Raw genomic sequence first — 57,671 nt, 5'->3', positions numbered from 1 at the left:
CCAACAACGATGTATTTGCCTTTTCTTTACCCTATGCCAGCGATAAACCTGTGCTGGGCCTCAATGACAGCGACACAAAACCACTGGCGGAGGATTTGCGTAATACCGACGTTGCCATGGTGAGGGATTATTTACCGCTGTCGCAGGTCAGGGCAGCCTACCCTGAGGCCCGTTTTCGTCTCTTTGATAGTTACCAGGAAGCCCTTAGCGCGGTGGCATTTGGGCAGTCGCGGGTTTATCTGGGAAACAGCTACTCGCTCAGCCGAAACTATTTGAACAATATCCATGTGGAGCGTTTCTCACGTCTGAACAGCCGTGAAGTTGGGTTCGCGCTAAACCAAAATAATCCTCAACTGCTCAGGTTGATTAATACCGCTATCGAAGCCGTACCCGAAGATGAAAAACTGGATCTTTACCATCTCTGGCAGCCCGACCGCATTGACCTTGCCCAGGGGTCAAAGTCGCTCTCCTTTACCCCACAAGAGAAAGAATGGATTGCGAAACATCCGGTTGTTAACGTCCTGATCTACAGCCGCGACAATGCGGCTCCGGTCTCGTTTATTGATAACAAAGGTGTTTTACGTGGCATTGCGGCCGATCTGTTTTCTGTTGTTTCGCTCAGGACAGGATTACGGTTCCGCTTTGAGACAGGCGACACAACCCAGGATTTAATTCAGCAGGTTCATGAATTAAAAGCGGATATGCTCGCGTCGGTGACGCCAAGCGAAGCGCGTAAAGACAAAATCCTCTTTACCCGTCCTTATCTGCGTAGTGCCTTTGCTCTGGCTACGTCGACAAGCCGTAACGACATTCATATGCTGGCGGACTTACGCGGAAAGCGGCTGGCAATGGTCAAAAATATCGGCGTGGAAAGCATGATACGCCAGCGTTACCCTGAAATTGAGATTGTGCCCGTGGGTAATGAATCACAACTGCTTTCGACCATTATTGACGGTAAAGCGGACGCCGCCGTGGGCATCCTGATCATGACGGACTACCAGATCTTCACCAATTTTCAGGACAAGCTGAAGGTGGTATCCATCGTGGGTGATTCCCCCGTCTGGCTCTCCTTCGGTGTGGGACTGGCAAACCCGGAACTGCAGAACATTTTAGATAAGGTGTTACTGAGCATCTCCCCCATTGAACTGGAAAATCTGGCCAACCGCTGGCGGCCGAACGAACTGGTCGTTGTCGATAGCTTCTGGTATCGCTATCGCGAAGTCTTAATCGCTACCGCGGTCTTCAGCGGGGTGTTGATTCTCCTGGCATTAGGCTGGGCACTCTACTTGCGTAAGCAAATCGCCCGTAAAGCGGCACTACGTCGTCAGATGAACGAACAACTGGTGCAATTGCGTGAAGTGGTCACCGAGCGTGAAGCGTTGCTGGTAGAACTTAAAGATGCCAAAGACAGGGCGGAAGATTCCAACCGGGCGAAATCGGTCTTTTTATCGACGATGAGTCATGAAATCCGCACCCCAATGAATGCAATTATCGGCATGCTGGATATCGTGCTGAAAAAAGGACGCCAGGGTGAGCAGGATATCCAGGCACTGGAGGTCGCTTATGAATCCGCAGAAGGTCTGGTGGGGCTCATTGGCGATATTCTCGATATCTCCCGTATTGAAGGCGGACATCTTGATTTCAATCCTGAAGCCACCAACCTCGGCAAACTGATCGACAATATGATGCGTGTCTTCCACGGCGTTGCGGTAGAGAAAAATATCCAGTTAAACAAGATATTCCCGACTGAACCGTTGCTGGACGTCTATGCCGATCCGCTGCGTATTAAACAAGTTCTCTCGAACCTGTTAAGTAACGCCATTAAGTTTACCGATGTCGGCAGCGTGTCACTGACGCTGCAGCAGAAGGAGGACCCGGAAAAAGAGTGCGTCTACTACGTGATAGAGGTGCGGGACAGCGGCGTGGGGATTGACGCCAGCCAACAGGCTGCTCTGTTTAAACCCTTTAGCCAGGCGGATAACCGTCGTGCCGGTACCGGGTTGGGGCTTTATATCAGCCGAACTATTTGCGAAAGCATGGATGGCACGCTAACGCTGAGTAGCGAGAAAAACGTGGGTACCACGGTACGGGCAACCTTTATGCTGTCGAAAGTAAAAACGCAAACAACTGTCAGCGAGCAGCCGCGTCTTGATGATGAAAAGATCCCCGCGCTGCATATTCTGGTGGTCGATGACAACCCGGCAAACCGGATCTTGCTGGCCAAACAGTTAGCATGGTTAGGGCAACACGCCTATCTGGCATCTGATGGTCATGAAGCACTGGCTCTCTGGGAAAAGACCAATTTCGACGTGATTGTTACCGACTGCAACATGCCGGGGATGAACGGCTATCAGCTTACGCAAACGCTTCGCGAGCGTGAGCGCGAACAACACAGAGCTCCAGCCTGGATTATCGGCTTTACCGCGAATGCCATGCATGAAGTGATGGAGCGCTGCTTACAGGCTGGTATGAATGATTGTCTGTTCAAACCTTGTTCGATCAATAATATCGCCACAGCACTGCGAAATATTCAGCCAGTGATGGCAGAAACAGTGGATGCAAGACGATTGCCCTGAACAGGCATAAAAAAAGGAGCCTCTCAGAGGCTCCCGGCGGGGGTTAAAGCAGTTGGTCGTGCCAGAGGAACAGTTCGGAGTCCGTTTTGACGCCCAGCTTTTTCATGGCCGACTTCTTCTGACCACTCACCGTCTTACGACTACGCTGGAATTTTTCTGAAATCTGCAGGACAGACATTCCACCGGTAAACAGGCGCAGCACCTCAATCTCCTTAGGTGACAGCTTATCCAGACGACCAATGCCATCAATCACCTGCGGCTCATTGTCCCCCTCTTCCGTACCCGCACAAGGCTCCGAAATAAGGTAGAACTCTTTCTCCATACTTTCAGACAGGGAGATACGTCCCGCCACCACCTCACGTACGGCATTCACCACCTCTGAGGCATCCCGGCTTTTACCGACATGCCCGCGCACACCCGCTTTTAACGCCATACGGACAATTGCTGTATTTTCCAGCGTGGATGAAAGCAGGATTTTCAGCCACGGGAAGTTACTCATCAGCTGTTTGATCATCGGTAAACCGTCGATCTCTTCGTCACCCAGCAGGTAGTCCAGAATCAACACATCAACACGATTGCTGCGTAAAAAATTAATAAGATCGATACGATTAGCAAAACTGCCTTTCAGTTCGAAATCGGGTTCCTGGCTGAAGATAATTTCCATTCCCTTACGCACAATCGGGTGATCGTCGAGTAAAGCAATATATATTTTCTTACCTGAAAACGGGTTCATATCTATTCTCTTTAATGCCTGCAGAGTGAGTCATAATAAAAAGACTTATTTATTATTTCGTAACCACTGTAACAGCGTGCCAGCACTGGCATAACTACGAAATATTGCCGAATAGGCATCGAAACGGTTGGTCACTTCCGCAACCTGGTTACCGTAAAAGTCACTTTCTGCACTCAGCACATCCAGCAGAGTACGTCTGCCGAGGTGGTACCATTGGTCAAAGAAATCATGGCGAATGCGATCAGATTCAAACGATAAGTTATGATATAGCTCAGCTCGTTCCAACATGCTATGTGCATCTTGATCGGCTGCACGCACACGGTTATCCAGATCACGCGATTGTTGTTCAATGGCTTCCCGGCTGGCATCCGCACGACGCGCGGCGGAGAGTTCAGCCGCTCGCTGCGAGCCGCCACGGAAGATCGGCCAGCTTAAATTCACGTTGGTTTCCCATGCCTGCTCACGTCCCAGCTCATCGCGGCCGGTACTTTTCCCGACGTTCCAGGTGACTGTCGGATAAGCCGCAGAACGTGCCGCTTCGGCATCTGCCAACGCGGAGGCGGTTTCAGCCTGCGCCTGTCGAATCGTCGGATGCCTGTCGATAGCGGACAACTGTGTATTCAGCGATCCTGGCGTCAGGTTCCATACAGAAGCTTTTGGCAGCGGTACGGAAGTATCACCCAACAGGCGGTTCAGCGTGATTTCCGTATCACGCGCACGCGACACAGCAGTATCTAAAGAGGATTGCGCCTGGAGTAAACGTCCTCTGGCCTGGGTTAATTCACTGCGACGCCCCTGGTCGACCTTCACGATACCGTCGAGCATTTCGACCAGCTCATTCATTCGCGCCACGTATCTCTGGCTCAGGGTAATGATATGGCGCTGTTTGCTCAGTTCAATCAGGGCGCTGCTGACCTGCCAGGCGATGTTTTCCGCCTGCGCGTCAGTGTTGTCTCTCGCGGCCTGATGTAGCGCTTCACGGCTTTTAATGGTGTTGCTGGTGCGGCCGAAATCAAGCACCGTGGTGGCTACGTTCACCGTCACCGCCGGACGGCTATCACTGTAGCCGCGCTCACCATTACCAAACTGGTAGCTTTTAGAACGCGTTCCAACATCCACCTGTGGCCAGCGCTGCCCTTTCGCCTCGTCGACGTTAGCCTGTGCTGCCTCGGTATTGAACTGCGCACCACGTACTTCAGGGCTGATCGACAGCGCGGTATTCACCGCATCGTTAAACAAACTCCGGATTTCATTCTCACCAGGCGCACGGGCGGTCTGGGTTGTGCTACTGGTTTTTTTGACTGGCGTCTTTGCCTGCTCCACCAGCGGCGCAGCAGGCGCAGGAGGTGTGGATGCCATCACCATGCTGGATTTTTCCACTGGGGTGGTCGTGTTAAAGACCAATAAACCATCACTATTGGCAGCACTTTTCCCGGATACCAGGCAAGAGAGTACCGCCAGTGCCACCAGGTGGCACTGTAAAGGAGAATAATTTTTCATCATTAACGCTCGCGGAAGGCTTCTTTCGCTTTAAAAATGGGTTTCAGCAGATAATCGAGAATGGTTTTTTCGCCGGTGCGAATTTCCACTGTTGCAATCATGCCGGGAATAATCGGTAACGATTTACCGCCAGCATTCAGCGCACTGCTATCGGTTAAGACCATCACCCGGTAGTAGGTGTCGTCAGGACGTCCGGCCGCCGCTTTGGCGTCATCTTTTAAGGTGTCCGGGCTGACGAGAGATACGTGCCCTTTCAGACCACCGTAGATACCAAAATCGTAGGCGGTGATTTTCACCATGGCAGGCAGTCCCGCATGGAGGAAGGCCACGTCAGACGGTTTTATCTTGCCTTCTACCAGCAACTGATCCTCCAGCGGCACAATTTCCATAATGTGTTCACCCGGCTGGATAACCCCGCCGATGGTGGTCACCCGGACGTTTTTCACTGTGCCTTTCACCAGCGCAGTAATGGTTGTCCGGTTCACCACATCTTTACGCCCCGTCAGGCTTTCTTCGGCCTGAACCAGATCGAGCTCCTGGCGAATAAGATCGGCGTTGGCATCCGCCTGGTAGCGGTTACGACGCTCAACAATCTGGGATTGCAGGTCGTTTGCCTGGCGGCGCATACGCAGTAATTCCACCTCGGAAAGCAGACCGCGCGCGGCCAGTGGCTCAGACATCGCAATTTCGTTCTGCGCCAGACGGTAGCTCTTCTCAAGAGAAGCCACCCCTTCTTCCAGCGCCTGCTTGCGGCTGTTGTAGGCACGGGTTTCCAGCTCTACTTCAGACGGATACTGTTTCACACGGTCACTAAACGTGAGCGGCAGGCCGTAAGCTTCTGCACGCAGGCGGTCAACGGTCGCTTCCAGCGCGACAACCTTACGCAGCGTCTCCTGATAGCTGGATTGCGCTCGCGTCGGGTCGATTTTCAACAACACCTGCCCCGGCTCAACAATGTCACCCTCACGAACATTCAGCTCTTCGAGGATCCCACCCTCAAGGCTCTGGATAACCTGTTCGCGGCTTTTCGAGACGATCTTCGCATCACCTTTGGTGATCTCTTCCACTTTGGCGAAATGTGCCCAGGTTAAAAACCCGGCAAATACGACCAGAATCAGCCATAACACCAGACGTGACTTTGGCGTGGTCTGGGAAAACAATGCCTCCTGAATATCGCTCATCCAGGCGGCATCACGGGCTGATATCGCTTTGTTATTGTTACGTTTTAAAAATTTCATGCGCTGGCCTCCACCTGCTCTTTCACCGGCGCACCTTTTACAGGCGAACTGTCATTTGCTGGCGTTCCGTTGAGTGCCGCGAGGATTTGCTGTTTTGGGCCATCCGCGACGATTTTTCCGTCCTCAATAATCACCATCCGATCCACCAGCGCCAGCAATGACGGGCGGTGTGTCACGACAACCAGTGAGTGTCCGGCGGTCGCCACTTTCAGGTGTTGCAGGAACAGTGCTTCAGTTTGGGCATCCATTGCGCTGGTCGGTTCGTCCAGCAACAGCAGATTAGGGCGAGCCAGCAGCGTCCGCGCCAGTGATACCAGCTGACGCTGACCACCGGACAAACTGTTGCCCTGCTCACCCACAGGCATATGAATGCCGCGCGGGTGACGCGCCGCAATCTGATCCAGCCCGGTCAGGCGCAGAACCAGGAGAAACTCGTCGGAAGAGGCGTTCTGGCGGCCAATCATGATGTTTTCGCGCAGGGTGCCGTAAAACAGACGCGCTTCCTGGCCGACAAAGCCCACATTATTACGCCAGTCGGATGGCTCAATCTGGTTCACATCCAGCCCACTGCTGAAAAGCTGCCCTTTTACCGGGGTATAGAGACGCGCAATAATGCGCAGCAGGGTCGATTTACCGCTGCCGATTTTGCCCACAATCGCCACACGTTCGCCCGGTTTAATCGTCAGGTTGATGCCTTTGAGGATCTCCGGGTTAGGCTGCATTGGTGGCGCCGGATAGGAGAACGTCACCCCTTTCAGCTCAATATCGCCGTTCAGTTCCGGCTGTTTGATGTAATCAATGTCGCTGCTGCGATCGGTCGGGTGCTCCATCAGTCTGTTCAACGAAGTCAGTGCCGCTTTAGCCTGCTGATAACGCACGGCTAAACCAATCACCTGGCTTAATGGCGCAGTGACGCGACCTGCCAGCATGACCGTACCGATCAACGCCCCCTGCGTCAGGCTGCCGGCATCGATCAGATACACACCGGCGACAATCAATATGACTGTCTGCAGTTGCTGCAGGAAACTCACGGAGTTCATCGCCAGTGCAGAGTAGTGTTTTGACGCCGCCGCACTGGACGACTGCATGGCGCTGAACTTCTGCCAGCGGCTCTGCATCCAGGACTCACCGCCCACGGACTTCAGGGTTTCCATCCCTTCAATGGACTCAATCAATACACCCTGTTTCAGCGAGGCTTCCTGCAAGCTCGCTTTCATTACTTTCGCCAGTGGCCACTGAATAAGCATGCTGACCAACAAAATCATTGGCAGCATCAATAGCGGCACAATCGCCAGCTGACCGCCAATGGCGAAAATAATGGCAATAAACAGCAAAACGAACGGCAGATCGGCAATGGCCGCCAGGGTTGCGGAAGAGACGAAATCACGCACCGATTCAAATTCGCGAATCTGGTTGGCAAAAGAGCCAGACGATGCCGGTTTATGCTCCATTTTGACCGCCAGAGACTGACGAAACAGAACACTGCCGACGATCAGGTCCGCTTTTTTCCCTGCGGTATCGAGCAGATGCGCACGCACGGTACGGGTGATCACTTCAAATATCATCGCCACCAGCACGCCAAGCGCCAGCGACCAGAGTGTGGTGAACGCCTGGTTAGGGATAACACGGTCATACACGTTCATGGTAAAGAACACAGTCGCCAGCGCGAGTACGTTCACCAGCACTGACGCCAGCGCCGCGCTGCGGTAATAGCTGCGATAGCGCCACAGCGTACTGAACAACCAGTGACCTTTCGGTTGCGGCGGCGCGATATCGCTAACCCGGCTGTCGATACGCGCAGTCGGTTTAGCCGCGATCGCGTAGCCCACATACAGCTCGTTGAGCGCTTCATGATTCAGTTCAACCGGCTCGTCGCTCACATCCGGCATGATCAGGGAATAGAACAGATCCCATTTGTCTTCTGCGTTTTTACGGCGCTCACGCGCCAGCAGAATCATGGCCCCAGAGCCTTTACGCAGCAAAATCATCGGGAAGATCTGCTCAGGCAGTTCCGCACTATTACGCTTGATGAGCCCCCCGGTCACACCGGCATTTTTGAGCGCATCAAGCGCTAACGAGGGTGTGAGGAGTTGTTCGACAGGCAGACCAGCGAGCAAAACGTCATCGCTCTTACCGAGGCCATAATGCTCACATACCCAGGCAATACTTCTGAGCAGTGAGTCATCATTTTGTCGGTTGTCGCGAGTGGCGGCGTGCAGCTGTTCCTCCTGAATTTTAGCCGTTGAGGATTCCATATTTCGTATGTTCCTGGTTATTAAAAGACAGTTAAATCAAAAAGATAAAACAACCTTCTGAGAAGAATTAGGAATATTCTGTCACGCGGAACGGTCTTGCCTTAATGAGACCTGTCTCAATGGAACTGGTTATTTTTTGACGCGAATCAGGTAGGGAAAAGCAAAGAGGGGGAGGATGCCTCCCCGTTATGGGAAGGCAGAGGGGGAAGCATTATTTTTGCGCGGGTGCCGCCACGTTCTGATCGCCACTGACACGCACCACTACGCGACGGTTTGGCGCATAGCAGGAGATCAACGCGCTCTTGCTGGACGCAGCGCAATCATTCACGATCGGCTCATCGCTGCCGACACTGGTGGCTGTCATCAGACGTGCTGGCAGACCGTTTTCCGCCAGCATGGTACGGACGGTTTGTGCACGTTTCAGACCCAACGCGTAGTTACCGCGATCGCTACCGATGGCGTCGGTGTGGCCAATCACCTGAATCTGTTTCAACTCAACGTTTTCACGCTTAATCGTTGTCACCAGATCTTTCACCGCCTGGCGACCCTGCGCAGAAACGCCTTTCACGCTGGACTGACCGAAGCGGAACATCACATCGCCGGACAGTGTGTAATCTTTGTACTGCGGCGCAGCCAGGTTCTTACACGCTTCAACGCTGGAAGCACGGGACAGCACGTGGATCTGCTCGCGCAGCCCGGCCAGATCTTTCTCCGCCTGTTCACGCGTACGGGCTTCCGGCACAGCGTTCATGGTGTGGTTTACACGTACAAAATAGGTTTGCCCGCCGCGCATTTCGACGTTGTAACCCTGCTCTTTACCGCGATACTGCGGTGCATCGTTCTGGTACGCCCCCAGATTATGCTTGCCTGGCGCCAGACAGAAAACGGTATACCCTCCCGGCAGCAGTGCGTCATGGAATTCATTGTCGACATAAATATGCGCCGCACCGCCTGCGGTGTTGCTGGCATCACGGTAGTAAACAATTTGTGTCTGCGTCTGACCCACTGGCGCGACAGGTTGATACGTTTTGCCAAACGTCTCCGCAGCCATCGCGGAGGGCAGTAAAAATGCGGAGGAGGTAAACAGCGCCGCAAACAAAGAGGTCTTGAAAAAAGTCATAAATCCTCCAGAGGCCTCCCCGAAAGGAGGCCTGGAAAAGTTTAAGTTAGTGATTATTTACGTTGACGGTTACGCCGTTCTGAACCAGCAGTTCCACATCATGGTTTTCCATGTGGTAAACCTGATATTCCACACCGGACACCTTGACGTTACCGGCGTTGGTCCAGTTGCCTGGATCGGTATTGTCAGGCAGCAGATCGTTCAGGTTCAGCACATCGCCTTTATCACCCTGAACCATCAGCTGTTTATTGCCATCAGCGATAAACATGTCTTTCTCAGCGTGAGTCAGCACGTCGTGCAGACTGATATTCAGCTTGTCCTGCTTGCCGTTCGTAATATCAATGGTCTTGTGCTGGAGGCTATCCAGATTGATCTCACGATCATTCAGCGTGCTGACAAGATGGTTATCATCATGCTGCTCTTCCACGCTCATCATCATACTTTTAGACGCTGAGCGTGATGTGCCTGCGGTCCAGCGTACGTCATCAATGAAGTACTGGTCTGTGTTAATGGTGTTACCCCCACCAGACAAACCACTGCTCGTACCGCGCCCCATATTGAAGACAATATTCCCGATTTCACGGCCTGCTGGCGCGTTGACAGAGAACGTTACGCCATCTCCGGATGGCAGGTAACCGGAGCTAATCACATTCCCGAGTGTATCGTAGGCAATGTAAGTAGACTTTATGACGCTCGACTGGGTTGAGTCATTCGCACCATAAAGCTTCATGCTCACTGCACTCATACCATCGAAATGCAAGGTCAGGTTACCCGTTGGTGCCAGCACACGGTTACCCGGACTATATTGATAAAGCAGACCACCGTAACCCGGGTAGTAGTTATCGCTTAAGGTAAATTTCAAACCACTTGCCAGCGTAACCGTACCTTTACCATACGTTGTCGTCGCTACTGCGTTAAAATCCTCAAAACCACTGGTTTTCACCGCCACATTGATATACTTCTGGTTGCCCAGCGCACTGGTGTTTCCTGCTGCGTCAGTCTGTTTAGCTCGGAAGTACCAGGTACCATTATCCAGCGCTTTCGGGATTTCCAGGCTCCAGGTACCATCGGCTTTGGCCGTGGTGGTGTAAACAAGGTTATTGCTACTCCAACCCTGGTTACCCAGCGCCAGCACGATCTCAATCTTCGCACCCGCTTCCGCACCGTTACCGGTAATGGTCGGACGGTTGTCGTTGGTTTTTTCACCATCGGCCAGATTGCCTACAGTGCCACCCGCGACGTTATCAACAACTGCAGTTACCGTCGGTGCCGCCGCAACGGTATCGACAACAACGTAGTGCTGATTGCCCAGACCACTCTTGTTACCCGCCAGGTCGGTCTGATTAGCACGGAAGTACCATGTTCCATCCTGCAGCGCCTTCGGAATTTCCAGACTCCAGGTACCATCGGCTTTGGCCGTGGTGGTGTAAACGAGGTTTGTACCGCTCGTCCACCCCTGGTTACCCAGCGCCAGCACGATTTCGATCTTCGCGCCAGCTTCTGCGCCATTACCGGTAATGGTCGGACGGTTGTCGTTAGTACGCTCCCCGTCAACCAGATTACCGACTTTGCCGCCCGCCACGTTATCCGAGATAACCGTTACGTTCGGTGCGGCTACCACGGTATCAATCGTAATCGCGAAGTTCGTCGAGTTCCCCGAACGGTTTCCGGCCTTATCAATAGAGTAAGCCTGGAAGTTATAGGTCTGGTTATAGTTAGTTGTCAGCGGGAAGGACCATTGTCCATTCGCGCCCGCCGTAGCCGACCCATAAACGACACCGTTGGCCGGGTTGGTGATGTACACCACACTGCCTGCCTCCGCCGTGCCGCGTAAGTCCAGCGTACGGTCGTTGGTGACACCGCCATTACCTACCAGTCCGTTATACACACCACCCTGAACATCATCCCAGGAACCGGTGATCACCGGCGCGTTATTAACGGTATCCACCGTGATCGCGAACTGCGAGGAATTCGCAGAGCGGTTACCCGCAGCATCCACTGAGTAAGCGTGGAAGTTGTAGGTCATGTTGTAGTTGGTAGCGACCGGGTACGACCATTTACCATCCGCACCTGCCGTCACAGAACCCGATACCGTGCCGTAGTTGTCGATAACGATATACACCACACTGCCTGGTTCCGCCGTACCACGTAAATCCAGCGTACGGTCGTTGGTCACGCCGCCATTACCCACCAGTCCGTTATACACACCACCCTGAACATCATCCCAGGAACCGGTGATCACTGGCGCGTTATTGACGGTATCCACGTTGATGGAATAGGTCTCAGATTTCGCGGAGACGTTACCCAGATCGTCTTTAGCGATGGTATAGAACATGTGCGGACGACCCGCAGCCGTGTTCGCCACGGCACGTTCCCAGCTCCAGTTACCGTTTGCATCGGCTTTCACCGTATCCAGCACAGCGTTGTTATACGCGTTGTAGATATAGACGATGCTGTTCGCTTCTGCTTTACCACGCAGCTCCAGGTTAGCGTCGTTGGTCAGACCGCCGTTTGGCACCAGTCCGTTATACACGCCGCCCTGCACATTGTCGTAAGTCCCGAGGATGATTGGGGTAGCAGACTGGGTATCCACCACTAAACCATACTGGTTGGATTCGCCCGACACGTTACCCGCCGCATCCTGCGCTTTCACATAGAAATCATGTGATGCGTCAGACAGCTTCGGCGACGTCCAGCTCCAGTTACCGCTCGCATCGGCAGTCACCGAGGCAATCGGCTCGCTGCTGCCCGGTATATAAATTTTCACCAGGCTGTTCTTCTCAGCCGTACCGCGCAGCTCCGGCGTAGCGTCAGATGAACGGGTTCCGTCAACGATCAGCTTACCCGCATCGTCATACATGCCGGTGATAGCCGGTGCATTCGGTGCTTCGGTATCGATGGTCAGCGTCCACGGTGCCGTCGGTGCGCTCTTCACACCAGTTGGGCTCTGGAATACCGCCGTCAGAGACAGCTCAGTACCGTTGTTCTGCTGTGGCAGTGTAAAGTTCCAGGTGTTCGCAGGCCCTACGGTGACCGAGTCAATCAGGCGGGTACCGTCGTAAATGAAGACCACATCACCTGTCACACCCTTACCGTGCAGGGTCGGCGTGGTGTCATCGGTCACCGCCGGGTTCGCCAGGTCACCCTGAACCAGACCCACGTCATCAGCAACACGATCCAGAGAACCTGTCGGGATACGGGTATCCAGCGTCAGCTCGAACGGTGCCGTCTGCGCACTCTCACCTGCGCCGGCATCTTCGCTGGCGGTGATCTTATAGGTTGCATCCGCAGTCAGTGCCGGATTGATGGTGTATTGCCATGCACCAGTAATGGCGTCAGCGCGCACACTGTCGATGTATTTGCCATCAACATATACTTTTACCAGAGCGCCAGCCGTCGCACGGCCCACCACTGTTGGGGTCGTGTCGTCGGTATGGCTACCGCTACCCAGATTACCGGTGATGTCACCCTGATCGTCCACAACGTGGCTGATAGAAACACCGTTATGGCTGGTGTCCACGGTAAAGTGGATCGGAGCAGACTCTGGACCTACGTTACCGGCTTTGTCTTCAATAGAGACTTTCCAGGTGTAGTCGCCATCCGCCAGCGCCGGGGCCGGGGTGTAGCTCCAGTTACCTTTATCGTCTACCGGTACGCGCACGGTGGTGCCGTTACCCAGATCGATAATCGCAGTACCGTTCGCTTCCCCCTTACCACGGTAGGTTGGGGTGTTGTCATCGGTTGTGTCGTTATTGGCAATGAGACCCGGCGTGCCGAAGTCATCCCACAGCTCAATGTCCGTAGGTGCCAGCGGATCAACGGAATCGACAATAATCACCCACTCGCCAGTTTCCGGACCGCGGTTACCTGTCGCATCTTCTGCAACTGCGCGGAAGCTGTGTTCGCCCTGGGCCAGATCGGTGTCGAAATCAATCGTCCAGCGGCCGCCCGTCACCACGGCGCTGCCGATAGGGTTCGGGTTAGTGCCATCGTACAGATAGACCGTAGTACCGTTCTGTGCGGTACCGGTAATGGTAGGACGCGCATCGTTAGTGATACCACCGTTCTGTATGGTCCCCACATGGGCATCAACGTCGTCGATCACGTCGGTGATCGCAGGCGCTGTCGGAATCCCCCCCGCCAGCAGATCAAATGAGAACGTGTCAGAAGGTTCAGAGCGCAGCCCCGCCTTGTCCTGAGCCACAACAGCAACATCGTAATGACCGTTTGCCATACCCAGTGATGGTGTCCAGGTCCAGACCCCGGTGCTCGTGTCAGCGGTCACAGAGTCGACGGTTTTCCCGTTCACAATGATAAACACCAGGCTGCCCTTCTCGGCCGTACCAGTGAAATCTGGCGTGCTGTCGTCAGTAATACCACCGTTAGCGATGTTACCGGTCTGCTGACCCGCATCATCATAGACGGTATCGATCGTCGGTTTTGCCGGCGGCTGAGTATCCACAACAAAGTCGATCGGAGCGGACGGTTCGCTGGCGTTGCCCACAGGGTCAACGATCACCACAACGGCTTCATGCTCACCGTCTTTCAGTGGGTTTTCCGGGGTCACTTCCCATTTACCATCGTCACCGACAATCGCGGTGCCTACAACTTCGTCATCAATAATCAGTTCTACGGTATCGCCAGGCACAGCACCTTCGCCGCTGAATACTGGCTGGGTATCATCGGTTACGTCACCGTTGTGAATAGGGCCAACAACCGGACCCTGATCGTCCTCAACATCACCGATTACCGGTTTGTTTGGTGCTTCGGTATCAATGACCAGTTTCCACGGCGCGGTCGGTGCGCTTTCCACACCAGTTGGGCCACGGAAGACCACGCTGACGTCCAGCGCAGTGCCGTTCGTCTGCTCAGGCAGGGTATATTCCCAGTTGTTGTCAGCACCGACAGTGGTGGAACCAATAACGTCACCGCCATCGCGAATAAACACGATATCCCCTGGGCGGCCAGTACCGTGCAGGGTTGGGGTGGTGTCATCAGTTACGCCCGGGTTCGCTACATCGCCCTGATAGCGACCTTCGTTGTCTTCAATACGGTCCAGAGAACCGGTCGGTACCACGGTATCCACGGTCAGCAGGAACGGACGTGTCGGTGCCGGGATCTCACCAGGGCCGCTGTATTCACCTGCGGTAATTTCGTAGGTCTTACCGGATTCCAGCGCCGGGTTGACCTCAATAGCCCACGCACCAGTGGTCGGATCGGCAGTCATAGAACCGACCTCTTTACCATCAACATACAGGGTGACCAGAGAGCCAGGCGTCGCCGTCCCCACGATTGCCGGATTCACGTCATCCGTGCTGCTGCCGCTTGCCAGTGGGTTAGTCAGTGGGCCGGTGTTATCTTCAGCGTGGCTGATGGACACCGCATTACCGACGGTATCAATAGTGAAGCTAACCGGTGCGGTAGAGGGACCACGGTTACCCTGAGCGTCTACCAGGGCGACAGACCAGGTATAAGCACCGTCCGCCAGTGCAGGTGCTGGTGTCCAGCTCCAGTTGCCTTCTGCGTTTACCGGCACGCTCACGCTCTGACCGCCACCGAGATCAATCACGGCCGTCATGCCCGGCTCACCCTTACCACTGATGGTTGGGGTGTTATCTTCGCTCAGATCGCCGTCATAAATTTCACGCGGGAACTGGTAGTCGTTCCACAGTAAAACGTCAGTAGGCAGTGGTGGCAGCGTCGCCATGGTGGCGATGTTTGGCTCAGTATTGTTGGTAGAAGTAATGGTCTTTTTCATACAATTTTCCAAATGAATTCTGTTTATGATCTGATCTAAAACGTTCAGAGGCTTCAGCACAGAAGCCTCCCTTTCCTGACATCAATTAATGGTTCTGTAGCGTGACCGTGACTCCCATCTGAACGAGGATCTCGGTATTCAGGCTATCCATCTGATAAGACTGATACTCCACGCCCCCAACATTTACCGTCCCGCCATCGGTCCAGTTCCCCGGGTCCATACCGTTCGGCAACAGGTCGCTCAGGTTCACCGAGTCTCCCGCATCGCCCTTCACCATCATTTGGTTGAAGTCGTTGTCGTGGAACAGGTTCTGCGTGGCGTTTTCCAGCACATCACCCGCGCTCAGCGTCAGGGTGTTGTTGCCTGTTCCCGTAATGTCGAACACTTCCACTGACTGGACAGGGTGTGTCAGTGTGCTCAGATCCAGGTGCTGATCCGCTCCCAACAGCTTCAGCGTATCGGTGCCCTCTCCACCCTGAATCACTGCATTGGTCAGGCTGGCCACGTCAGCCACCTGATACAGGTTGTCCGCCGCATCGCCGTACCAGATATCGCCCTGGTTATCCGCCAGGAACTCGCCAGGGGTGACGCTTTTCGCCGTTCCGCTCACCACCAGGTCATCGATACTGAAACCAAAACCAGAGCTGGTTGGCTGCTCTTCGTGGTGAATTTCCATCCGGTAAACTGGCGTATCATCCGGGCTGGTGAACGACACCGGGACGTTACGGTTGCCGATGAACGCATTCACTGGCTGAGAACCAATCTCATTGCCGTTGATGTCGTAGAACGTCACCACCGTAGACGGGCCGGCAAAGCGTGGGTTGAAAACGAAATCGATCGTTTTCGCGCCATACTGGAAGTCGACAAACATGCTGGCTTGCATCCCGAGATCCGCTGAGGTGCTGTACAGATACAAGCTGTTGGTGCTTCCCGTACCAATGACCTGTCTGTCGAACTCATAATCCGCCGTGCCGGTATCTGGTGTGTGGGAGAAACGCATCCCGTGCACCCACGCACCAGCATTAATGTCCGCGAACTCCGTATCGTCTTCGAAGCTGTTGGTACTGGTGAACGCGCTGGTGCGGTAGCTGGAGCTGTTACCCGCCGCGTCAACAATCGCCGCCCCCACCGGAATATCGGTGTAGCCGCCCGGTGGCAGACTCAGGGTCACGTTGCCGTTAGCAATGTCAGCGGCCGTCAGCGTATGGGTCACGGTAATGTCACCGCTCTTCACCAGTACGGTGTCGCCCTCAACAATCCCGCTGCCTGGCAGCGTCACCGTCACGTCGTTACCGCTGCGCACCACGTCGGTCGGTTCATCCGGTGCTACCTGATCCAGCACCACCTTCTGTGAGGATTCGGTGTAGTTCCCGGCGATATCGACCACGCGCGTCAGTACAGTCCAGTCCGCGCTGTGCCCCTGCCCATCGACAAACGCCCACTTGTCGCCGTCAACCATGGCTTCAAGCCAGGTTTTCCCGCCGTCAGTAGAGACCAGCACTTTCCCGCCCGCTTCCAGCGGGGCCGAGAGATGGCCGCTGATCAGGCTGCCGGCCTGACCACTGTTGGTGATGAAGTCGCTGCCGCTGACACCGGAGTCATGGGTCATCTCATCAACCACCGCACTGCTTGTCGGCGCATCGGTATCAACGATGATTTTCCATTCCGCTGACGGCGCACTTCTTACGCCGGTTGGGCTCTGGAAGACCGTCGTCAGGGCCAGTTCCGTGCCGTTGTTCTGTGCAGGCAGGGTGTAGTTCCATGAGCCATCCGGACCGACGGTAACGGTGTTAATCAGTGTGGTGCCGTCATAAATGAAGACGGTATCGCCCGCAACGCCGGTCCCGTGCAGAGTTGGTGTGGTGTCATCCGTCACTGCCGGGTTCGCCAGGTCCCCCTGCACCAGACCTACGTCATCCGATACGCTATCGAACGAGCCAACCGGTATGCGGGTATCCAGCGTCAGTTCAAACGGTGCGGTCTGCGCACTGTCACCCGTGCCGGTATTTTCACTGGCAGTGATCTGGTATGTCCCGTCAGCGGTCAGCGCCGGGTTGATGGTATATTTCCACTCACCGCTAGCCGGGTCAGCGATCACGCTGCCGACAAACTTACCGTCCAGATACACTTTCACTTCGGCACCAGGCGTAGCGCGGCCCACAACGGTTGGTGTCGTGTCATCGGTGTGGCTGCCGCTGGCAAGATTACCCGTCAGCGCCCCTTCATCGTCTTCCACGTGGCTGATAGATACACCGTTGTGGCTGGTGTCCACGATAAAGTGGATAGGGTCAGAAGCTGGGCCAACGTTACCCGCTTTGTCTTCAATCGAGACTTTCCAGGTGTAGTTACCGTCCGCCAGGGCCGGTGCCGGGGTGTAGCTCCAGTTACCGCTGCCATCCACCGGGACACGCACGGTAGTGCCGTTACCCAGATCGATGATTGCGGTACCGTCAGGCTCGCCCTTCCCACGGTAGGTCGGGGTGTTGTCGTCGGTGGTGCCGTTATCCGCAATAATGCCCGGCGTGCCGAAGTCGTCCCACAATTCAATGTCCGTAGGTGCCAGCGGATTAACGGAATCAACAATAATCACCCACTCGCCGGTTTCCGGGCTGCGGTTACCCACAGCGTTTTCGGCGACCGCGCGGAAGCGGTGCTCGCCCTGCGCAAGTGGGGTGTCGAAATCAATGGTCCAGGTCCCACCGGTTACGACAGCGCTACCGATCGGCGTCGGGTTAGCGCCGTCGTACAGATAAATCGTTGTACCGTCCTGACCCGTACCGGTGATGGTCGGTTTGTCGTCGTTCGTGACGTCACCCTGCTGTACGGTGCCGACATGAGCAGCAACATCATCAATCACGTCCGTGATCGCTGGCGCCGGAGGAATACCGCCTGCCACCAGATCAAACGAGAACGCATCAGACGGTTCAGAACGCAGGCCAGCCTTATCCTCGGCAACCACTTTCACATCGTAGTGACCGTTCGTCAGCGCCGGAGATGGCGTCCAGGTCCAGTTGCCTGTTGGATCAGCGGTAACGGAATCCACTTCCTTACCGTTAACAATGATGCGCACCAGGCTGTTTTTCTCTGCGGTACCCGCAAAGGTCGGGGTACTGTCATCTGTGATATCGCCGTTAGCCAGGTTACCCGTTTTCAGGCCAGCATCATCAAACACGCTATCAATCGTCGGTTTTACCGGCGGCGTGGTGTCGACGATGAAACCGATTGGGTCAGACGGTTCGCTGTCGTTACCCACCGGATCGGTGATCACCACAACCGCTTCATGTTCGCCTTCTGGCAACGGTTTCTCAGGGGTCACTTCCCACCTGCCGTCATCGCCGACAATCGCGGTACCCACCACTTCGTCGTCAACAATCAGACGCACGGTGTCGCCTGGCGTACCCTTGTCGCCACTGAATACCGGCTGGGTGTCGTCGGTGGTATCACCATTGTGAATAGGACCCACCACCGGCCCCTGGTCGTCTTCAACGTCACCAATGACCGGCTTGTCAGGGCCTTGCAGGTCTACAATAAATTCGAAATCATCAGAGGGTTCGCTGGCGTTACCTTCCGGATCGGCAATGATCACTTTCCCGACGTGTTCGCCTTCCGGCAGCGGTTTCTCCGGGGTCACTTCCCATTTACCGTCGTCCCCAACGATCGCGGTACCCACCAGTTCATCGTCAACAATCAATCTGACGGTATCGCCAGGCGTGCCGTTTTCACCGCGGAAGGTCGGCTGCGTATCGTCAGTCGCACCGCCATTCTGGATTGGCCCGACAATGGTACCGGCATCATCTTCTACTTCGCCGATGACCGGTTTTTCAGGTGTAACGATAAATTTGAAGTCATCAGATGGCTTGCTGTCGTTGCCAGCCGGATCGGTGATGATCACGGTACCTGTGTGACTGCCTTCCGGCAGTGGTTTCTCCGGGGTCACTTCCCATTTGCCGTCTTCGCCAACAATGGCGGTACCGACGACTTCGTCGTCAACGATCAGGCGTACGGTATCTCCAGGCGTGGCACCTTCGCCGCTAAAGACCGGTTGTTTGTCGTCAGTCGCATCACCGTTATGGATAGGTCCTGTCACCGCGCCGACATCATCGGTCACTTCACCGATAACCGGTTTGGCTGGCGCTTCCAGATCGATGGTGAAATCAAAAGAGTCGCTCGGGGCGCTGGTACGGCCATCCGGGCTTTTACCGATTAGCACAATGCTGTGGTCGCCATGTGCCAGCGGGGTTTCTGGTGTCCAGGTCCAGGTGCCATCCGCACCCACACGGGTTTCACCGAGCTTGACGTTGTTTTCCCAGAACTCAACGATATCGCCCGCTTTACCTTTACCGCTAAACGTTGGGGTGGCGTCATCGGTCACACCGTTTTGCGGGATCGAGCCGGTTTTCGTGCCGTAGTCGTCGTGCACGTCAGTCAGTTCAGGGGTGGTAACAGGTGCAACTGTGCCTTTTTTGTCACCGCCATCGTCACGGTTATGACGAATAATGGCACCCAGGCCCACCAGCGCACCGATCCCGGCCAGCGCACCCAGCGCCAGCAAAGCTGGAGAAAACGCGGTACCCGCAACAGCCAGACCATCCAGGCTCGCAATTGCCCCTGCGCCCAACGCCTGAGCGGAGGATTCCCCATCCAGCAGGAAAGCGGCTTTATGGTCATCATCACCGTCGGTGGCGATATATTCATGCCATTGACCATCTTCGCCTTTACCCACCAACTCGCCTGGGTTATCGAAATAGTCTTCAATGATCAGCTGCGGCTGATCTTCATCAGTGCCTTCCAGCATGACGAACAGGTCTTTGCCCACGCGTTTCAGCGTAATGTTTTCTGGCGCGACGCCATTTTTCCCTTCGGCAAGAATGTATTTTGCATTCGGGATGGCTTTGATTTTGACAGCACTGCCAACCTTTTCACTGCGCAGAACGTCAGCTTTGACAATCGTATCTTTATCAACGACTGCAATATTTACTGGCTTGAGAGTCATGTTTAAATTCTCGTGTAAATAATCGATCTGTGTCCGCGCAACGCGCCAGACGCACTTCCATACGGGATACATTCCCTGGCTGACACTATCTTCTCGGTTGGCAAGTTTTGTCTTAATAAGACCTGTCGCAAACCGGTCTTATATGTTGTTGAGAGGGGGGAAAGAGGAAAAAGAGGCGCAGTAACCTGATGGTATTTAGACCTCAGAAAATAATGGTGAAGATAAAGACAAGTCTTAGCCAACTTTTTTTAGCGCAGATGGAAAATGACATTTTTGTCACCCAATCAGGACAATCAGGAATGTCAGATAAAAAAGTCATTCTCATGGATGTCAGTTCATTACTGCGGACTGGCATCCAGGGTTTATTAGCAGAACACGGTTATCAGACGGCGGCACAATTCCCCACGATTGAGACAATGCACAGCGCGTTGCCGATGTTACATGCTGACCTGATTATTATGGAACATCTGCAACAGAGCCCCGAGGTTTTCTCTCATCTGATGCAAATAAGAAAAGACTACCCTGATATTCAGGTTCTCATTTTGTCTTCATCCTCCAGTGATTTTCATATTCAGTTGAGCCGCCGAGCCGGTGCGGCAGGTTATATAAATAAAAACAGCTCACTGGATAAAATTATTACCACCGTCAACAGGATCACCTCCGGGGGATATTGCTATGGCCCGGAACTATGGCATCACCACGCCAGGTATCCCCGGGACGCATCGCTGTTATTATCGCTGTCTCATATTGATATCTGTATTTTGCGCTATATTTCCGCGGGCTACAGCAATAAGATTATCGCCTCGATGCTCAATATGAATAATAAAAAGGTGAGCGCGTATAAGCAGCGCATCATGGCAAAATTCAAAATAACCCGCCTGGCGGAACTGGTGGATCTGGCAAAACGGAATTATCTATACTGAACTGCGGAAGATGCCCGGGCGACGGCATGTTCGGGCTTTTTTACATAATTTGTTGCAAAACGAATGCTCCGAAAATAGTGATCTGCCGCACATATTCCTCCCCATCTACCGAAGCGAATGTCTACGCTTTAAAGACACCCGGAAGAACAATCTCTTTGAACACACAACCGGAGGTCCTTATCACCATGTTCAACCAGAAGACACAGGCTACCGAGAACATCGAGTTCGGGATTGAAGAAGAGCTGCGCTACGAGACCGATCCCTGTGAGTTGAAACTGGATGAAATGATTGAAGCGGAGCCGGAACCCGAGATGATCGAAGGGCTACCCGCCTCTGATGCTCTGACGCCCGCAGACCGCTATCTTGAACTGTTCGAACACGTGCAGTCGTCACGGCTGTTTGCAGACAGCAAAACCTTCCCCGACTGCGCGCCGAAGATGGATCCGCTGGATATCCTGATCCGCTATCGCAAGGTCAAACGTCACCGGGATTTCGACCTGCGCCAGTTTGTGGAGAACCACTTCTGGTTACCGGAGACTTACAGCACGGAATATGTCTCCGACCCCGGCCTTTCGCTAAAAGAGCACATCGACAGTCTGTGGCCAGTGCTAACGCGCGAGCCGCAGGATCATATTCCCTGGTCATCCCTGCTGGCGCTTCCGCAAGCGTATATCGTCCCCGGCGGGCGTTTCAGCGAGACCTACTACTGGGACTCTTACTTCTCCATGCTGGGGTTGGCCGAAAGCGGCCGGAACGATCTGCTGAAATGCATGGCGGATAACTTCGCCTGGCTAATCGAACGCTACGGCCATATTCCGAACGGCAATCGCACCTATTATCTCAGCCGCTCCCAGCCCCCCGTTTTTGCCCTGATGGTGGAGTTGTTTGAAGAGGACGGGGTGCGCGGGGCCAAGCGTTATCTTGAGCACCTCAAAATGGAGCACGCCTTCTGGATGGACGGCGCAGAGTCACTGCTGCTTAATCAGGCTTATCGCAGTGCCGTGCGTATGCCGGACGGTTCGCTGCTCAATCGGTACTGGGACGACCGTGACACCCCGCGTGACGAATCGTGGATTGAGGATGTGGAAACGGCCCGACACTCGGGTCGTCCGCCCAATGAGGTGTATCGAGACCTGCGCGCGGGTGCGGCTTCCGGCTGGGATTACTCTTCACGCTGGCTACGTGAACCAGGGCGGCTTGCCAGCATCCGTACTACGCAGTTTATTCCCATAGATTTGAACGCTTTCCTGTTTAAACTGGAAAGTGCTATCGCCAATATCTCGGCATCAAAAGGTGATAAAGAAACCGCCGACCTGTTCCGCCAGAAAGCCAGCGATCGTCGCGCAGCGGTCAACCGTTACCTGTGGGACGAAGAAAATGGCTGTTACCGCGATTACGACTGGCGCCGCGAGGTCATGGCGCTATTTTCTGCGGCAAGTATTGTGCCCTTATACGTTGGTATGGCAACGCATGAGCAGGCTGAGCGGTTGTCTGATGCGGTAAAAACGCGGTTGCTCACCCCCGGCGGTATTCTCGCCACCGAGTATGAAACTGGCGAACAGTGGGATAAACCCAACGGCTGGGCCCCGCTGCAATGGATGGCAATTCAGGGTTTCAAGCAGTACGGAAATGATTCGCTAGGGGATGAGATCGCCTGGAGTTGGTTGCAGACGGTGAACCATTTTTATACCCACCACCATAAGCTCATTGAGAAGTACCACATCGCCAGCAGTACACCACGCGAAGGGGGCGGTGGTGAATACCCCCTGCAGGATGGCTTTGGCTGGACGAACGGCGTGGTGCGACGGCTGATTGGGTTGTATGGGGAACCCTAATCAGCGAATCACCTCATAAATGGCGGTCTGAATGGACTGCCATTTTTTCGTGGTGGCATCCGGTTGTGACTGCGCACGACGAGTCGCCATATCAAGATCGTGCTGCTGGCGTTTCACCACGGCTGGCACCGTACAGAATGCTTTCAGATACTCTTTACGTTTTGACGTCAGAGGCTCGCCATTCGACATGGCGTGGCTGAGCGTATTGATAAAGCGACGACATGGCTTCTCTTCAACCATGTTCTGCTGGTAGCGTAACATCAGTTCCAGCACATCGTCATAACCTGCCGACATCGCCTCTTCGGTCCATGACAGCTTCCAGTCCATGCCACCCTGTAAAAAGAGCTGAACCACGCGGGTATCGTTGCGGTTAATGGCCGAACGGAAATTATTCTCGTCCCAGGTCACGCCCATACGCGTCAGTGTTTCACGCGAGGAAGGCGTCTCGCGCATTTCCTGCGGAGGCGCTGTTTCTGCGGCACTGACGGTCGCAGGCTGTGGTTTACCACTGGTCACCAGCCAGAAGCCCCCTGCCACGATGGCAATCACCATGACGCCAACCGCCCCCCATAACGCACCGGAAATAAGCTGCTCGCGTTGTTCTGGGGTGCGCGGTGCGCGCTGGGTCGGCTTTTCAATGGTGTCACGAACTTCAAACAGATCCCCGCCAGTGACCCGATCCATTTTCTGCGCCTTTTCCCAGAAGGTATGCAATTCGCTGGCATCTACCGCCATTAACCCGGTCGGATTGACGCGTGTTCTCCCCTCTTCAAACGCACGCTGAACCGGTCGGCTGATCTGCGTGTAATAGTTATCCAGCAACTGAATTTGCGCCGAACTTAATGTTTTCTGAACCGTAATGTTGTTGCGGATTTGCCGAATGTCATCGAGGAAGGTTTGCAGCGTTTTACGCGGTTCCACCAGCAGCGTCAGCATGGTCGGGTCACTGAATAGCGAAGCGTAATAGCGGCTGAACTCTTTTTTATCCACCAGCATCTGCGCCAGTTCACTGAACATCATGCCGCTCAGGACATCGTTAATCTCGCCAAGCTTCAACCAGCGTCTTACCCTGTCGGCGTTAAAAAGCGTCTTAAGATGGTTATTCAACCGCACCTGATCGGGCCAGGCCTGCTGGATGAGCCCTTTTAACATCAGCTCAATTGCACGCACCTGTTTGTGCGCCTGTTGCTGCTGGAGTTCACTGCCCGGAGCCAGTTCAGTGCTGTAGGTCAGAAGCGGCTGCTGCAGACGAAGGTGTTCCAGTGCAGTCACAAACCGCATCGCCGCAATCAGCTGGTTTTCACTCACATCCTGCCCGCTTTCATACTGCGGTACGCGCTGCTGAAGCAGGCGCAATTGCAGCGTAAATTCCGACATCTCGGCATCATTCAGATTGAGCTTCTTCGCAACGGCTCCCCAGCCCCCCAGACCTAAACGCGCACTGTCCAGTTGTTCCAGAAACCAACGTGGATCTTTGCCCTCAGAAGCATGTACATTCAGAAGAAGCAAAATTTCCACTGAGGCCTGGCGAATGACCGCGAGACAGTGTTCGAACTGTTCGCGAACGTGATCTGATGTACTGAGAGCCATTATTTTCCTTAAGCAACAACGAAGACATTCGGAATGGCACGTGACGGCCGTTTTTCTTTTTATTTATACGAGGTTAACCATACCTGACTTTCTATTGAAATAAAGTGACAACCCTAAAATCATTTAAAAAGTGTCAGGAGAATCTGAATGCCTGTTTTAAACACCCCGCGCCTTAGCTACTCACCCCTGCAGGAAAACGACTGGCCCTTTTTCCTGGCATTACAGCAACATCCTGATGTCATGCGCTTTGTTGCGCAAGATCGCCCTGTAGCAGAGATCCGCGAGGCTTTTGACGCTCGTCTGACGCCATGGACACCTGGCAGCCCACACTGGCTTTGTCTCGTCGTGCGTGATGCCACCACCCGGACGGCGCTGGGTGTCACCGGGTATATTCATCGGGAAGAGGATTGTGCTGAAGTGGGTTTTCTTTTTGCGCCCGCGGCGCAGGGGAAAGGTTACGGCTTCGAATCCCTGCAGGCACTTTGTGACTATGCCTTTCATCAGGGAGGGATACGCCGGCTGACCGCTACCGTCACTGCGGGGAATGTCGCCTCAAGACACCTGCTGGAAAAAACCCATTTCCGTCTGGAAGGTGAGTTACGCGAGAGCTATTACCTTGCCGGGTGCTGGCATAATGACTGGTTGTTCGGTTTATTGAGGCAGGAATACCTGAGCAATAACGCCTGATCAACAGCCATTTGGCGGATATTTCTCTGACGTTGATTCCTCTACAGTGTCGCTATTAAGAGGACACAAATATGAAAGGTCATGCACTGAAAATATCGGCTGCCGCTATTGCGTTAATAAAAAATCATCAGGGGCTTTCACTGGCGAAATATCGTGACGAAAACGGTTTATGGGTTATTGGTTATGGCCACGTTATCCGCGATCGGGAAACGTTTAACGGTCTGATCACCCCTTCTGAGGCAGAATATTTGCTTCATAAGGACATTCAGCTATGTGAGAGGCTGCTGCAGGAAAATATGGCACAGCCATTAACCCAACAGCAGCATGACGCACTGGTGCTGATGCTATTCAGCTTCGGTGAGATGTCCTCGCTTCCGAAAGCGGTTCTTCAGACCGTCGCCCGCGTATAGTACATGGCTGCCTGCGTTCTGTTTTTAACATCCAGCCGACGGAAAAGCGCTTCCAGATGCGCTTTTACCGTGGCCGCACTGATGTTGAGATTGCGTCCAATCTCTTTGTTAGATTCCCCTGCGGCCAGCAATTTCAGGACTTCACGCTGACGTTCGCTCAGGGTTAATAAGGCCTGAGGTGACGATGGCTGTTTAACCCACTCTCCGGGGAAACAGACCATCCCTCTGGATACCGAATCCAGCACGGCGGAAAACCGTTCGGGGCTCGCCTTGCGGGGAATAATGGCCATGACGTTTCGCTGCAACAACTGCTCAACCCACCGGGCCTCTTTTTTCGCTAACACCATGACCACGCATATTGCCGGGAAGCGAGTCATGAGCGCTTCCAGCCACCCGCACTCCTCATCCTGAATTAAATTTCCGTCAATCATGACGATAGCAGACGGTGATGCTGATACCTGAGCCCATAAATCTTCCGCCTGACAGGTTCCTGTTATATTTATTTCTGGAATTAACGTCTGAAGACTGTGTATCACTCCGTGAATAAATATTGACTGCCTGTCAAACATGATTACTCGCATCGTTTCTCTCCCTCTGAGAATAGCGAAGGGGGATTCTACAGAGGCGGTATTTAAGAAAAAACTCAATGAATGGGGACGTTACAAATCCACCCGTGTTCTTTATATCTGTCAGTATTTGGACACATTAATGTTGAGGATTTCCTTAAGAGGTTCCTTCCCCTTAAGAATAGGCATCACAGGAACATTCCACCTGATACTTCAATACGTTGCGCGTTCATCCAGCCCAGTTTATCGCTAAGCAGGGCCGCAATGGCATCGCCAATATCATCCGGTAGCCCCACCCGACCCAGGGCGGTCTGTGAAGCCAGCATCTGATTCAACTGCGCGTTGTCACGCACATGTCCACCGCCAAAGTCCGTTTCTATCGCGCCGGGAGCAATGATGTTGACGGCGATCCCGCGAGCGCCCAGCTCTTTTGCCTGATAACGGGTCAGCACTTCCATTGCCCCTTTCATGGCCGCATAGGTCCCTGAACCTGGCTGAGTAAAACGAGCCAGTCCACTGGAAACATTGAGGATCCGTCCCCCGTCATTAAGCAATGGCAGCAGGCGCTGTGTCAGGAAAAACGGCCCTTTGAAATGGATGTTTAACGCCTCATCAAACTGAGCTTCCGTCGTGTCGGTATAGGGCGCGTATAACCCCGTTCCGGCATTGTTTAATAAATAATCAAAGGTGTCACGCTGCCAGACGGTGTTAAGGGTTTCCTGAAGCTGTTGGGCAAAATGGTCGAAACTGGCGATATCCCCGACGTTGAGCTGTAATGCTGCCGCTCTGACACCTTTTCCCTGAATTTCGCGTACAACATCCTGTGCTTCCTGCTCACTGCGGTGATATGTCAGGATAATTCCCGTCCCCTCTGCCGCCAGCTTCAAAGCCGCGTTTTTACCCAGTCCACGGCTACCACCCGTCACTAATGCGATACGTTCAGTCATCATAAACCTCGTTTTGGCTGTTATGGAGATTGAGAAAGAGCTTATTAGGTGATAGAAAATCAATAAAGATGGGATAAAACGCTTCACTGTTTCAACGACAACAACAATGAGCTTCATCTATGGATAAAATTCACGCAATGCAGTTGTTTGTCCGCGTCGCGGAACTGGAGAGTTTTACCCGCGCGGCAGAAACATTAACGCTGCCGAAAGGCAGCGTGTCACGGCAGATTCAGGCGCTGGAAAACCGACTTGGCACCCAGCTGCTGCACCGTACCACGCGTCGCGTCAGCCTGACGCAGGACGGCATGGTCTATTACGAACGAGCAAAAGATCTGCTGGCAAACCTTGATGAACTCGATGGAATGTTTCAGCACGACCCCTCCAGCATCAGCGGGCGGTTACGGGTGGATATGCCCGTTGCCGTTGCACGAAATTTAGTCATCCCCAAACTGCCTGTTTTTCTGCAGCAGTATCCCGGTATCGAACTGGAACTCAGCAGCAGCGATCGTCTGGTGGATGTGATCCGCGAAGGGTTTGATTGTGTCGTCCGCGTCGGCACACTGAAGGATTCAGGGCTTATCGCGCGTCCACTAGGTAAACTGTCGGTGATTAACTGTGCCAGCCCGGATTATCTGGCACGTTTTGGTTACCCGGAAACGCTGGACGATTTAGGCTCACATGCCGTCATTCATTACGCTGCCATGCTGGGCAACCGTCCCCAGGGCTTTGAGTTTTATAACGGCAGCTCAACACAGTGGATAAAAACGGGCGGGGTGTTAACCGTCAATAGCACGGAAACTTACCAGGCTGCCTGCCTCGCCGGGTTGGGCATTATTCAGGTTCCACGGGTTGGGGTACGCGATTTACTGCGCGCGAAGAAGCTGATTGAGATCCTCCCGCAATACAAGGCCGAACCGATGCCTGTCTCTCTGATTTATCCCCATCGCCGTAACCTCTCCCGCCGGGTACATCTGTTTATGGAGTGGCTTACCGAACTCACAAAAGCTTATGTGGATTAGTCGCAAGCTATAATTCAATCACATCCAGCCAAACGAAAAGGAAAAGACGCGTGACGCCGGAAAACAACCCGCAACGACCCACCCAACAGTTAGATTATGATCCCATCAAAAAGATGGAAACCGGGCCCGAAGAGGCCAAATCGCCAGGCGCCGCCAGCAAAGCGCTGGGAACCGTCACTGGCATCGTCGCGAGAATTCAGCAGTTTCCCATGGTGGCGCATTTGATACGTGCGGCCGAGCGCTTCAATGACCGCATGGGAAACCAGTTTGGTGCCGCCATCACCTATTTTTCTTTCCTGTCGATGATCCCGATCCTGATGGTGTCGTTTGCGGCGGCCGGTTTTGTGCTCGCGTCGCACCCAACGCTGCTTCAGGATATCTTCGCTAAGATCCTGAATAATGTCAGCGACCCGACTCTTGCCAGTACGCTCAAAAGCACCATCAATACAGCCGTCCAACAGCGTACCACGGTCGGCATCGCGGGTTTGCTGATTGCCCTTTACTCTGGCGTTAACTGGATGGGCAACCTGCGTGAGGCCATTCGCGCCCAATCGCGCGAGGCGTGGGAGCGCAAACCTCAGGATCAGGAAAAGATTTGGGTTAAGTATATTCGTGACTTTGTTTCGCTGATTGGCCTTCTCGTCGCGCTCGTCATAACACTCTCTATTACCTCCGTGGCAGGCTCCGCGCAGCAGATGATTATCTCTGCGCTCTATCTCGATTATATCGAGTGGCTGAAACCCGCCTGGCGCGGCATTGGTCTGGTGATTTCCATCTTCGCTAACTACCTGCTGTTCTTCTGGATCTTCTGGCGTCTGCCTCGCCATCGTCCGCGTAAAAAGGCGCTGATCCGTGGAACCTTGATTGCGGCGATAGGCTTTGAGGTAATCAAAATTGTGATGACCTGGACCCTGCCGGCACTGGTTAAGTCCCCTTCTGGCGCAGCGTTTGGCTCAGTACTGGGACTGATGGCGTTCTTCTACTTTTTCGCCCGCCTGACCTTGTTCTGCGCAGCGTGGATTGCCACCGCTCAGTACAAAGATGACCCGAGGATGCCGGGGAAAACGCATCGGTAATGCCTCTTCCGGGCTGAAATTTCAGCCCGATCCATCATTTCAGCATATAAATCCAGCCTGTAACTTTTATTTAACCAAAAACCAGTTTTATTGACTAATATTTGAAATCTGTGAAGCATTTCATAGACGTGTTTTGGCTGGACTGAAAATTATCCGCTTTTTGTTGCTTTTATCACCAACCAACAGCTTTGTTACAGATTGAAATGTCGCTTTTGCTGTGCGTAATATGGCCTTTCGTTCGACAAAAAATAAGAAAATATTATGCAAGCAACAGCCACAACACTCGACTCTGGTGCAGAAAACGTTCCGGTAAATTCGCGCAATAAAGTTGTCGTCGCATCGCTGATTGGCACCGCCATCGAGTTCTTCGACTTTTACATTTATGCCACCGCTGCGGTCATCGTCTTCCCGCATATTTTCTTCCCGCAGGGAGACCCGACGGCAGCCACGCTACAATCTCTGGCCACCTTTGCTATCGCGTTTGTTGCCCGTCCGATTGGCTCTGCGCTGTTTGGACATTTTGGCGATCGCATTGGGCGTAAAGTCACCCTGGTGGCCTCATTGCTGACGATGGGGATCTCCACCGTGGCCATCGGTCTGCTGCCAACTTACGAAACTATCGGCATTCTGGCTCCCGTTCTGCTGGCGCTGGCGCGTTTTGGTCAGGGTCTGGGGCTGGGTGGTGAATGGGGTGGCGCAGCGCTGCTGGCGACCGAGAACGCACCGGCGCGTAAACGTGCGCTGTATGGTTCATTCCCGCAGCTTGGCGCCCCCATTGGCTTCTTCTTTGCCAACGGGACGTTCCTGCTGCTCTCCTGGTTGCTGACAGATGAACAGTTCATGAGCTGGGGCTGGCGTATCCCGTTTGTGTTCTCTGCCGTGCTGGTGCTGATTGGTCTGTATGTCCGTGTTTCTCTGCATGAAACCCCTGTTTTCGCGAAAGTTGCCGCCGAGAAAAAACAGGTGAAAGTACCGCTGGGCACGCTGCTGACCAAACACGTCCGCGTGACCGTGCTGGGCACGTTTATCATGCTGGCGACCTATACCCTGTTCTACATCATGACCGTTTACTCCATGACATTCAGTACCGCCGCCGCGCCGGTTGGGTTGGGCCTGCCGCGTAACGAAGTGCTGTGGATGCTGATGATGGCAGTGATTGGGTTTGGTGTGATGGTACCGATTGCAGGTCTGCTGGCGGATAAATTTGGTCGCCGCGCAAGCATGATTGTGATCACCACGCTGATCATTCTGTTTGCCCTGTTTGTCTTCCCACCACTGCTGAGTTCCGGTAGCCCGGCGCTGGTGATGGCGTACCTGCTCATTGGCCTGAGCCTGATGGGGTTGACCTTCGGCCCAATGGGCGCGCTGCTGCCGGAGCTGTTCCCGACGGAAGTGCGTTATACCGGTGCGTCGTTCTCTTACAACGTCTCCTCCATTCTGGGCGCGTCTGTTGCTCCGTACATCGCGACCTGGTTACAGGCAAACTATGGTCTGTTCTATGTCGGTGTCTATCTGGCAGCGATGGCAGCGCTGACGCTGATTGCACTGCTGCTGACGCATGAGACTAAGCATCAGTCCCTGTAATTCACTGCGGGCTGATGCCCTCACTCCGACCCTCTCCCACAGGGAGAGGGAGAAAGGGAGCTACTTCTTCATCTGTGACAAAATCGTCCGGCACTGATTCGCTTCTCCTTCTGAAGGTGAAATCAACGCCAGCAGCGCTGCTGCCGGGGTAACCAGCGTCGCGAGGGCTGCTGCCACCGCACCACGCGCAATCAGAGGCCCGGGCTTCACACCCGCCTGGGGGTTTTTGAAGGTGCCGCGCACATAAAGCGGCGAGCGCAGGGTGATGATACGAATCCCCTTACTTTCCGGATCGATCGTCAAATCAAGCTGCTCGGAGGCCATACTGGCGGTACCGGTCACGTTAATGACTGCGTTTTCAGTGTCAAAGGCAAAAATCTGCGGGCGTGCCACGCCATTAACCAGATCCAGATTGGCCGCTGCGCAGTTCACCCGTACCTCGTCATCACCGAAGATTTGCCCGATAACGTAGTTACCGACGTTCAACCCCAGGATCTCCATCAGGTTGCGGCTCACCAGTCCGTCGTTCATCAGAAGCTTCAGGTTGCCATTACTGCTTCCCAGCAGCGCCGCCACGGAGTTCCCTACGCCGCGAATGTCGGCATCACCGTTCATTTCGCCGAGGGTTTTCTGCATTAGCTCCACGTTCGGCATCAGCGCTTTCAGCTTCAGCCTGCGGGCCTGAATATCGGCTCGTCCCTGCATCGGCTTTTTATCGCCTTCCAGGTGAATGTTCGAGGAAATTGTCCCGCCTGCCATGCCAAATTTTAGCGGCTGCAGGCGCAGGTCGGCATTCTGGAGGAGAATATGGGTCGAAAGATTGCTGATTGGCAACGTGCTGCCGTGTTCAATTTTGCCGCCTTTGAAGCGTACATCCGCATCCATTGCATTCCACTTGTCGGTCTCAAAGCGGTCGTAGGGCAGCACTTTCCCCGCGGGCTGGAGGTCTTTCTTCACCTCTTTTGTCTTCGTACCTTTACCGGAATCAATACCTATCAGCGGGCCTAAGTCAGCCAGACGCAGCTGGCGGGACTCGACATCCCCTTCCAGTTTCGGGCGCGGTTTCCCGGTGGTGTAAGTCAGTGAGCCGTGGATATCACTGTCACCAATACGACCGTTGAAACCCCGGTAATCAAATACCGACGATTTTTCTGCATTGATTTTCGCCACCAGATGGCCGTCGGTCTCAAACGGCGGTGTATCCGGCAGTAGCACGCCAGTGAGCTGATACAATTCGCCCAGCGAATCACCGGCAAATTTCAGCTGTAGATCGACACCCCCCATGTTCATCGGATCGTTGACCGTCCCCACGAACGCCACACGGGTATTTCCGGAACGGAAATCCGCCTGCACCGGGAACGGCGTGCCTTCGCTCCTGAGCGCCAGCATGCCGCCTATTTTCCCTTTACCGCTGAGAGGTTGATCGTTGTAGCGTCCCTTTGCTGTCAGGCCGAATACGTAATCACCCACGTTGGTGTTGTCACCTTTCGCTTTGCTGCCAGTCAATTCGCTAAATGGTAATGGTTTGCCCAGCGGATCAACCAGGATCTCCACCTCCGCCCTGCTGACCTTATCGTCTATGGCGATCCGCCCACGATCGAAAAGAATATTGTCGAGACGGAATGACCAGGAAGAAGGCTGGGCATTCGGATCTTTTTCGCTGTCGCTGGCAAGGTTGAACGTCCAGTTGTTGTTTTTTTCAGAGAGGCGAATCAGCCGTGCATCGGGCTGCTGAAGCTTGATCCACGGCAGATAGACCGTTTTGGACAATAGCGCTAACGGGGCTAGCGTGGCTTCAACGCGGGGCAGATGCACCATGGTGACATCCGGGATATCTGGCGGGTTGCCGAGGATGATGTCGTCAGCGTGAACATGTGGCCAGGGGATCCAGCTTCGCCAGCCTGTCTCCTCTTTCTGACGTTCCCAAACCACCCCTAAATCACCACGTATGGCGAAGGGACGGTTCAGCTCGGTTGAGACTTTCTGGTTGATGGTCGGCTTAAGACGGTTCCAGTCAAACGTCGCAACAATGACGACGAAAACCACGATCAACAACAAGAAAATCCCTGCAACCCAGGAGATTACCCTGGCTGTTTTTGTCATTGTTTTCCCCTTTCCTGATGACCTGTCCTGTAAAACTATAGTTCAGACAAAGGGAAGCGGGCTTATCAGAGGGTCGTTATCACGTTATCGAGGTGATCCATGGGGACCGGGCGAGAGAGGAAATAGCCTTGCGCCGCCGCTGCAGGAGAGTTTTGCACATCACGCCACTCTTCCAGCGTTTCCACGCCTTCGACAATCACCCCCTGACAATAGCGGTTCATCAGCTGTAATAACAGCGTAAACAGATTCCGCCCTTCAGAGGTCTGGCGCAGCATAATGAACAGCTCGCGGGCCACTTTAATGTAGTCATAATGCACTTCACTCAGGGCAGAGAAGTTCGCCATGCCAGTGCCAAAATCATCCAGCCACAGCGGGCCATACTCACATATTGAAGCAAACGAAGAGTCCTGCGGCAGTCGGACATGCTCGACCAGCTCAAAGCGCATCCATGGCAGGGTGGCGATCAATTCCTGCAATTTCGCATTCTGACGCAGCGCCAGCAGAGTTGGGCCATCAACGTTCACCGAGGCGAGGATATCATTCTGCTCGAAAAAGGCCTGCTTCGTCGCCAGCATACGGAGCTGTTCTTCCAGCACATCCAGGCGCTGGCGAACGGCAACTTCAGCAAAATAGCGATCCGGTGCGATACGCTGAGAAGGGTTTGATGGATGCGTGACGACGGTCAAAATTTCAATTGCCATCAGTCGACCATCAGTCCGGTAGATGGGCTGATAGGTGTACGCGCGCTCACATTGCAGCCAGTAGCGATGCTCCTGCAAGTTCTCAATACTTGCCTCAGGCGTAGTGCTCAGCCGCTGGATAACCTGCTCTGACTTCATTTCAGATGTCCTGTTGTTGGGATAGCCTTTCTGGACTCGTCACAGGATTATCGGCGCAACAATTGAGAACTTTATGTTCAATTCATGGGGAAAATGAAATTAAGATGACATAAGTGAGCAGGAACACGCGCTGGCTCAAATAAAATAATGGAACGTTGTTTTAATATAGTTGACCAGTTAATTCACTCAGCGCACACTGCTGATAATTCTTCTGTTCAGGTTCACGACTATGTCCAAAAAAATTGCCGTGATTGGCGAATGCATGATTGAACTGTCACAAAAAGGCGCGGAAGTCAGCCGCGGATTTGGTGGCGATACGTTAAACACGTCCGTTTATATTGCCCGTCAGGTTGCACCTGAGGCGCTCACCGTGAACTATGTCACCGCACTGGGTACCGATAATTTCAGCCAGCAAATGCTGGACGCCTGGCAGAGTGAACACGTTGAAACCTCGCTGATCCAGCGTATGGAAAACCGTCTCCCGGGGCTCTACTACATCGAAACCGACAGCACCGGCGAGCGCACATTTTATTACTGGCGTAACGAAGCCGCAGCTAAGTTCTGGCTTGAGAGTGATGCTGCCGCCGACATCTGTGAAAAACTGGCCACGTTTGATTATCTCTATCTGAGCGGGATCAGCCTGGCAATCTTAAGCCAGGACAGTCGCGAAAAACTGCTCTCTCTGCTGCGCGAATGCCGTGCCAACGGCGGTAAGGTTATTTTCGATAACAACTACCGCCCCCGCCTGTGGGCCAGCCGTGAAGAAACGCAGCAGGTTTATCTGCAGATGCTGCAATGCACCGATATCGCCTTCCTGACCCTTGATGATGAGGACGCCCTCTGGGGTGAGAAACCGGTAGAGGAGGTGATTGCGCGCACACAGGCCGCTGGCGTGAGCGAAGTGGTGATTAAGCGAGGTGCAGATTCGTGCCTGGTCGCTATTGCAGGTGAAGCGTCGGTTGAGGTTCCGGCCGTGAAGCTGGCCAAAGAGAAAGTGATTGATACCACGGCGGCAGGGGATTCATTCAGCGCGGGCTATCTGGCGGTACGTCTGACGGGTGGAACGCCGGAAGCAGCGGCACAGCGCGGGCATCTGACGGCCAGCACCGTGATTCAGTATCGCGGGGCGATTATTCCGCGTGAGGCGATGCCTGTTTAAGTAAGGTGTGGGCTGATCCCCTCTCCCGTTGGGAGAGGGGATATTTACGCATTACTGCCCCTGAGGAGTATCCGTCGTGTCCGGATGTAAATCATCAGTTGTCGTGGCCTGCACCGGCTGCGGCGCGGTAGCCATAATGGAATTCCAGGTCGACTGAAGTTCCTTCATGTCATATTCCGGCTCGCCTTTTGGCTGCAGCAGGATCAACGCCATTTCCTGCGACAGCTGCTGACGCAAGTCCTGATTTAACATATCGACGGTCAGATCGTTCAGGAAGTCCTGACGAAGCTTCTGGTACTGTTCCGGTGCAATATCCACCACCTGATTCTGCAGGGAGCGAATACGCTGGCTGATCAGAATGTCGGTATCAGCGCGCGCGTAGGTCGCAAACAGCTTCTGCAACTCGAGTTTTTTCTGCGCCACGAGAGCGTTGAATTCCTCTTCGGACAGCCCCTCTTTGCGCACTTTCGCCAGCTCTTTCGCGACCACACCTAAATTCGCATTCAGCTTATCACCCGGTGATTCAACGTTAATGGCACACTGTGCGCGCTGGAACAGCACACGGCAGTCAAAACCAAGACCGATATTCTTCACACTGTTCTTATTGAGCGTCTGCTGAACGTGCCAGAACAACGCTTCACGCGCCAGATCCGCACGCCAGTAGCGCAGCAGCGCCGCGGACTCACGAATAGGCTGCCAGGCGTTATCCCACATGACGGAAAGTCGGTCCTGACGCACGGTGTCCGTCATAATGCTGACGGGCTCTGTACGCAGTGGAGAGAGCGTCGGGACGGGAGCGGGTGTTTCACGTTTACCTTTCAACTCGCCAAACGCTTTGTTGATCTGCTCAACCACCGCGCGGCTGTCCACGTTGCCCACCACAATCAGCGTCATCGCGTCCGGGGTGTACCAATTCTGGTAGAACGATTTTACCTGCTCAGCATCCACCGGTTGTTTCAATGTTTCGGCCGGGTCATGCCCAAGTAACGTGGAGCCTTTCAGGCGGTAACGCCACCAGCCCTCTTTGGTATCCGCAGGCCAGGTCGCCACCATGTCACTGTTGCTCAGGGCATAGTTAACGGTATCCGGCGTAATCGCCAGATTGCCAGCGGCATCAGAGAGATACGTCAGGGCTTCTTTGAGCAAATCGTTACGGTTATTTGGCAGGCTCAGGTTAAACATGGTGTAGTCATACGAGACCACAGCCGGAGGAAGTGGGCGTTTCGGATCGATGGCCTGTTGCCAAAGCGAACGCACCTGAACCGCTTGCAGACTGCCGCTCTGAGTGAGCGCCAGCCGGGGAATAAAATGGCTAAACCCAGTTTGCTGGGTGCTTTCCGTGAGAGAGCCGGTATTCACAGACAGACGGATTTCAATACGGTCGCTGGGACGTTGTGGGGTGGCTAAAACCTGCCACTGAAAACCGTTCGCTAATGTCCCTTGTTGCCAGGCCGGGTCTGGCTGGAGCGCATCTGCCTGCACATAACTGGCTGCTGCCATCATCAGCAAACCGCCGGTTAAGAGTCGAATTTTTGTGCCCTGCATGTGAACCCCTGATCAACATTCCTGGTTAAAAAAAGAGTGTCTCGCGACGCGCCTCACTCTTAAAGATGACGATGAAAATACGTCAATTAGACCGCGCGTTCGGCAAAACGTCACGGTCAGAAGTGAAATATACCCAAAAAAAATCTTGTCGAATTATGACAGGTATGAACAGTTATTATGCGCAGGAGCCCGCATCCCGACAAGGGAATACGGGCATTTGTGACAAGTTTAAGAGGTTAAGCCAGGATTTTTGCTGTCAGTTGAACGGTTATTCAGCGTGTCGTCGAGCTTTTTGTGATCCAGTTCTTTCACCAGTTTCGCCACCACTACAGTTGCTACGCCGTTACCCACCAGGTTGGTTAACGCACGCGCCTCAGACATGAAGCGGTCAATACCCAGAATCAACGCCAGACCCGCCACTGGCAGGTGACCCACTGCGGAAATGGTGGCCGCCAGCACGATAAAGCCACTGCCTGTCACGCCCGCCGCACCTTTAGAAGAGAGCAGGAGCACCACCAGCAGGGTAATCTGATGGAAAATATCCATATGACTGTTGGTCGCCTGAGCGATAAACACAGCCGCCATTGTCAGGTATATCGAGGTCCCATCAAGGTTGAAAGAGTAACCCGTCGGGATCACCAGCCCAACCACCGATTTGCGGCACCCCAGTTTCTCCATCTTATCGAGCATACGCGGCAGCGCCGACTCTGAAGAAGACGTCCCCAGTACAATCAGCAGCTCTTCACGGATGTAACGGATAAATTTGAAAATATTGAAACCTGTCGCACGGGCGATGGAGCCCAGTACCACAACCACGAAAAGGATACAGGTGATATAGAAGCAGATAATCAGCTGACCCAACTGCACCAGCGTACCGACACCATATTTACCGATGGTAAAGGCCATCGCACCGAAAGCACCGATCGGCGCCAGGCGCATGATCATATTGATGATACCGAAGATCACCTGCGAGAAGCTTTCAATCACATTGAAAATCAGCTGACCTTTGCTACCCAGACGGTGCAGGGCGAAGCCAAACATGACCGCAAACAGCAGCACCTGCAGGATGTTTCCGCTGGCGAACGCGCCGATGACACTGCCAGGTATTACGTCCAGCAGGAAAGCGACGACGCCCTGATCCTTCGCTTGATCGGCATAAACCGCGACCGCTTTAGCATCCAGTGTTGACGGGTCAACGTTCATACCCGCACCTGGCTGCACCACGTTAACGATGATAAGACCGATAATCAGCGCGAGGGTACTGACCACTTCGAAATACAGAAGTGCCACAGCGCCGGTGCGACCTACCGCTTTCATGCTTTCCATGCCCGCGATGCCCGTCACTACCGTACAGAAGATCACCGGGGCGATGACCATTTTGATGAGCTTAACGAACGCGTCGCCAAGCGGTTTCATTTGTGCGCCCAGTTCTGGGTAATAGTGACCCAGCAGAATACCGATGGCGATGGCTGTCAGGACCTGGAAATAAAGACTTTTGAAGAGTGAGGTTTTCATAGGGTGTCCTTGGGAAGAAAAACCACAGGCTTTGTAAGGTTATGGTTAACCTGCGGCTTTAAAATAACACCCACATAACAGGACAGAAATAAACTCAGTTCAAATTTGAAACACAAATGTTAAGAACTTTGAGCTGACTCGCACAAGCCAGCAACAAAATTACACTTTTGCGTTATTGTCAGGACCAGAAAGGTATCGTTGTTCAAAGACATCCGAAGGAACAGCACGGGCAAAAAGGAAGCCTTGTCCGCTCTCCACGCCCGCCTCTGCCAGCCAGGCGCGTTGCGCTTCGGTCTCAATCCCCTCGGCAATAAGATGCAGGTTCAGACTGCGTGCCATCTGGATAATGGCCTGCACCATACTGCTGTCGTCCGGCAGGCCGTCGACAAACGCTTTGTCAATTTTGAGCACATCCACCGGAAGGGTTTTCATGTGCTGAAGCTGGCGCAACCCGGCGTACCCCATGCCAAAATCGTCCAGTGCAATGCGAATGCCAGCATTACGCAGCGGCTTCAGAATCGCCACCGCCTCATTAGGGTCGTCAATACGTCGGCTCTCGGTCACTTCCAGAGTTAACGTATCAGGCTTGATTCGGTAACGATGGATCAGCTCCAGCATCTCTGAAACCATGGTCGGGTGCATAAGCTGCAGGGCTGACAAATTGACCGATAACGGCAGCGTCACGCCCCGCTCCTGCCAGGCGGCTAGCTGACGACAGGACTCTTCAAGCACCCAGTAACCGACAGTGACCATCAGACCACAGGATTCGATGCGCTCAATCAGCCCCTCCGGCAACTCCCATGAGCCATCCGGCTGCTGTACACGCAGTAGCGCCTCAGCACTTTTCACTTCTCCCGTCAGCAAGTTCACCTGCGGCTGTAACCAGAGGGCAAACTGACGGTTATCCAGCGCGGTCAGGATATCGCTCTCTTCGGTCAGGCGCTGTTGCGCCTTTTCCATCTGTTCCGGGTCGAAGAACTGGATCTGATTTTTCCCTTTGCGCCGGGCGGTAAAGGCCGCCGAGAACGCGCGCCGATATAGCTGTTCCGCCGTCAAGTCGCCATAGTACATCGCGATACCGATGCTGGCGCTTGGACGAAGCTGGATACCCTGAACAGGCAAGCGTTCATTAATGACAGTGAGTACTTGCTGACCTAATGTGATCGCATGCCAGGGCTCTTTCACACCGTTGGCAATAACAACCAGGTCATAACCACTGACCTGAGTCAGTACCATCCGCGGGGCAAGGACAGACTTCACTTTTTCCACCAGCGTCAGGAGTAACATTTCGCGCTGGCTCTCCTTGAGCACGCCAGCCGTGTCCTGCAAGGTCTCGCAGGCGATGACCATCAGCGCCGTGGTTTGCTGGCGCGCAACAGTCTGCTCCAGCATCGCCATCAAAAAGGCTTTATTGGGAAGCTCGGACACCGGGAATCGAGTGGCGCTGTTGCTTAACTCATCCTGTTGACGCTGAATACGCTGCTGATTGAGGTTATAACTGCGCACCAGCATACCAATTTCATCGTCATGATGCAGACGCGGCAGCTCAAGCTGATGCCCCATCTGATCCTGCGGCGCAAGCGCATTCAGCTCGCGGGCGATACGGCGCAATGGATGTACAATCAGTCGGTTAATGCACCAGGTTAACGCCACGCTGAGGATCAGTGTCATAAGTAAGCAAGTGGTCACTAACGTAACCACCCAGCTCATGACGAACTTATACATGCGATAGGAATCCGCCTGTAACACCAGGTAGGCCAATGGCTGTGGATTAGCAGGCCGTTCAAGCGAATAAACCGGCAGTGAAATCTGCACCGGCAGTTCAAACAGGCGCATCACCATCATCGGGACGGGGCGTTCCGGGATAAAGCTCATCCGCAACGCCTGAAACTGGTTAGGCAGCACAACATCCGCCCGGCTTACGACACCAGCCGGCTGAATGCGTTTCAAAATGGTTTCCGCTTCGGGAATATCCCCTTTCAGGATAGAGGCAGAGAGTGGGCCTCGCACCGAGCGGGCGATACTTTCTAACTGCGAAGCCGTGTTATAGCGATTCTGCTGTACGGAATGAAACAGCAAAATTACGCAAAAGAGCAGGACAAACAGCATGGTGACGGCAGAAACCATCGCCATCTGCTTGATCGTTAAAGAACGGCTGACACGCAAAATGACTCTCCACAAAACTCGAAGCGCAGGGCGCACCAGGGTGTAAACCTGGCGCGCCTGAGTATACCCGATTGCTACGCTATTAAGAGAGACTTACAAATGGATTAAGGAAAATCCGATTACCAGTCCGCGTAAGGGATGAGCGGCTGCGGCGGTAAGTCCATATCGCCCTGCCAGCCTGCAGCAGAGTAGCGTACATACAGCAACGCATGGCTTGGGGTATAGTCTTTCGCTTCCTGAATATCCACGCCCATGCCCACAAACCAGTTGGACGTTACACGACGTTCGATAATAGCCCGCGCGGTATAACCTGTGCCTGAGGAGCTACTGCCGGTTTCCATCGCGCCCCGGTCAGTATAGCGGCCTGGCTCATCGGTCGGGATCAGGCTCTGGATCGGGTAGCGCAACTCGTCTTTGGTTTTTGAATGAGACCAGGATACCGAGCCACCCAACTCCCAGGACCAGTTCTCTGTGCGTTTACGCCAGGTCACTGGCAAAGCGAAGGAGACATACTCCTGCGGGCTATAGTAACCACCCTGACCCAGAGAATACCCGCTCAGATCTTTGTCGTAGTGCCACAACATATTGGAGACGCCGACCGTCAGGCGCTCATTGTTTTTATTAATCAGCTTGTAGTAGTAACCCGTCATCCAGCGGACGCGCCAGTTATCTTCCACATTTTTACCCGTCAGCGTTTCTGCATTCAGGCTCGACCAGACACCATTCGCCTCGCCTTTGTCATAGCTGACACTCACACCACCACCCGTAGCGCGTACGCCACCCCAGGTGGTGCCGGTATTGGTGTCTTTTTGCCCGGCGAAGGCGAGCAGAGAGCTGGATATTGGTCGGCGGTGGGCGTTAACGGTATAGCCGATTGGCCCCAGATCGCTGCTGTAACTGATACCGCCGACCACGTCGACGACATCAAAGCCCATTGGCGTGGTACCAATATCCATCGCCCAGGTTTTATTCTGCCAGCCAACGGCGACGCTCGCGCCATTGTCTGACTGATGGGTGTTGCCGCTACACGGTGTCGCTGAACAGGTACCCCAGTTTGGATCGTACTTCCCGTCATTCGTGTCAAACGATCCGGCGTCCATATTGACCAGGTCGCTGCGGAAGAACATACGTCCATCAGAGAGCGGGGCATCAACCTGCAGCATGGTGGTATGCGCCTTCAGGTCAGAATAACCACCCGTACCGCTAGATCCCCAGTAATCATGTTGCAGTGTGACGTTAACATCCTGCTGGCGGTACAAATCACCGGCATCACTGCGCACACCACGTTTCAGCCAGTCGTCTTTTTCATCATTACGCGTCAAACGGGTGAAGCTGTCGTTGTCGGTCGGGCGCGTCGTCGTGATACCAGACGAGACCATCGCATCTTTATAGGTATCCAGCGCCTGCTGAGGTTGGCCGTTTTGCGCCTGGAAACGCGCAGCATCACGTAACACCAGCGCGTTTTCCATGGAACCGGGTTGCGATTTGGCCTGCGGGATGATTTTGTTGAATGTTTGTTCTGCGGCTGCGGAATCGCCCAGACCGGCCTGCGCCATCGCAATCCGGCGTTGCATATTGAGCGACAACGGCTGACCATTTTGCGCGGCTGGCAATTTAGCCAGTTCGGCGCGCGCGGCATCCTTGTCACCTTGTGCACTGTAAATTTCAGTCAGACCGAGGATCGCATCTTCGTTCTGCGGCTCACGCTGCAACACGGCACTGTAAGCCGTTTTTGCCTCATTAAGATCACCACGCTGCTGTGCCCAGTCTGCCAGAGTTAAGTCAATTCGAGTGGAGGTCGGTTGCTGGCGGAGGAGATTTTCTGCTTCCTGCTCTTTGCCGCTGTCGCGCAGACGGTTGGCGGTTTCCAGCACCTGGTTGCTTTGCAGGCGGTCGGCCAGCTCCTGAATGTTACTATTCCACTGGTTACGCGGAAGCGTGTCCAGATGCGCCAGGGCAGCCCGGTCTTGATCGTTTCCGGAAAGATACAGCCCGGTGGCATACACCTGATCCGGGTCAGACGGTTTCTGGCTGGCAAGCTGACGCATCAGGGTATCCGCCTGGCTACGCTGGCCCGCGCTGTAGAGATCGCGCGACAGTCGGTATGTTATCCACACGTCGCCAGGAGAGAGTGCCAGACGGCGACGCTGAATTTCTGCTGCCTGAGCGTATTTACCCTGATTTTCCAGCTGTTCTGCCTGGGCTGATAGCTGCTCGTTGGTCAGACTACGTTCAATATCATCAATGCTCCGGCGCTGGCTGGCAGACAGCGACTGGATAAACTGCGAAGCTTTCTCAGGAGACTGCGCGCGGTAAATATTGGCAAGACCACGAACCGCATTGCTGTTGCCGCTGTCCATACGCAACGCCTGGCGATAATAACGTTCTGCCGCGTCGTTATCTTTACGCGCTGCCGCGACATCTCCCAGCCCCAGCACAGCATAACTGTCGGTATTGTCGATATTGCGTGCCTGCTGATAGTAACGCTCTGCCTGCGCCGGGTTATTCGCCTTCAGCGCCGCATCCCCTTGCTGGATCAGCAGCCAGTAACGGTTAACTTTCAGCAAACTGTCCCATTTTCCCCGGTTATCACTCTGGGGATCGAGGGCAATCGCCTTTTCAAACTGTGCCACTGCGCGGGCGCGATCACCTTTCTGGGAATAAGCCTGCCCCAGGGCCCCCACCGCCTCGCTGTCAGCATGGTTGGCGCTGACGGCTTTTTGCAGTTCAGCTACCGCCTTACCACCCTGTCCGGCATCCACTGCGGCCAGTCCTTCCGCTTTCGCACGGAACGCCGGGTCAGCAAGCTGTTTTTGTTGTGCTTCAAGCTGTGAGCGTGCCGCCGTGACATTATCCCCGTCGCTGAACACACTCAGATATTTTTGCAACGCGCTGACGCTGGCGCTGCTGGCAGGCTGGCCTTTTATCTGCTCATACCACAAATCTGACGCCTGATTGCGGCCATTGGTAGATTTAGCCATCTCCTGCAACACCGCAAAGCCTTCATCGCGCCGTCCACTCTGGAACAGAAGTTGAGACAGCGTTGCCTGCAGCTGTGTATTTCCGGGGTTGCTGGTATTTATTTTCTTGAGCTGGTTAATCGCTGCATTGCGGCGGGCAGGATCTTTCGCCACGACATTCCAGTATTCCGTCGCCAGGTCGCCACTCGGTGGGTTGCCGCCAAACAGCTTGTCATAGGCGGCAATTGCCTCCTGAGTGTGCCCCGTCGTAGCAAGCAATCTGGCCTGCTGTAGCTGCTGGCGACCATCAGGGGTGGAGAGCAACATCGTATTACGTGATGACTGATACACACTGGAGCCCGGCGCGATCCCTTTCAGTCGATCCAGCTCTTTTTGCGCACCAGCGGTATCACCCTGACGAAGCAGGTAACGAAAGCGTGCGGCGATGACGTCAGGGTTGTTCGGGTCAATCAACTCAAGACGATAAAGTGACTGTCGAACCAAATCCTCACGCTGAGTTGATTCACCCAGCCGAACCTGTTCCAGCAGTTGTCTCTGCTGGGGAGAGTTAGCGGCCTGAGCCAACGGCATCAATGCCAGGCCAAGCGATAAACTGAGTAGACTTACTGTGAACTTGCGCATTCCTGGCCCCAATCCGGTATTAATTCACCTTTAGCGGTGAAGCGAAAACGATGCTGATCCCATCCTTGCCCAAAGAGAGTCAGTACGTAACTGTAATAGGCATTATTATCGGGAAAATGGTCTGCAACGCGCTGGCGCTGAACCGCCTGGGCATCACGCTGTTGTAAAAAAGGCAGCATCGCGGCAGAGAAACCGACCGGGCCCTTACCCGTGCGTTTTCCACTCGCCACATCCATTTTCTCCGGCGGCACACCGTGTTTCATTGTCATTGCCGCCATCGGCTGGAAGCGCGTCAGTAGCCGGGCTTTCTGGGGATCGTTATCACTCATCATCCCCACCCAGAGGTAGACGCGAATGGCGTCATAGCCCCCTACCAGCGTCTTATCCTGTTGTAACCGCCAGCCTTTGTTTTTCTGGTACTGCACCCAGTCCGGCGAAAAACCTTTCGGCGCACTCTCCAGCAGCAAACGGAGATTGGTTTCACGAAGGGTCGTCCACGGAGCACCGAAGCGCGTGAAATAGCTCGCTAACTGCGGAGGTAAATAACTGGGGTTGAAGCGCCAGCTTTTCTCTTCGGCAAAACCCACTTTGCCGGGAAGCAGCATCGCGCCGAGACCGGGCACTTTTACCACTTCCTCGCTGACAATGCGTTTCAGCAGTGCCTTACCCGTGCGGGTATACTCCGGATGCTTCCACAACCGGCCCGCCTCAAGCAGCGACCATGCGATCCAGACATCGGCATCTGAGGCGGAATTGGTATCAATAACCGCCCAGTTTTCTTTGTCTTTCTGTCCCCATAGCCAGGCCGGCAGATGGTCACTGAGATTGCCACTGGCAAGGTTATCGCGCGTCCACGTCAGCAACTGGTCAAACGCTTTGCGATCATTCGCGGCCAGGGCAAAGAACAAGGCGTAGCTTTGTCCTTCCGACGTCGTAATTTTGCGCGTGTCACTGGGATCAATGACACGCCCGCTCTCACTGATGTAATCCTTTTTAAACTGCTCCCAGGCAGGCCAGGTACAGGCGGCGCGAAGAGGAAGCGCCGCCAGCATCAACGCTGCTAATGCACACCAGCGAAAGGCTTTCATCACATCTTACTCATCCGGATTAAGGCGACGACGACTGATGATACGCAGCAGACGCCACAACACCCACGCCAGCAGTACCACACTGACCGCAGCCAGGATGGCGAGCAGAACCGGATGGTTAGCCAGCGCATACCACAGACGTTCGAACCATGGCAGATGGCCGACGTAATACACATCGCCCACGCGCAGGCTGTTAACGCCAGACTCACGAATCACCGACACCGAACCAAACATCGCGGCACGTTTACCGCTGTCGTTCATCGCGGTATTCAGCAGTTCATACCCGCGCGGGCTGTCCGCAAGAAGAGCCACAACGCTACGTTGCTCGTTGTAAGGTGACTGGAAGCCCACCACTGCGGCCATGGCTCCCTGAGACGTTACGGTCGTCTGCACGCTGGCCTGGCGATCGTTAACATCCGGCATAATGCTCGGGAACTCGGTCTGGCGCATCGGGGTGTTAACCCATGACTGAGCCGCTTTCACCAGCAGATCGATACGTTTGTCATCCTTCAGCTTATCCGGGATGGTACCGATCACCATGATGTCAGCATCTTTGTTCTGGATCTGGCTACCATCATCAGTCAACGTGACGTTAATTGCCGGTAACCCTGTCTGTGCTCCTACGGTCGCCATGGTATCCAGCAGCGTTGTCACCTGCCCTTCATTTGGCGCTTTTGGCATAACGACAATGGATTCAGAGAGATCGGCCATACGGCTGAACGGGAAGCCCGCATTAGCAAATGCACGCAGATCTGGCATCGCCAGGAAGTGATAGTACTTCGAGAAGTCGATGGTCGACTCATCGCCAATCACGACGTGGTTCTGTACAGGCTGGAAGGTCACGCAGTTATCTATCGAACCGCCAGGCATCGGGTTCATGTACTGGAAATCAAAGCGTAACTGGTTCACCGCACCCAGCTTCAGCGCCGGGATAGAGACATCCGTTTTCCCGTCCAGCAGCCCCTGCAACACCGGCAGGCGAAGCATCAGTCGGCTATTATCCTGAGTGCTTTGCAGGCTAAAAGATTGCAGGAACTGGTTGTTCAGGCTGATATCCATGCGCGAGCTGTCTTTCGTTACCGGCGAGGTGTAACGATAGTTCAGATTGATATCAATCCCGTTGGTACGCAGCAGGTACAGATCCGGCGGCAGATTCAGTGACAGGCTAATTGGTGCAGGCTCAAGCCCGGTCGCCTGCAACTGCTCTTCATACGTTTTCAGTTCACCAAATGTCACTGCACGGTCAGTACGTACCCAGTTTGGCGCATCGTAAGGTTTACGCGCCAGCAGTGGCTTAACTTCATCCACAACGACACTGTTACCGCGGAACAGGACATTGCCCTGAGCAATCGCTTTTGCGGCCTGCACCAGATCTTTATCATCACGACCAAAGACCACCAGCAGCTTCACGTACGGGTTATCCGGGTGGCTTACCATTTCAATGGTTGGCGCTTTAACGTCTGGATGATCGCGAAGGAAGGCTGGTCGTTTGGCATTGGTCGCAAAGACGATCGCGTTTCTGTCCGGCATTTTATCGTACATCACCGGGAAGCTCTGGCCGCGCCAGCCGGAACGAGAACCAAACCAGGATGCCACAATCGTGGCCGCGAGTTGCTCAGTCACATCCGGGGACGAGGCGAAGACCATCGGCAGGGTTAGCGAACGGTTGTCACGCGGATCAAAGAACGGAATGGGGAACGCTGAGAGATCGTTTTTCAGCGCCAGTGACTGGTAGGTCATCTGCAGCGAGGAGTTGCGCCCTACATCCATCCACAGTGTGTTGCTGGCCGGGTTTTCACAGACATCACGGTAGTGACCGACAAACTCCAGACGGATACGGTTAAAGTCGGTGATAAACAGCGGGTTGATCGGCACCTGAGCCTGTGTTTTTTTACCCAGCTGCTCCTTCGTGACGGGCAGAACGTCCATCAGCTCGTCATTCAGGTAAACCTTCAGCTGAGACTGCACGGGCAACAGCGACGGAGATGGGGTGTATTCAAGGTTCAGCACCGCATTAGAGATAACCTCATCACTGCGCATACCAAACTCAATACCGCCGTTAGGGTTGATGCCGCGCAGTACCATACTTCCCGGGGGGGGCGCAATTTGCGCAAAGGTCAGCTTCACATCCCGTGACGGGGCATTGTCCGCGACAACGGGCGCATTTGCACCCCGGACGCCCGGCATCACCTGCCCGATGACCTGGCTGTCTGCCGGCAGGGTGTTCCCCTCCGTTGGCTGGTTCGGAGTGATGTTTTCTGTTTGACCGGGTGCCGCAGTGACAACCGCATCGGTTGCTTGCGCGACGACAGGCACCGTTGGCGCAGGCGTTGCCGCTGCGTTACCAGGAGCTGCGTTAGCCATTGTTGCGGGGATTGCACTCATCCCCATTGCCACTGCACATAACCAGGAAAGTTTTGTTTTCATCGCGTTATCATCATTGTTGAGCCATAACCGGGTCCGCCTGCTTCGCCTCATCCCGCTCAGGACGACGAGGAATGAACGACACGACCCAGGAAACCAGCGAAGTAAGTGACCGGAAAATTATTTTCACCGACGACGGGGCAAATTCTGCAAGGTGACGATAGCCACGGAACCCCAGCTTCAGAATATCCAGCAGGCTTTCCAGAGGTTTATCTTCCGGGAAGCTGTCCTGCCAGAGAGCCCACGTATCCGCGCGGGCAAACGTACACTGCACAAAATCAATATGCTGCTTTTTGGTCAACGGCATCAGCTGCAGACCGACTTCATCCCCTGCCACACGAACAACTTGCGTCGGGAAGACATACTCCTGCTGACCACGTTTAAGCAGCAGGTTAACTTTCTGCCCTTCCAGCACTTTCGCCTGACCGTTGATTTTGATCCCAAGACCACCGTCAGAGAAGTCGTGCACGGTACAGGAGAAGAGGTGTCCATCTTCACGGGCAAGTGCCGCAGGCATACAGATTTCAACACGATGCGCACGACGTACCTGCTTGCTCTCTACCGACACGGCAACTGCGCCACCGAGGATAATCAGGTTGTAGAACACCCATGCCATACTCACGAACACGGTCAGGATCTCGTTTTCCGGGCCATAGAAGTAACGCCAGATACCCGCGATAACGCCAACAATGTTCAGCAATACCAGGAAGATATACGGACGGGAGATCACCCAGTCGACGTATTCCTCTTCCACCAGACCACCCTTCGCGGTGACGTTAAATTTACCTTTGTGCGGGTTAATCAGCGCCACCATCGTTGGCGGGGCGATATACCAGGCCAGCACCGTTTCGTAGATTTCACTCCAGAATGAATGGCGGTATTTACCCTGAATCTTCGAGTTCGTCAGGCTCGCGTGGATCATATGCGGCAAAACAAACAGCGCAATCATCAGCGCCGGGGCGTAGATGATGTAAGCGTGAAGAAGCAGGAAGGCCAGTGGCGCAGTCAGGAAGATCAGCCGCGGGATACCGGACAAGAAGTGGAACATGGCGTTGACGTAGCAAAGACGCTGCGCCAGCTTGAGCCCTTTCCCAATCAGTGGGTTATCGAGACGGAAGATTTGCACCATGCCGCGTGCCCAGCGAATACGCTGACCAATGTGCGCCGACAGTGACTCCGTTGCCAGACCAGCGGCCTGGGGAATACGCATATAGGCAGAGGTATAACCACGACGGTGCAGACGCAGCGAGGTATGCGCATCTTCGGTAACCGTTTCGACCGCAATGCCCCCAATTTCATCCAGCGGTTTGCGGCGAATAACCGCACAGGAGCCGCAGAAGAAGGTGGCATCCCACATGTCGTTCCCGTCCTGCACCAGGCCATAGAACAGCGTGCCTTCGTTCGGGGTTTTACGGAAACGGCCAAGGTTACGTTCAAACGGATCCGGCGAGAAGAAGTGGTGCGGCGTCTGCATCATTGCCAGCTCTTTCTCTTTCAGGAACCAGCCCATGGTCATCTGCAGGAACGAGCGCGTCGGTACGTGGTCGCAGTCAAAGATCGAGACAAACTCGCCAGTGGCATACTTCAGCGCGTTGTTGATGTTCCCGGCTTTTGCATGCTCGTGAGTCGGACGGGCGATGTACTCGACTCCCACCTCTTCCGCAAACTGACGAAACGCCGGACGATCACCGTCGTCGAGGATCCAGACTTTGAGTTTATCTTTTGGCCAGTCGATACCCAGCGCGGCATAAATGGTGTTTTTCACCACGCTCAGATCTTCGTTGTAGGTGGGGACAAAGAGATCCACTGACGGCCACTGAGAGGTATCTTTTGGCAGCGGAACCGGCTGGCGGTTGAGCGGCCAGATCACCTGGAAATAGCCCAGCACCAGTACAACCCAAGCGTAGGTTTCCGCAAACAGCAGAACCAGACCGCATACCAGACTGACCGGATCGTCCCAGTTCAGCGTTGAGGTATAACGCCACCAGATGTAGCGGCAGGAGACGGTCAACGACAATACAATCAGCATCAGGGCTGAGAAGCGACCCGGAATACGGCGAACCAGCAATGCCACGCCCCACAGCAGAATCAGGAAGGTGAACTGTGCCAGCGGGTTAAAGGGTTGCGTTATACAGACCAGCGCCAGGATGAGCGAGAAGACGACGATCACGCCGAGAATAAAACGCCGCAAGCCCGGGTGGAGATGCCCGAGCTCTTTATGGTTATCCAGGTGGCTGGTCTTATCGGTCACGCTATCGGGCAATTTATTCAGCCACTGATGGTAGCGTTCACGTAACAGCTGAACACGAGAGAAGCTGCGCCAGTGCGGCACTTTTTTCTCTGACCGGGGGGATGTTGCCACCAGCCAGATAGCCTGAATAAGGTATCGCGCCGGATCCAAAGGCCGTGGCCGGTCTGGGTTAATGTGCGGATATAACTCGCTGTGCCGCGCACGTATGTGCTGCCAGCGCGGGTGTTCGAGTGGAATGAACATCCAGGCCAGAATCATCCAGAAACAGCCGAGCGCGGCACTAAATGACGAAGCACCATGCCGGCGAAAATGCCGGTAATGTTCGCTCAAACGCGAACTAACCGGCGGGATGAGTAACCAGCTGGCGAGACGACTCATACCGAACTCCCTGCAGGGTCCGCCGCGTTGGCGAAGTTCAGCAGACACCAGTTAGCCAGTGTCAGAATCTCTTCTGCCGCCAGTGAATCGCTGCGGTATTCCCCGAGCGGTTGCTTAGAGGCAAGGCATTCCGCCATTCCCTCATCACGATGGATGACAATCGGAAGCAAGCGGCGCTGACTTTGCAGCCACACCTGATACAGATCGTCCTGGATCTGGCTGCCAATGCGTAAATCGTTAATCAGAATATGTCCATTCTGAGGCAGCCCTTGCTGATGCAAACGGATATGGCAATTCGCATCGACGTTGACGACCGAGAGGACATGATTGCACTGCGCGATAAGCTGTCGGGTCAGCGTGCCGGAGCCATGCGGCAGATCCAGCAGGATCCATTTATAGTGCCCTTTTTCTTTCAGGCTCTGCAGCGCAAGCGTGAATTGCGAAAACAGACGCTGATAAGCCGCCTCATTTTCGCGTTCCGCAGTGGTCAATTGACCAAAAGGCAGTAAATCAAGCTGGGAGGTATAACGCATACCCGCATCCCGCCAGTCTTTATCATCAAGCAGCGCGCGAGCCCAGCCCTCTTCGCGCGTAAAGTCGACATTAAACGACATACGCAGCAAATTATCGGCGCAGGCATCAATAACCAGCACCGACTCACCTAAAAGCTGTAATGACCACGCCAGCGCCGCAGTCACGGATGTGGTACCCACCCCGCCACGGATGCCTTGTAATCCGAGTATGGCCATCAATGGCTCCCTTATTGTCGATGGGCAAATTCAGCTAATAACGGCCAACGTTTAATAGCCGCAGCCAACTGTTCCCGCTGGGAAATATCGGTGTAATCTATTTCAGGTAAAGAAAAAGCCTGCGTAAGCGCCAGAAAATCATTCTGGAATGTGTAACCCAGAGTTGAGTCGACTGGGGTACCGGGTTCATTATTATCCATTCTCTTCCATCCCTTTGAGTAAAATCGCATGTTCAGAAGTAGCGAGGCATCCTGCCTATCAAATTTCATTTACATGCTAAATCTGATGTTCTTTAATTTCAATGTTAGGTTTATTTCTACGCTTTCGCTAGTAAACTGAGATACAGATAAATTAGACGAAAAGAGGGACACCGTGGACTCCATATTTTCTATTGGCATCCAGTCATTATGGGACGAATTGAGCCACATGCCAGTCGGAGGAGTCTGGTGGATTAATACGGACCGAAATGAAGATGCTATCAGTCTGGTAAACCAGACAATTGCCGCGCAGGATAAGGATTCCCGCGTAGCCGTCATTTGCATGGGCGATGACCCGAAGAAAATTATTTCGCTCGAAAGTGACCGCGGACCGCAGTCTGTGCGATTATTTTCCATGTCTTCGGAAGTCGATAGTCTATACTTTTTGTCCCGCGACGTTCAGTGCACTATTGATCCGGATCACCATCTGGTGATCCTTAAATGTGCGAATAACGTCCTGCAAAATATCCCCGCAGAAAAACTGCTGACCTGGCTGGAAAAAATCAATAAATGGACAAAGTTTCAAAATTGCACGCTATTGATAGTCAATCCTGGCAGTAATAATGACAAGCTCTTCTCACTTTTAATGGGTGAATATCGCTCCCTGTTTGGTCTGGCAAGTATGCGTGATCAGGTCGGTAGCTATCTCTACGACATTGCATTCTGATGCAATGAAAAAGGCGTGAGCGCCAGACAACAGCTAACCCTTAAACATATCGAGGGTAGGTGGCACCTGGCAAAGCAAGAAGAAACGGTGGTGCAACCGCGCAGTGATGAAAAACGGATTCTGAGCCATATTGCGGTTTTAGAGGGAGCACCTGCACTGTCGGAAAACTGGTCACTGTTTGAATCTAACGAAGCGCTTTTTCATGAAGCCCGCACAACCCAGGCAGCAACGATTGTTTTCTCGTTGATGCAGAATAACCAGATTGAGACGCTGGCAAGGCAAATCCACACCTTACGTCGCCAGCGCGGAAGTGCGTTAAAAATTATCGTGCGCGAAAACAATACCAGCCTGCGCGCCACCGATGAGCGCCTGCTTTTGGGCTGTGGTGCCAATATGGTCATTCCATGGAATGCGCCGTTGTCGCGCTGCCTGACGCTTATCGAGAGCGTTCAGGGCCAGCAGTTCAGCCGCCATGTCCCGGAAGATGTGTCCACATTGCTCTCCATGACGCAACCGATGAAACTGCGTGGATACCAAAAATGGGATACCTTCTGCGACGCCGTTAGCAACATGATGAACAACACGCTACTTCCGGCAGACGGAAAAGGGGTCATGGTTGCTCTGCGCCCTGTACCGGGTATTCGCGTTGAACAGGCCCTCACGTTGTGCCGTCCGAACCGCACAGGGGACATCATGACCATTGGCGACAATCGTCTGGTACTGTTTTTATCCTTCTGCCGGGTAAACGATCTCGATACTGCGCTTAACCACATCTTCCCCCTGCCGACCGGGGATATTTTCTCTAACCGTATGATCTGGTTCGAAGATAACTCTATCAGCGCAGAGTTGGTGCAGATGCGCGCCCTCAAGCCTGAACAATGGGTTAAACCGCTCGCTATCAAGAGTGAGGTTAAACCGATTCTCAATGCCAAATATGATGGACATGTCTGGCGTCGGATTCCGGAACCCCTTCGCCTGTTAACTGAGAATGGGGAGAACACACCATCATGAGTATCAGCGATATTATTCAACTGGTCGTATTCTGTGCGCTGATCTTTTTCCCGCTTGGCTACTACGCGCGCCATTCAATACGCCGTATCCGTGATACGGCCAGAGTGCTGTTTGTAAAACCTCGCTATGTAAAACCAGCCGGAACACTGACACGGGCATCACACGTCAAGGCAGACCGAAAACATGACTAATTCTACCTATACCGCTTCGTCACCCTCGCCGCTGTGGCAATACTGGCGCGGCCTTTCTGGCTGGAACTTCTACTTTCTGGTGAAGTTTGGTCTGCTTTGGGCAGGCTATTTGAATTTCCATCCTCTTCTCAACCTGGTGTTTATGGCCTTCCTGCTGATGCCTCTGCCAAATATCAGGCTGCATCGCTTACGCCACTGGGTGGCCATCCCTGTCGGCTTTGCACTATTCTGGCATGATACCTGGCTACCGGGGCCGGACAGCATTATGAGCCAGGGATCGCAGGTTGCCGGGTTTAGCGCCAGCTATGTCCTTGACCTCACTGAGCGCTTTATTAACTGGCAGATGATTGGTGCCGTCTTTGTGCTGCTGGTTGCCTGGCTATTTCTGTCGCAGTGGGTCCGCGTCACGGTGTTTGTCGTCGCCATTATGATCTGGCTTAACGTACTGACGCTTGCAGGTCCCGGTTTTTCTCTGTGGCCAGCGGGTCAACCGACCACAACTGTCACCACCACCGGTGGCAGTGCGGCGGCAACCGTTGCGACCGCGGGCGATACACCTGTAGTGGGTGATATCCCCACCCAGACCGCACCACCGACCTCCACTAACCTGAACGCCTGGCTTTCCAGCTTCTATACCGCGGAGGATAAGCGACAGACTAAGTTCCCGGATGCGCTGCCGGCAGATGCTCAACCCTTTGAACTGCTGGTGATCAACATCTGTTCACTCTCCTGGGCAGATGTGGATGCTGCAGGTTTGATGTCGCATCCGTTGTGGTCACATTTCGACATTCAGTTTAAAGATTTCAACTCTGCAACCTCGTACAGCGGCCCGGCGGCAATTCGTTTGCTGCGCGCAAGCTGCGGCCAACCCTCACATAAAAACCTGTACCAGCCTGCCGGAAACCAGTGCTATCTGTTCGATAACCTGGCAAAACTGGGCTTTACACAGCATCTGATGCTGGGTCATAACGGTGTGTTTGGTGATTTCCTGAAAGAGGTTCGTCAGGAAGGGGGTATGCAGGCACCGCTGATGGATCAAACGGGTCTGCCGGTTTCGCTGTTAGGCTTCGACGGTTCACCAGTTTATGACGACACCGCCGTGCTGCAACGCTGGCTGCAGACCATCGAAAAGGACAATAATCCTCGCAGTGCAACGTTCTTTAACACCCTGCCGCTTCACGATGGTAACCACTTCCCTGGTGTGAGCAAAACGGCTGACTACAAGGTGCGTGCGCAGAAGTTCTTCGACGAACTGGACGCATTCTTCACGGAGCTGGAAAAATCAGGCCGTAAAGTGATGGTGGTTGTGGTACCTGAGCATGGTGGCGCGTTGAAAGGTGACAGGATGCAGGTGTCTGGTCTGCGTGATATCCCAAGCCCGTCCATTACCAATGTGCCTGCAGGTATTAAATTCTTTGGTATGAAGGCTCCGCATCAGGGCGCACCGATTGAGATCACCCAGCCAACCAGCTATCTGGCCATCTCCGAGCTGGTTGCCCGTGCCGTTGACGGGAAGCTATTTGTGGAAGACAGCGTGAACTGGGATCAGCTCACCAGCAATCTGCCGCAAACGGCAGAAGTCTCTGAGAACGCCAACGCGGTGGTGATTCAGTACCAGAACAAACCTTACGTTCGCCTGAACGGCGGAGATTGGGTACCTTATCCGCAGTAAAATGGCATTGCTTCCCTCTCCCTCCGGGGAGAGGGAATGTTCAGATTATTGCCGGGCGATCCATACCAGCATTTTCAGGCTTGCTGAATAGTAATCATCTTTTGAGGTGATTTCGGGTTCTGTGGAAGACTGTCCCATCGTTAAATCACGTACTGCCAGCAGACCCCCTTCCATCATGTAGGGTGCATACTCGTTAGTAGTGACGTTAACCCAGGCGGGAGTTTGTTCCCGGGGAAATTGACCGAACCAGGCTCGCCACGGCGTCAGCAGTGGGCTTTGCTTATCAACCCAGGCCACATACAGCGGAATACGAATCGCATCGTAGCTCATCCGCGGTGCCCAACCTTTGGCCGGAGTCAGCTTGCCACCCGACGCCAGAGAGACCCAGTCAGTGGGCAGATTCGCTTTACCCGAGCCCATTTTCCCCAGCAGACGTTCCCCGTCCTTAATCAATTCACGCCAGACCGGTAAATGACTACGCCCGGCAAAGGCCTGCCATGCCGGAAACACGAAATAAGAAGGGTTCAGTACCACTTCACCATCAAGGTTAAACCCCTGGACACCCGGTAGCATCACCCGGTAACCCGCATAGCGGATCACGTTGTGCTCAATCAGTGCTTTTGTAATTGCATCCGATGCAGCGCTGTAGCGTTTGTCATGCCAGCGCGCGTCGGCTTTTAACAGTGCCCAGGCAATCAGCACATCGCCATCGGAGGCGTTGTTCTTGTCGGCGACCGGGTTGGATTCTGCGGGGTTATAACGCCAGTAAAACAGGCCGTTATCTTTGTTTTTAAGCTGACTGTCTGTCCATTGCCAGAGCTTATCGAACGTGGGTTTATCGTTGTTGGCCACCGCCATCAGCATGGCGAAACCCTGGCCTTCCGTATGCGAAACGTCACCATTGCCGGTATCGACAATGCGGCCTTCCGGTTTGAAAAAGCGTGCCTTATAGCTTTCCCAGGCCTGACCCGCCTGAGAGAGAGGAGAGAAGAGCAAACTCATCATCACAGCCAGCGTAGCGCAGACGGGTTTTCGCATAATTAACTCATTCCGGTTGTTCAGCACTTCGCAGTGAAATTTCACCGCCTACCCACGGCTTGATCACACCATCCTGCTCCAGAAGCAACGCACCCTGTGCGTCAATGCCACGGGATGTTCCGTAGATCTCTTTATCACCAATCAGTAATTTCACCGGGCGGTTGATAAAGTTATCCAGCTTTTCCCAACGAGACAGGAATGGTGCCAGCCCCTCCTGTTCAAAGAGGATGAGTGAGCTGCGTAATTCCTTAATCATACGCACGGCGAGGGTGTTACGATCGATGACGATCCCTGCTTCCTGAAGATTAGTCCAGGCCTGATTCACCACATCATTTTGTACATTGCGCATCACCATATTGAGGCCTGCACCAATAACGATTTGCGCCGCATCGCCTGTTTTTCCTGTCAGTTCGACCAGGATACCTGCAAGCTTACGATCGTTCAGATAAAGATCATTAGGCCATTTAACACGCACTTTATCAGCGCCCAGATCGTGCAGTACTTCCGCCATGACAATCCCAATAACCAGACTCAGGCCAATAGCAGCAGCAGGCCCCTGCTCCAGACGCCAGTACATGGACAGATAGAGATTGGCACCAAATGGCGAGAACCATTTACGGCCACGACGACCACGACCAGCCTGCTGATACTCCGCAACACAGGCATCTCCGGATTTCAGCTCAGGCAGACGATCCAGAAGATACTGGTTCGTCGAATCAATCACTGGCAGCACCGCAACATTGCCATATCCAATCTGGTTACGGATCGCTTCTTCATTCAGTAGCTGGATTGGCTCCGGCAGGCTATATCCTTTTCCGGGAACCGTGAAGACATCTACTCCCCAGTCACGGAGGGTCTGGATGTGCTTGTTAATGGCGGCACGGCTCATGCCGAGTTGCTCACCCAACTGCTCGCCAGAATGAAACTCACCGTCGGCAAGAATGCCAATCAGTGTTAACGGGATGGTATTATCCTTCACGCAATGGTCTCCACGGCATTCACTTCACCTGTGCGGCCAATGAAGCGGACTTCTGGCTCCAGCCAGACATTAAATTTTTCGCCCACGCACTGACGGACATGGTGTGCCAGTTGCACAACATCGCTGCCGGTCGCATTGCCCTGGTTAATCAGAACCAGGGCCTGCTGACGATGCACTGCAGCCCCGCCCTTCGTGGCACCTTTTAACTGGCACTGATCGATAAGCCAGCCCGCAGCCAGCTTCACGCTGCCATCAGCTTGCGGATAATGTGGTGCAGCAGGCCATCCAGCAAGAAATGCTTTTGCATTTTCGCCACTAATGACTGGGTTTTTGAAGAAACTCCCGGCATTTCCATTCACTTTTGGATCGGGAAGTTTGGTCATTCGCATATGGCAAACAGACTCAAACACCTCACGTGCGGTTGCAGTTGCTGGGTCAAGACGTGTTAAATCACCATAGGTGAGGACTGGTTTCCAGTTTTTCGCCAGACGCAGACCAACGGCCACAATCACATAGCGATCCTGGTATTCATGTTTGAAAATACTGTCGCGGTAACCAAAATGACACTGTTCGGCAGTCAAACGCTGAGCCGTTCCGGTCGCCAGTTCAATACAATCGACATATTCGCAGACGTGTTTCAGTTCGATGCCGTAGGCACCGATGTTTTGAATGGGTGACGATCCGGCACAACCTGGGATCAGTGCAAGATTTTCGAGGCCTGGCATCCCCTTCTCAAGGGTAAATTGCACCAGATGATGCCAATTTTCTCCGGCCCCTACATGCAGATGCCAGCTATCAGCGCGCTCTTCCACATCAATTCCCATGATGCGGTTGACGATCACCGTTCCGGCAAAATCTTCGAGAAACAGGACATTACTTCCTTCGCCCAGAATCAGTACGGGTTCGTCGTTTTCTGTTGCGCTTTGCCATGCACTCAGCAATTGCTGTGCAGTATCGGCACGTACAATGTTATTAGCATTGCGTTGAATGCCAAAGGTATTCCAGGGTTTAAGGGAGTGGTTCATAGACGCTATCCTGATGCAAAAACGGAGGTAGTTTACCGTATAAGCAAGGAGTTGGGGGATTTGTTTGTGCGCCGTATAAATGCAAAAAGGCCATCCTTACGGATGGCCTCTTCACTTAATTGATGCCTGGCAGTTCCCTACTCTCACATGGGGAGACCCCACACTACCATCGGCGCTACGGCGTTTCACTTCTGAGTTCGGC

General features: G+C 53.9%; 35 protein-coding genes, 1 rRNA gene and 1 pseudogene (1 of these 37 running past the window's edge). 12 read left to right on the top strand and 25 right to left on the bottom strand.

What is annotated here, in order from left to right; genetic code table 11:
- Nucleotides 1–2,576, top strand: partial view of a transporter substrate-binding domain-containing protein gene (locus tag V6E55_RS08660; RefSeq protein ID WP_316942603.1) — the 3' portion only. The gene continues 376 nt to the left of window position 1, outside the view; 2,576 of the gene's 2,952 nt are visible here — the last part of the coding sequence; its start codon lies beyond the left edge, outside the window; its stop codon occupies nt 2,574–2,576.
- 43 nt (nt 2,577–2,619) lie between these two features.
- Here V6E55_RS08660 and V6E55_RS08655 read toward each other — a convergent pair whose 3' ends face one another.
- The 7 genes from V6E55_RS08655 to V6E55_RS08625 all read right to left on the bottom strand — a co-directional run bounded on the left by V6E55_RS08655 (nt 2,620) and on the right by V6E55_RS08625 (nt 20,173).
- Nucleotides 2,620–3,309, bottom strand: coding sequence for a response regulator transcription factor (locus V6E55_RS08655; RefSeq protein WP_236919871.1), 690 nt, complete (start codon nt 3,307–3,309; stop codon nt 2,620–2,622).
- A 45-nt stretch (nt 3,310–3,354) separates the two neighbouring features.
- Nucleotides 3,355–4,812, bottom strand: a complete 1,458-nt coding sequence (locus V6E55_RS08650) for a TolC family protein (protein ID WP_316942602.1) — start codon at nt 4,810–4,812, stop codon at nt 3,355–3,357.
- Nucleotides 4,812–6,047: an HlyD family type I secretion periplasmic adaptor subunit gene (locus tag V6E55_RS08645; RefSeq protein WP_129994793.1), complete on the bottom strand. Its 1,236-nt coding sequence runs from the start codon at nt 6,045–6,047 to the stop codon at nt 4,812–4,814. The genes V6E55_RS08650 and V6E55_RS08645 overlap by 1 nt, the downstream gene beginning before the upstream one ends.
- A complete protein-coding gene (locus V6E55_RS08640) occupies nt 6,044–8,302 on the bottom strand; it encodes a type I secretion system permease/ATPase (RefSeq protein WP_316942600.1) in 2,259 nt (752 codons plus the stop codon). The genes V6E55_RS08645 and V6E55_RS08640 overlap by 4 nt, the downstream gene beginning before the upstream one ends.
- A 211-nt stretch (nt 8,303–8,513) precedes the next feature.
- Nucleotides 8,514–9,422: an OmpA family protein gene (locus tag V6E55_RS08635; protein ID WP_129994791.1), complete on the bottom strand. Its 909-nt coding sequence runs from the start codon at nt 9,420–9,422 to the stop codon at nt 8,514–8,516.
- 46 nt (nt 9,423–9,468) lie between these two features.
- Complete coding sequence (locus V6E55_RS08630; protein ID WP_316942599.1) at nt 9,469–15,180, bottom strand: Ig-like domain-containing protein; 5,712 nt, start codon at nt 15,178–15,180, stop codon at nt 9,469–9,471.
- A gap of 85 nt (nt 15,181–15,265) precedes the next feature.
- Complete coding sequence (locus tag V6E55_RS08625; protein ID WP_316942598.1) at nt 15,266–20,173, bottom strand: Ig-like domain-containing protein; 4,908 nt, start codon at nt 20,171–20,173, stop codon at nt 15,266–15,268.
- A gap of 212 nt (nt 20,174–20,385) precedes the next feature.
- Between V6E55_RS08625 and V6E55_RS08620 the strand changes: the two genes are divergently transcribed.
- Nucleotides 20,386–21,096 carry a response regulator transcription factor gene (locus tag V6E55_RS08620; RefSeq protein ID WP_316942597.1) on the top strand — a complete coding sequence of 237 codons (711 nt, stop codon included), beginning with the start codon at nt 20,386–20,388 and terminating at the stop codon, nt 21,094–21,096.
- Between the two features lie 185 nt (nt 21,097–21,281).
- Complete coding sequence (locus V6E55_RS08615) at nt 21,282–22,931, top strand: alpha,alpha-trehalase (protein WP_316942665.1); 1,650 nt, start codon at nt 21,282–21,284, stop codon at nt 22,929–22,931.
- On the opposite strand, the gene V6E55_RS08610 is transcribed toward V6E55_RS08615, so the two are convergent.
- On the bottom strand, nt 22,932–24,521 hold the full coding sequence (locus V6E55_RS08610; protein ID WP_316942596.1) for an STY4199 family HEPN domain-containing protein: 1,590 nt from the start codon (nt 24,519–24,521) through the stop codon (nt 22,932–22,934). It lies immediately after the preceding gene.
- A gap of 147 nt (nt 24,522–24,668) precedes the next feature.
- On the opposite strand from V6E55_RS08610, the gene V6E55_RS08605 reads away from it, so the two are divergent.
- Nucleotides 24,669–25,208 carry a GNAT family N-acetyltransferase gene (locus V6E55_RS08605; protein WP_316942595.1) on the top strand — a complete coding sequence of 180 codons (540 nt, stop codon included), beginning with the start codon at nt 24,669–24,671 and terminating at the stop codon, nt 25,206–25,208.
- A 71-nt stretch (nt 25,209–25,279) separates the two neighbouring features.
- Nucleotides 25,280–25,618 (top strand): lysozyme, encoded by a 339-nt coding sequence (locus tag V6E55_RS08600; protein ID WP_316942594.1) that lies wholly within the window; start codon nt 25,280–25,282, stop codon nt 25,616–25,618.
- Here the strand turns inward: V6E55_RS08600 and V6E55_RS08595 are convergent.
- Together V6E55_RS08595 and V6E55_RS08590 are read right to left on the bottom strand one after the other, a co-directional pair.
- A complete protein-coding gene (locus V6E55_RS08595) occupies nt 25,597–26,199 on the bottom strand; it encodes a response regulator transcription factor (RefSeq protein ID WP_316942593.1) in 603 nt (200 codons plus the stop codon). The genes V6E55_RS08600 and V6E55_RS08595 overlap by 22 nt on opposite strands.
- Before the next feature lie 173 nt (nt 26,200–26,372).
- The gene (locus tag V6E55_RS08590; protein ID WP_236919901.1) at nt 26,373–27,131 is read right to left on the bottom strand and encodes an SDR family NAD(P)-dependent oxidoreductase; all 759 of its coding nucleotides are present in this window, start codon (nt 27,129–27,131) and stop codon (nt 26,373–26,375) included.
- 119 nt (nt 27,132–27,250) lie between these two features.
- On the opposite strand from V6E55_RS08590, the gene V6E55_RS08585 reads away from it, so the two are divergent.
- The 3 genes from V6E55_RS08585 to V6E55_RS08575 all read left to right on the top strand — a co-directional run bounded on the left by V6E55_RS08585 (nt 27,251) and on the right by V6E55_RS08575 (nt 30,810).
- Nucleotides 27,251–28,150, top strand: a complete 900-nt coding sequence (locus V6E55_RS08585; RefSeq protein ID WP_114979282.1) for a LysR family transcriptional regulator — start codon at nt 27,251–27,253, stop codon at nt 28,148–28,150.
- A 50-nt stretch (nt 28,151–28,200) separates the two neighbouring features.
- Nucleotides 28,201–29,226 (top strand): inner membrane protein YhjD, encoded by a 1,026-nt coding sequence (yhjD, locus tag V6E55_RS08580; RefSeq protein ID WP_114979281.1) that lies wholly within the window; start codon nt 28,201–28,203, stop codon nt 29,224–29,226.
- Nucleotides 29,227–29,487: 261 nt separating this feature from the next.
- A complete protein-coding gene (locus V6E55_RS08575; RefSeq protein WP_129994784.1) occupies nt 29,488–30,810 on the top strand; it encodes an MFS transporter in 1,323 nt (440 codons plus the stop codon).
- Nucleotides 30,811–30,870: 60 nt separating this feature from the next.
- Here the strand turns inward: V6E55_RS08575 and V6E55_RS08570 are convergent, their stop codons facing one another.
- Both V6E55_RS08570 and pdeH read right to left on the bottom strand, forming a co-directional pair.
- A complete protein-coding gene (locus tag V6E55_RS08570; RefSeq protein ID WP_316942592.1) occupies nt 30,871–32,913 on the bottom strand; it encodes an AsmA family protein in 2,043 nt (680 codons plus the stop codon).
- A 65-nt stretch (nt 32,914–32,978) separates the two neighbouring features.
- Nucleotides 32,979–33,752 carry a cyclic-guanylate-specific phosphodiesterase gene (pdeH, locus tag V6E55_RS08565; protein ID WP_028018351.1) on the bottom strand — a complete coding sequence of 258 codons (774 nt, stop codon included), beginning with the start codon at nt 33,750–33,752 and terminating at the stop codon, nt 32,979–32,981.
- Between the two features lie 229 nt (nt 33,753–33,981).
- On the opposite strand from pdeH, the gene V6E55_RS08560 reads away from it, so the two are divergent.
- Nucleotides 33,982–34,911: a sugar kinase gene (locus V6E55_RS08560; RefSeq protein WP_316942591.1), complete on the top strand. Its 930-nt coding sequence runs from the start codon at nt 33,982–33,984 to the stop codon at nt 34,909–34,911.
- A 51-nt stretch (nt 34,912–34,962) separates the two neighbouring features.
- On the opposite strand, the gene V6E55_RS08555 is transcribed toward V6E55_RS08560, so the two are convergent.
- The 9 genes from V6E55_RS08555 to bcsR all read right to left on the bottom strand — a co-directional run bounded on the left by V6E55_RS08555 (nt 34,963) and on the right by bcsR (nt 50,829).
- Nucleotides 34,963–36,456 (bottom strand): M16 family metallopeptidase, encoded by a 1,494-nt coding sequence (locus tag V6E55_RS08555; protein WP_129994780.1) that lies wholly within the window; start codon nt 36,454–36,456, stop codon nt 34,963–34,965.
- A gap of 228 nt (nt 36,457–36,684) precedes the next feature.
- Entirely contained in the window at nt 36,685–37,971 is a 1,287-nt protein-coding gene (locus V6E55_RS08550; RefSeq protein WP_114980154.1) for a dicarboxylate/amino acid:cation symporter, read from the bottom strand.
- Between the two features lie 159 nt (nt 37,972–38,130).
- Nucleotides 38,131–40,137, bottom strand: coding sequence for a biofilm formation regulator HmsP (gene hmsP / locus V6E55_RS08545; protein ID WP_236919857.1), 2,007 nt, complete (start codon nt 40,135–40,137; stop codon nt 38,131–38,133).
- Nucleotides 40,138–40,256: 119 nt separating this feature from the next.
- Nucleotides 40,257–43,739, bottom strand: coding sequence for a cellulose synthase complex outer membrane protein BcsC (bcsC, locus tag V6E55_RS08540; RefSeq protein WP_316942590.1), 3,483 nt, complete (start codon nt 43,737–43,739; stop codon nt 40,257–40,259).
- Entirely contained in the window at nt 43,721–44,827 is a 1,107-nt protein-coding gene (gene bcsZ / locus V6E55_RS08535) for a cellulose synthase complex periplasmic endoglucanase BcsZ (RefSeq protein WP_316942664.1), read from the bottom strand. The genes bcsC and bcsZ overlap by 19 nt, the downstream gene beginning before the upstream one ends.
- A gap of 6 nt (nt 44,828–44,833) precedes the next feature.
- Nucleotides 44,834–47,254 (bottom strand): cellulose biosynthesis cyclic di-GMP-binding regulatory protein BcsB, encoded by a 2,421-nt coding sequence (bcsB, locus tag V6E55_RS08530; protein ID WP_316942589.1) that lies wholly within the window; start codon nt 47,252–47,254, stop codon nt 44,834–44,836.
- A 10-nt stretch (nt 47,255–47,264) separates the two neighbouring features.
- Nucleotides 47,265–49,880, bottom strand: a complete 2,616-nt coding sequence (bcsA, locus tag V6E55_RS08525) for a UDP-forming cellulose synthase catalytic subunit (RefSeq protein ID WP_114980149.1) — start codon at nt 49,878–49,880, stop codon at nt 47,265–47,267.
- Nucleotides 49,877–50,629, bottom strand: a complete 753-nt coding sequence (gene bcsQ / locus V6E55_RS08520) for a cellulose biosynthesis protein BcsQ (protein WP_114980148.1) — start codon at nt 50,627–50,629, stop codon at nt 49,877–49,879. The genes bcsA and bcsQ overlap by 4 nt, the downstream gene beginning before the upstream one ends.
- A gap of 11 nt (nt 50,630–50,640) precedes the next feature.
- Nucleotides 50,641–50,829: a cellulose biosynthesis protein BcsR gene (gene bcsR, locus V6E55_RS08515; protein ID WP_316942588.1), complete on the bottom strand. Its 189-nt coding sequence runs from the start codon at nt 50,827–50,829 to the stop codon at nt 50,641–50,643.
- A 172-nt stretch (nt 50,830–51,001) separates the two neighbouring features.
- Here bcsR and bcsE point away from each other — a divergent pair.
- The 3 genes and pseudogenes from bcsE (at nt 51,002) to bcsG (ending at nt 54,427) form a co-directional block, all read left to right on the top strand.
- A pseudogene (gene bcsE, locus V6E55_RS08510) lies at nt 51,002–52,564 on the top strand (cellulose biosynthesis c-di-GMP-binding protein BcsE).
- The gene (bcsF, locus tag V6E55_RS08505) at nt 52,558–52,755 is read left to right on the top strand and encodes a cellulose biosynthesis protein BcsF (protein WP_114980146.1); all 198 of its coding nucleotides are present in this window, start codon (nt 52,558–52,560) and stop codon (nt 52,753–52,755) included. The pseudogene bcsE and the gene bcsF overlap by 7 nt, the downstream one beginning before the upstream one ends.
- Nucleotides 52,748–54,427, top strand: coding sequence for a cellulose biosynthesis protein BcsG (bcsG, locus tag V6E55_RS08500; RefSeq protein WP_114980145.1), 1,680 nt, complete (start codon nt 52,748–52,750; stop codon nt 54,425–54,427). The genes bcsF and bcsG overlap by 8 nt, the downstream gene beginning before the upstream one ends.
- Before the next feature lie 45 nt (nt 54,428–54,472).
- On the opposite strand, the gene V6E55_RS08495 is transcribed toward bcsG, so the two are convergent.
- The 4 genes from V6E55_RS08495 to rrf all read right to left on the bottom strand — a co-directional run.
- The gene (locus V6E55_RS08495) at nt 54,473–55,465 is read right to left on the bottom strand and encodes a glycosyl hydrolase family 8 (protein WP_316942587.1); all 993 of its coding nucleotides are present in this window, start codon (nt 55,463–55,465) and stop codon (nt 54,473–54,475) included.
- A 7-nt stretch (nt 55,466–55,472) separates the two neighbouring features.
- Nucleotides 55,473–56,444: a bifunctional biotin--[acetyl-CoA-carboxylase] ligase/biotin operon repressor BirA gene (birA, locus tag V6E55_RS08490; RefSeq protein WP_108091158.1), complete on the bottom strand. Its 972-nt coding sequence runs from the start codon at nt 56,442–56,444 to the stop codon at nt 55,473–55,475.
- On the bottom strand, nt 56,441–57,469 hold the full coding sequence (murB, locus tag V6E55_RS08485; protein ID WP_236919852.1) for a UDP-N-acetylmuramate dehydrogenase: 1,029 nt from the start codon (nt 57,467–57,469) through the stop codon (nt 56,441–56,443). The genes birA and murB overlap by 4 nt, the downstream gene beginning before the upstream one ends.
- Nucleotides 57,470–57,593: 124 nt before the next feature.
- Nucleotides 57,594–57,671 (bottom strand): 5S ribosomal RNA (gene rrf / locus V6E55_RS25810); the annotation flags it as partial.

It is taken from the genome of Enterobacter sp. 342, from assembly GCF_036663495.1.
Lineage (GTDB): Bacteria > Pseudomonadota > Gammaproteobacteria > Enterobacterales > Enterobacteriaceae > Enterobacter.
This window is presented reverse-complemented; position numbering and strand designations above follow the sequence as displayed.

Bases quoted from the DNA above. Each gene is read 5' to 3' on its own strand.
- V6E55_RS08655 (WP_236919871.1), bottom strand. From the start codon at position 3,309: ATGAACCCGTTTTCAGGTAAGAAAATATATATTGCTTTACTCGACGAT.
- V6E55_RS08650 (WP_316942602.1), bottom strand. From the start codon at position 4,812: ATGATGAAAAATTATTCTCCTTTACAGTGCCACCTGGTGGCACTGGCG.
- V6E55_RS08645 (WP_129994793.1), bottom strand. From the start codon at position 6,047: ATGAAATTTTTAAAACGTAACAATAACAAAGCGATATCAGCCCGTGAT.
- V6E55_RS08640 (WP_316942600.1), bottom strand. From the start codon at position 8,302: ATGGAATCCTCAACGGCTAAAATTCAGGAGGAACAGCTGCACGCCGCC.
- V6E55_RS08635 (WP_129994791.1), bottom strand. From the start codon at position 9,422: ATGACTTTTTTCAAGACCTCTTTGTTTGCGGCGCTGTTTACCTCCTCC.
- V6E55_RS08630 (WP_316942599.1), bottom strand. From the start codon at position 15,180: ATGAAAAAGACCATTACTTCTACCAACAATACTGAGCCAAACATCGCC.
- V6E55_RS08625 (WP_316942598.1), bottom strand. From the start codon at position 20,173: ATGACTCTCAAGCCAGTAAATATTGCAGTCGTTGATAAAGATACGATT.
- V6E55_RS08620 (WP_316942597.1), top strand. From the start codon at position 20,386: ATGGTGAAGATAAAGACAAGTCTTAGCCAACTTTTTTTAGCGCAGATG.
- V6E55_RS08615 (WP_316942665.1), top strand. From the start codon at position 21,282: ATGTTCAACCAGAAGACACAGGCTACCGAGAACATCGAGTTCGGGATT.
- V6E55_RS08610 (WP_316942596.1), bottom strand. From the start codon at position 24,521: ATGGCTCTCAGTACATCAGATCACGTTCGCGAACAGTTCGAACACTGT.
- V6E55_RS08605 (WP_316942595.1), top strand. From the start codon at position 24,669: ATGCCTGTTTTAAACACCCCGCGCCTTAGCTACTCACCCCTGCAGGAA.
- V6E55_RS08600 (WP_316942594.1), top strand. From the start codon at position 25,280: ATGAAAGGTCATGCACTGAAAATATCGGCTGCCGCTATTGCGTTAATA.
- V6E55_RS08595 (WP_316942593.1), bottom strand. From the start codon at position 26,199: ATGCGAGTAATCATGTTTGACAGGCAGTCAATATTTATTCACGGAGTG.
- V6E55_RS08590 (WP_236919901.1), bottom strand. From the start codon at position 27,131: ATGACTGAACGTATCGCATTAGTGACGGGTGGTAGCCGTGGACTGGGT.
- V6E55_RS08585 (WP_114979282.1), top strand. From the start codon at position 27,251: ATGGATAAAATTCACGCAATGCAGTTGTTTGTCCGCGTCGCGGAACTG.
- V6E55_RS08575 (WP_129994784.1), top strand. From the start codon at position 29,488: ATGCAAGCAACAGCCACAACACTCGACTCTGGTGCAGAAAACGTTCCG.
- V6E55_RS08570 (WP_316942592.1), bottom strand. From the start codon at position 32,913: ATGACAAAAACAGCCAGGGTAATCTCCTGGGTTGCAGGGATTTTCTTG.
- pdeH (WP_028018351.1), bottom strand. From the start codon at position 33,752: ATGAAGTCAGAGCAGGTTATCCAGCGGCTGAGCACTACGCCTGAGGCA.
- V6E55_RS08560 (WP_316942591.1), top strand. From the start codon at position 33,982: ATGTCCAAAAAAATTGCCGTGATTGGCGAATGCATGATTGAACTGTCA.
- V6E55_RS08555 (WP_129994780.1), bottom strand. From the start codon at position 36,456: ATGCAGGGCACAAAAATTCGACTCTTAACCGGCGGTTTGCTGATGATG.
- V6E55_RS08550 (WP_114980154.1), bottom strand. From the start codon at position 37,971: ATGAAAACCTCACTCTTCAAAAGTCTTTATTTCCAGGTCCTGACAGCC.
- bcsC (WP_316942590.1), bottom strand. From the start codon at position 43,739: ATGCGCAAGTTCACAGTAAGTCTACTCAGTTTATCGCTTGGCCTGGCA.
- bcsZ (WP_316942664.1), bottom strand. From the start codon at position 44,827: ATGAAAGCCTTTCGCTGGTGTGCATTAGCAGCGTTGATGCTGGCGGCG.
- bcsB (WP_316942589.1), bottom strand. From the start codon at position 47,254: ATGAAAACAAAACTTTCCTGGTTATGTGCAGTGGCAATGGGGATGAGT.
- bcsA (WP_114980149.1), bottom strand. From the start codon at position 49,880: ATGAGTCGTCTCGCCAGCTGGTTACTCATCCCGCCGGTTAGTTCGCGT.
- bcsQ (WP_114980148.1), bottom strand. From the start codon at position 50,629: ATGGCCATACTCGGATTACAAGGCATCCGTGGCGGGGTGGGTACCACA.
- bcsR (WP_316942588.1), bottom strand. From the start codon at position 50,829: ATGGATAATAATGAACCCGGTACCCCAGTCGACTCAACTCTGGGTTAC.
- bcsG (WP_114980145.1), top strand. From the start codon at position 52,748: ATGACTAATTCTACCTATACCGCTTCGTCACCCTCGCCGCTGTGGCAA.
- V6E55_RS08495 (WP_316942587.1), bottom strand. From the start codon at position 55,465: ATGCGAAAACCCGTCTGCGCTACGCTGGCTGTGATGATGAGTTTGCTC.
- murB (WP_236919852.1), bottom strand. From the start codon at position 57,469: ATGAACCACTCCCTTAAACCCTGGAATACCTTTGGCATTCAACGCAAT.